The organism is Streptomyces sp. NPDC001443 (assembly GCF_053597355.1).
In genome coordinates, this window is sequence record NZ_JBSFIA010000038.1 from 57,672 (window position 1) to 104,545 (window position 46,874).

Genomic DNA, 46,874 nt, shown 5'->3' on the forward strand with positions numbered 1-46,874 from the left:
GCGCCTTGCCGAGCTGGCCGACGAGCTGCTGCATACGGAAGCTGATGTCCTGCATGTCGACGTCGGGAGAGGCGGACACCCCGAGGTAGGCGCCCTCGCCGGCGGAGATCAGGAAGACCCAGCCGCCGTCGAACTCCACGAGCGTCTGCCGCCACTGGAGCGTCTCGCCGTCACAGAAGAAGGCGAGCGACCGGCTGAGCGACTGCACACCGCTCATCGCGGCGGCGACCCGGTCGGCGTTGTCCCTCTCGAAGTCCTTCGTACGGGCCATCAGCAGCCCGTCGGCGGAGATCAGGACCGCGTGCAGGGCCCCGGGAATCTCCAGGGCGCTGTCGAGCATCCATGACAGGTCGTCATTCACGAGAACTCATGCCCTTCACTGTCAGCACCACGGGTGCTGCTCGTCTGTTCCGCGGGATCCGTCGGCGTCGCCCGGCCCGACTGCGTACCGCGCTGGAAGGCCCCCATGATCGCGGCGGTCTCCGCGCCGGAGCGCGACGGGGCGCGGGTGACGGACGCGCTGCCCGGCACGATGGCCATCGGCCGCTTGCGGCGGCGCTTCGGCAGTCCGTCGGAGGTCGAGGAGGCGGCCAGAGTGGGCTCGGGTCCGCCCGGCACGGCCTCGGCGGCCGTTTTGGGCGTCGCCCTGGGGGCGGCCGGCGCCTTGCGCTCGGGCATGCCGGTGAGCAGGTCGTGCGGCAGGAGGACCACCGCGCGGACGCCGCCGTAGGGGGACGAGGAGTCCACGGACACCTCGAAGCCGAAGCGCTCGGCCAGCACGCCGATCACGGCGAAGCCGAACTGGGGCGGATTGCCGAGTCCGGAGACGCCGGTGACCCGGTCGCTGGACAGCAGCCGCTCCGCCTTGGCGCGCTCCTCGTCGTTCATTCCGACACCGGCGTCGTCGACGACGATGCAGATACCCTTGGGCACGGTGCGGATATTGATTTCGACGACGGTGTCCGGGCTGGAATAGCTGGTCGCGTTGTCGAGGAGTTCGGCGAGCGCGAGTGCCACCGGTTCGACGGCCCGGCTGGTGATGCCGAAATCCACCTGTGACAGAATTTCGACGCGGCGGTAATGCCGGATTCGCCCCTGGGCGCTGCGCACCACGTCGTAGACGGAGGCGATGTCACGCTGCCGTCCGAGCCAGCCCTCGCACAGCACGGCGATGGACTGGGCGCGCCGGCCGAACTGCGAGTTGGTGTGGTCGATCTCGAGCAGATCCTGGAGAATGACCGACTCGCCGTACTTGTTCTGGAGCCGGGAGACCACCAGCTGCTGCTCGGCGGCGAGGCCCTGAAGTGTCCGCATGGCGGACTTCAGCACCGTCTTGGTGGCTTCCTCGGCCTGTTCCTGAGCCGCCTGGACGGATTGGGAGTATTGATTCTCCAGTTCGGAGTAATGGGCCCTCAGCCCGTCCATCTCCTGCCGTAAGGCATGAATTGCCCGACGCTGCCGAACAATCAAGGCAATTGCGACAAGGATGACGACGAGCAGAGCCCAGAGCACTGGGTTCTGTATGTATTCCGTCATAAGACTCTCTTCAGGCGACTGACGGCCGACTGCTGAAATCCCGTCCACGCGGGCGAGTCGGCGGACCGCCCGCATCGGGGTTTCCGCCCGGGCCGTCCCCGAAGCCGGGGATGCCGTCCTGCGCCCATCCGCCCGACCCGCAAGCGTGGTGATCGTATCACCGTGCGAACACATGACTGAACGTCAATATGTGCGATTGACGCCCGAATTGACGGTCGGTTACATGTCGACTTACCGAGAAACGTCCCCCCTTGGAGCGGGCGGCCACCACCGGCCGACTCGAACCGGGCGGACGGCACCCGATGGCACACATCTGGCCGAATTCCTCGAACTCCGTCGCAACGCCGCCCAGTCGGGCCGTCCTGACGTACGTTACGACCGGGGCGGGGAAATCCCTCCGGGGCATGTCGACGGCCAGCTGTTCGTACTGGAGTTCGACAGCGAGCCGGAGGTCGGCATCCGCACCCGCTGCACCATCCGCACATCGGCCGACGCGCCGCCGGTCCTCACGCCCGCTCCCGGAACGGGCCCGGAGGACCGCGGCCGACTGCTCGCGGCCGACAGCACCACGCGTCACCGACCCGCAACCGACGGAAACCGAAAGGCACGTCATGCCCATCCAGCACACCGACGCCCTGTTCTACACCGGCGTCGTCACCGCGGAGAGCGGCCGTGAGGGCCGTGTGTCATCCGACGACGGCAAGCTCGACGTCACCGTGAGCCAGCCCAAGGAGCTCGGCGGGGCCGGCCGCGGGACCAACCCCGAGCAGCTCTTCGCCGCCACCTACAGCGCCTGCTTCCACGCGTCCCTCGCCATCGTGGCCGACATCGAGAAGGTCGACATCACGGGCTCCAGCGTCACCGCCCGCGTCGCCATCGGCAAGAACGACGACGGGTTCGGCATCGTCGCCGACCTGACGGCGCACCTGCCCGGCATCGAGCCCGCCGTCGCGCAGAAGCTCCTGGACAAGGCGCACGAGATCTGTCCGTACTCCCGCATGACGCGGGAGGGCATCGAGGTGAGCCTCCAGATCGGCTGACCCGACGCAGACCGCACCACCAGGGCGGGCGGCGCGCGACCGATCCCGGCGCGCGCCGCCCGCCCCCGTGTCAGCCCGACGGACGCGCCGACCGCCAGGCTTCGGTCAGGGCGGCGAGGAAGTCCTCTTGGGCCTGGCGCTGGAACCAGGTGAACAGGATGGCCTGCCGTTGCCCGCCGATCTTCGTCTTCGGGGCGTTCGCCCAGTACTCCAGATGCGCCGGATCGGCGTCCGTCGCCAGGAAGACGTACCCGTTGACCAGTCGGGTCGGCGGCTCGGCCAGGGGCCGGACGAGGTCCGCGAGAACGACCACACAGCCTTTGGCGCCACCGATACGGGCAGTGAGCGCCCGCTTGATCTCGACCCGGTCGTCGTACAACGTCACCTTGGCGTTGAACCCCCTGTAGGTCCTTGCCTCCACGTCTTCTTCCCCGATCCGTGGCCGAAAGGGAACCGGTCCGCCGACGCTCGTCACCGGTTCACCGCGTTCCGGGCCGGCCTCGCCCGATCGCAGGCTCTCGGTCCGAGGCCGCCGGACCGGTCGTCACCGTGTCACGGCAGGCCTGGGCGGGATGCGTCGGGCCGATCGGTGCGCAGGGAGGGACACGCCCTGGTTCGAGGTGGTGCCGTCGTCGTCAGGCTGCTCGGTGTAGTCGGTGGCGGACGGCTTGTGGACTTCCACGACTTCCACCTTCACCACTCGGTGCGCCGGCTTCGTCAACTCCAGGCTGGACAGGTGCTTCTTGAGCTTCTTGGCCATGGGGAGGTAGGTCGCGAGGGTGAGTCCGCCGGAAACGACGGCGCCGACTATGGGAACGGCCTTCGAGACGCTCCTGGCGAAGGTCTGCTTCGTCATCTTGACGCCGAGGTAACCCGCGACCTTCTTCACCATGGGGTAGATGACACCCTTGGTGAGCGCCTTCTGAGGGAGCTTCTTGACGACCTGCTCCGACATCAACCCCGCGACCTTCCCCACGGCGGCGTTCGCCGATTGGGTGCCGAACATGACACCCAGGAAGAGCGTGAGCACCCCCATGGTCGCGTCATCGAGGTCATCGCCGTCGTCGGCGAACAGATCGGGCCAGCTGTAGAGGTAGGCGAGCTTCTGCGAGATTCGCAGCATGTGGCCGAAGTACTGTGCCACATCGGCGGGCACCGTGGCGGGAAGGAAGAGCAGGCCAGGTATTCCGGCAGCCGCGGAAAGAGCGCTCACCTTCGCGGTTTCGTAGTTGATGGATTCACCGGCCGCTTTGTCCAGGACTTCGAGAGGGATACCCGCTGCCGCCGGGGTCTCTTCGATCGCTACGCGGATCTCGTCCTCCGAGCAGTAGCGAGCCAGCGCCTTCCGGAGGTACGCCTCCCGGCGGATGCGCACGCCCGGAAGCTTCGCCGCGCTCAGCAGCACCATGGAGAAGCGCGACTCCGGGTCTTCCGTCTCTTTGCCTGTGGCCATGACAGGAACCTACCTGTTCGGGAGGAACTACCTGCCCGTATCAGGCTTTTGGGCCGTCGGTCGGAGCCGCTCACGCCGAGATCGAGACCGGACTGGGCGCCCACGTCCATCCGCGGTACCCCACCACGCCTCGCGGCCGCGTGGTCGTCAGCGAACTCCGGGCCGTGCAACGGGGGCCGCGGCGGATCTTCGCGGCGCACACCGCCGCACCTGGGTACGCCGGCCTCCCCGGCAGTCGGTGTCGTCGGCGAGCCGGAAAGGACCAGAAGTGCGGGAATGGACCTGGCCCTTCCTGGCTGCCGCTCCATGATGGGCCGTGGGACACCCGCCCCCGATAGGGCCGACCGTCCCTTCCCTGGCCCGCCGGTAGGGCCGAACGGCCCTTCTTCGCGCCGCCGATCACCCATCGCTTTACGAACCCATTGCGAGCCCAAAAGGTTCTACGGACTCCTCGCCTCCGTATGTCTGTGTGTGCGGGATCCGAAGAACCGGATCAGGAGACACGGTGCTCGTATCACGGAAGGCGGCGGGAACCCTCTTTGTGGGTGGTGCGCTCGGCATGACCCTCACTTCCCTCCTCTACCCCGCCATGCTCGGAGTCCAGAAGGTCAGCAACGCACCTGAACGGGTGGTCGCCACACCGGCGACCGGACCCCTGACGGAAGCCGACCGGGATTTCGTGGTCCAAGTGCGCTCGGCCGGACTGTGGGAGTACGCCGTCGGCCAGAAGGCGTCGAGGAAGGGGACGACGAAGGCGGTCCGGAGCGCCGGGAAGCATCTGGTCGACACGGATGCCTCGTTGGACGCCGCCTGCCGCAGTGTCGCCGAACAGCTGGGCATCACGCTGCCCAACCAGCCTTCGCCGCTGCAGCAGAACTTCGAGACCCGATTGGACGGGGAAAGCGGCAAGCAGTTCGACACCGACATGGCCACCACGGTGCGCGCGACGAACGGCCAGCTCCTCACCACGATCGCGAGTGTCCGCACCCTCACGAGGAACTCGCTGATCCGCACGCTTGCCGACCAGGCCGACGACACCGTCCTGGATCACATCACGGTCATGGAGAAGACCGGTCTGGTCGACTTCGGCCAGGCCCTCGCGCAGGAAACCACCTCGCCCGGCCTTCCGGCCCAGGACCTGACCCCACCGCCCGCGGTCGCGGGGCAGCCACAGGTCGTCCTCACTCCGTCGGCGAACAGCACGGCCTCGCCGAGTCCGACGGTGAGGTGAGGACCTGACCTGACGCCTCTCCGGACGGTGAGTCCACCGCCGTACCGGAGAGGCTCGCCGGGCACGCCCGGCCGCCGGACCGGCTGACAGGCTCCGGCCTGTGGAAAAGCGAAGCGGCAGACGAGTCGGGCTGTACGCCGGGTTCTGTCACCCGGTCGCCTCGCGGCGGCCGGGGAGACGGCCATCCATCTAGGGCCGACGTTGCCGCCGGCCTCGTGCGGTCTACCCGCGGACTCGGGCGGGCAGCCCTCGAACGTCCGCGCAGAAGCGCCTTTCATATCCCGAAAGGCGTTTCCTTTTGACCTTGCTCCGGGTGGGGTTTACCTAGCTGCCCAGGTCGCCCTGGGCACTGGTGGTCTCTTACACCACCGTTTCACCCTTACCGGGGACCGAGGTCCCCGGCGGTCTGTTCTCTGTGGCACTGTCCCGCGGGTCACCCCGGGTGGCCGTTAGCCATCACCCTGCCCTGTGGAGCCCGGACGTTCCTCGGGAAGCCCCTAAGGGGACTCCACGCGGCCGTCCGCCCGGCTCGTCTGCCGTGTGGACCATGCTACCGGGCGCCGGTCCCTCTTCGGTCCCGCCGCCGTCGCCAGCACCGAGCCCGCCAGGATCAGCAGGAAGGCGGCCAGGACTCCGGCCGTGAGGCGCTCGTCCAGGAAGGCCGCGCCCGCCGCCACCGCGACCGCCGGGTTGACGTAGGTGATGACCGTCGACCGGGTCGGGCCGACCTCCCTGATCAGTTCCAGGAAGGCGACGAAGGCCACGGCCGTGCAGATCACGCCCAGGCCGGCCAGGGCGGCCAGGACCTCGGCCGAGGGCATCGCGGCGGGCCGGCCGGCCACGGCGGCGGGGGCGTAGACCAGGGCGGTCAGGGTCAGGCAGGGGGTGATGAGCTGGAGGGTGGGGATGTCCTTCAGACGGCGGGCGGCTATCAGGGGGGCGGTGGCGTAGCCGATCACCGTGAGCAGCACCTCGACGAGGGAGCGGGCGTCGCCGCCCGTCAGGTGCGGGACGGTGAGCACGCCGACGCCGGCCAGACCGAGGACGAGACCGGCGATCCGGCGTACGCCCAGGACCTCCGCGTCGCCGAAGAAGCGGGCCGCCAGGACGCCGACGATCGGGACGCCCGCGATCAGCAGTCCGGCGGTGGAGCTCGACAGGTGCCGTTCGGCGTCCGTCAGCGTGAACCAGGGGCCCATGATCTCGATGCACGCGAAGGCCAGCATGGGCGCCCAGTTCGCCCGGACGGTACGGATCAGACCGCCCTGCCGGATCGCGAAGGGCAGCAGGAGCAGCGCGCCGAGCGCACAGCGCGCGAACACCACGGTGGCCGGGGACAGGTCCTCCACCGCCACCTTGATCAACAGATAGGGGATGCCCCAGACCACTCCCATCAGGGAGAACAGGAACCAGCCGCGTGCAGTCATGCGCCGAGTGTCGGCCCGGTCAGCACCGACTGTCTTGAACGCTGTTGCGGTACGCCGCCGGAGTGACCCCCAGCACCCGGCGGAACCACCGGGTGAGGTGCGCCTGGTCGGCGAAGCCGACGAGCGGGGCGACCTCGGCCGGGCGCAGCCCGGACTCCAGCAGGCCGCGGGCGCGGGCCACCCGGTACTGGGCGAGCCAGGCGTACGGCGGCACCCCCATCGCCGTACGGAAGGCCCGTAGGAGCTGGTAGCGGGACAGGCCCAGGGCGGCGGCGAGGTCGGCGAGGGAGGGCGGGGCGAGGAGTTCGTCGGCCAGGCGGTCGCGCACGAGGTGCGCGACCTGCGCGGCGCCGGGGACGGTGTCGTCGGCCGCGCGGGCGGTGGAGTGGCGCCGGGCCAGGGCGGTGAGCAGCCAGGGCAGCCGGGACTCGGTCTCCAGCGGGTCGGGGCAGGTGCTGAGCTCGGTGTGGGCCAGGCGCAGGGCCGCGGCCAGTTCGGGGTCGTCGAGGACGGGGTCGCGGAAGTGCGGCAGACCGGTGCCGAGGACGCCGTCGGTGAGCAGGGGCGGCAGCGCGTACAGGGCCCGGTAGGCGTAGCCGTCGGTGCTGTTGGCGGGGCCGCCGGTGTGCATCTCGCCCGGGGCCAGGACGACGATCGCGCCCGGTCCGTTGCGGATGTGGCCGCCGCGGTAGTCGATGATCTCGGAGCCGCCGACGCAGACGCCGACGGTGAACTCCTCGTGCGCGTGCGGGGCGTAGACGTGCTTGTCGAAGGAGGCGGTCAGGAGGTCCAGGGCCGGCCCGCCGCGGCCCAGTCGCGTCCGTGTCCACAGCGCTTCCTCGGCCACCCGGCACCCCCTTCTTCCGTCCTGCGGCACCCCCATGGCTGCCCACACCTGTCCCCCGGCGATCCCTCGACCGCCCTGCGGATGGTGCAACGTCCGCGCGGGGCGGATCCATGCCGGTCCAGGAGCACGGTTTCGGGGCCGTCGAGGGGGGTGCGGTTCGGCGGCGCCGGGCGTGGCGTCGCGGCGCGCCCGGTGTCAGCCGTCCCGGAGGCCCGCGACCGCTCGCTCCAGCGCGTCGAAGGCGGCGTCCACCCGGGCCCGGTGGTCGTCGGCGAGGTCGGCCGCGCGCTCGCCCGCGAGCAATCGGGTCGCGGAGGCGAGGTAGACCGTCCGGTAGGCGGCGACGGTCAGGGCCGCGACGAGGCGGGGGTCGGCCAGTTCCGGGGCGGTCTCGGCCAGCGCCGCCGCCAGCGCCTGCTCCACCTCCTCCACGCCTTCCCGGGCCCGGGCGCGCAGCGCGGGCGAGTCCACGACGATCCGCCAGAAGGCGGGGTACCGGTCGCCGACGGCGGACAGCGGGTGGTGCCGGTCGAGGAGGGCCAGCACCAGGCGGCGCAGCGCGGCAAGGGGGCTCTCGCCGGGGCCGCGTCGTCGTACGGCCTCGGCGAACATCTCCACGGCCTCGGGGATGCGGTCGAGGAAGAGGTCCTCCTTGCGCGGGAAGTGGTTGAAGACGGTCATGGCGGAGACGTCGGCGGCGCGGGCGATCTCGGCGACGGTCACCTGGTCGAAGCCGCGCTCCACGAAGAGCGCGGTGGCGAGGTCCGAGATCCGCTGCCGGGTGGCCCGCTTCTTGCGCTCGCGCAGGGACGGCTCGGCCCCGCCGCGCGCGCCCTCGTTCTCTTCCACAGGCTCAGGCTCAGTCGTCACACGAAGAGTGTAGCGAATACAAAGTTTTAGTGACTACAGTGAAGGGGTGAACGAGGCACGGACACACTTACGCGGCCGGGAGGCGGACATGAGCGAGGCGGTCATGAGCGATTACGACGTGGTGGTGAACGGGGCGGGGCCCGCCGGGCTGATGCTGGGCTGTGAGCTGGCGCTCGGCGGAGCACGGGTGCTGATCGTCGAACGGCTGACGGAGGTCGACGAGACGATCAAGGCGGGCGCGATCAACATCCCCACCTCCGTGGCGCTGGACCGACGGGGCCTGCTGCCCGCCCTGACCGAGGTGCAGGAGCGGGCGATGAGCGGCTTCCGGGAGTTCATGCGGCAGCGCGGTGGCGACGAGAACGCCTCGCCGCCGCCGAAGTTCGCCGGGCACTTCGCCGGGATCATGCTGCGCGGCGACCTGCTCGACGACTCCGACCCGGCCTTCGCGGACCTCGGGCCGGCCGGTGACGTCGGCTTCGTTCCGCAGGCGGCCCTGGAACGGCTGCTCGCCGGGCACGCGGACGGCCTCGGGGCCGAGCTGCGCCGGGGCGTCGAGCTGACCGGTTTCGACACCGACGACGACGGGGTGACGATACGTCTGGCTCCCGTCGACGGGACGGCACCCGGGACGGTCCGGGCGGGCTGGCTGGTCGGCTGCGACGGCGGCCGCAGCACCGTGCGCAAGCTCGCCGGGTTCGACTTCCCCGGCACCGCCCCGGAGATCACCGGCTATCAGGCCATGGTCACGATGACCGGCGCCGAGGGGCTCGGCAGCGGCTGGAACACCACGGCCACCGGCACCTACGCCCATGGCCCGATGCCCGGCCGCGTCCTCGCCGTCCGGTTCGACGGGCCGCCCGTGGACCGCGACGCGCCCGTCACCGCCGAGGAGCTCCAGGACAGCGTGCGCCATGTGTCCGGCGTCGACGTCACGGTGACCGGGGTGCGCACGGCGACCCGCTTCACCGACAACTGCCGTCAGGCGAGCAGCTACCGCGCGGGCCGGGTGCTGCTCGCGGGCGACGCGGCGCACGTGCACTCGCCGTTCGGCGGGCAGGGGCTGAACCTCGGCATCGGGGACGCGATGAACCTCGGCTGGAAGCTCGCCGCGGTGGTGCGCGGGTGGGCCCCGGCGGACCTGCTGGACTCCTACACCGCCGAACGGCATCCGATCGGCGCCTGGGTGCTCGACTGGACGCGGGCCCAGATCGCGCTGATGCGCCCCGAGTCGCACGCGCGCGCCCTGCACGCGGTGGTCACCGACCTCGCGGGGACGGTCGACGGCACCACCCACCTGGTCAAGAAGATCTCCGGCGTCTGGCAGCGCTACGACCTGCCCGGCGGTCATCCGCTGGTCGGGCACAGCGCCCCCGACCTGGAACTCGCCGGCGGCGGCCGGCTCGCGGACCGCCTGCACGGCGGGCGGGCGCTGCTCCTCGACCTCGCCGACGACCCCAAGCTGCGGGCACGCGCCGACGGCCACGGCGACCGGGTCGACGTCGTCACCGTCGGCTGCGCCGGCCGGCCCGACCTCGCGGGGCTGCTGGTGCGTCCGGACGGGTACGTCGCCTGGGCGGCGGACGGCGGCACGGCCGACGGGGACGGCCTCGCCGACGCGCTCACCAGGTGGTTCGGCGAGCCCTCCGCCGTCGCCTGATCGGCCCTCCGCCTCCGGACCGGGGCGCGCCGGGGCACGGGGGCGGGCGGCGCGGGGGCTGTCAGGGGGCGACCGTCGGGAGGCGGCCGTCCGGGGGCGACGGCCGTCAGGCCGGGGTGAAGCGTACGTCCGGGGCGAGCGGGTCGGCGTGGGTGAGGCGGACCCGCAGCGGCTCCCCCAGCGGCAGGGGCTCGCCCCGCTCGTCCTCGATCCGCCCGGCCACCGCCGGGTCCGCCAGCCGGACGGTCCCCACGGCCGGCCGGTGCTCCTCGACGTCCACCACACAGCCGTCGAAGACGTCCCCGACCCGGTCGGCGAGCACCATCGCCTCGACGATGTCGACACAGGCGCGCTCCACCTCGGCCGCGCGCCGGCTGCCGTCCCGCATCCGCGCGGGCAGCGCGTCCAGGGCGGCGAGCACCCACTCGGGCGGGGCCTGGCCCGCGCCGGCCGCGAGGCAGAGCTCCGAGGCGTACCGGTCGGCGAGCCGGCGCAGCGGGGCCGTGCAGTGGGCGTAGGGCGCGGCGACGGCCGCGTGGGTGGCGACGGCGGGGAGGTCGCCGTCCCGGAACACCGTGTAGCCGGCGCCGCGCAGCAGGGCCGTGCACTCCTGGAGGAAGGCCGCGTGCCGCGGCAGGTGCGGGTCGAGGGAGCGGATGAGCGCCGCGTACGAGACATGGTGCGGCCACGCGATGCGCAGGGCGTGCGCGGTACGGCGCAGCCGGCCCACCTCGCCGTCGGGCGCGGCGGGCAGGGTGCGCAGTACGCCGGTGCCGTACATCAGCATCAGGTCGGCCGCCGTCATGCCGGTGAGCAGGGAGATCTGGGCGTTCCAGGTCTCGGTGGGGAGCGGGGCCCGGTAGGTCGGCTCGTAGGTGTGGTCGTGCCGGACGATCTCCTGCTCGGGCACGTCGAGCGAGATCCCGCCGCGTTCGGCCTCCAGTCGTGCGCGCAGCCGTCCGACGGTCTCCAGCAGCGCGAGGGGCTCCTCGGCGGTGCCCGCGTCGATCCGCCGCTGCGCGCCCGCGTAGTCGAGTGCGGCCCGGCTGCGCACGAGGGCCCGGCGCACGTCGGCGACGAGCTTGCGGCCGTCCGCGTCGAGGTCGATCGTCCACAGCACGGCCGGGCGCACCCCGCCCGGGAGCAGGCTCGCGGCGTCCTCGCCGAGCGACGGCGGGTGCAGCGGGACGCGCTCGTCCGGGAAGTACAGCGTGGTCACCCGCCGCCGGGCCTCCGCGTCCAGCGCTCCGCCCGGTACGACGAAGCAGGCGACGTCGGCGACGGCGTACCGGACGCGGTAGCCGGTGGCCGTCCGGGACAGGTGCAGCGCCTGGTCGAGGTCGGCGGAGCCGGGCGGGTCGACGGTGAAGAAGGGGATGTCGGTGGCGTCGACGCCGGGCGGCACGGGGGCCGCCGCCGCCCGGTCCGCCTCGGCCAGGACCGCGGGCGGGAAGCTTCCGGGCGTGCCGAGCCTGGCACGCAGCGCGGTGAGGGCGGTCCGCAGCGGGGCTTCGGGGGCGCCGGGCACGCGGATGGGGCGGCGGGGCATACAGCGAGCGTAGGGCGGGGGCAGGGGGGCGGCATCCGGACATCCGCCCGGCCGCACTGCCCCTCCGCCTCCCCTGCCCCCGCCCTCCGCGACCCGGCGCCCTACGCCGTCCCGGCCGCTCACCCGAACGCCGTACGCTGGCGCCGAGCTCTACCGAAGGAGTACGTGTGCTTGTCCTGCTGCCCCCGTCCGAAGGCAAGGCCGCTTCCGGTCGCGGTGCCCCGCTGAAGCCGGAGTCGCTGTCTCTGCCGGGGCTCGCCGCCGCCCGCGAGGCCGTGCTCGGCGAACTGGTCGAGCTGTGCGCGGGCGACGAGGACAAGGCGCGCGAGGTGCTCGGGCTGAGCGAGGGCCTGCGCGGCGAGGTCGCGAAGAACGCGCACCTGCGGACGGCGGGCGCACGGCCGGCCGGGGAGGTCTACACGGGTGTCCTCTACGACGCCCTCGGCCTGTCCTCCCTCGACGCGGCGGCGAAGCGACGGGCCGCGCGGTCCCTGCTGGTCTTCTCCGGGCTGTGGGGCGCGGTCCGGGTGACGGACCGGATCCCCTCCTACCGCTGCTCCATGGGCGTGAAGCTGCCCGGACTCGGCGCGCTGGGCGCGTACTGGCGTACGCCGATGGCGTCGGTGCTGCCCGAGGCTGCCGGGGACGGGCTGGTGCTGGACCTGCGGTCGTCGGCGTACACGACGGCGTGGAAGCCGCAGGGCGAGGTCGCCGGGCGGACCGCCACCGTGCGCGTGCTGCACTCCCAGACGGTGGACGGGGTGGAGAAGCGGTCGGTGGTCAGCCACTTCAACAAGGCGACCAAGGGGCGGATCGTACGCGCCCTGCTGACCGGGGGGATCGCGCCGAAGGACCCGGCCACGCTGGTGGAGGCGCTGCGCGACCTCGGGTACGTGGTGGAGGCGCAGCCGCCCGCGAGGGCCGGGCGGCCGTGGGCGCTGGACGTGGTGGTGACGGAGATCCACTGAGTCACGCGAGTCACGCGAGTCACGCGAAGGCGTTGCGTTGCAGCATGCGCAACGCTCTTTGCGCAGGGTGTGCGGCGCGGGCAGGATGAGGCCATGTCCTCACCGCTGTCCTCCTCTTCGGCTGCCTCGGTACCGGTACCGGCGCAGGTACCGGTACCGGTGCAGGTACCGGCGCCCGCCTCGGTGCTGGGTCTCGTACCCGTGCTGCCGGTGGTGGTGCTCCAGGACGCCGCCGACGCCGTACCGCTGGCGCGGGCCCTGGTCGCGGGCGGGCTGCCCGCGATCGAGGTGACCCTGCGGACCCCGGCCGCCCTGGACGCGATCCGCGCGATCGCGGGCGCGGTGCCGGACGCGGTGGTCGGCGCGGGCACGGTGATCACGCCGGAGCAGGTGTCGGCGTGCACCGCGGCCGGGGCGGGCTTCCTGGTCAGCCCCGGCTGGACGGACGTACTGCTGGCGGCGATGCGGACCTCCGGCGTGCCCTTCCTGCCGGGGGTGTCGACCGCGTCGGAGGTCGTGGCGCTGCTGGAGCGCGGGGTGCGGGAGATGAAGTTCTTCCCGGCGCAGGCCGCGGGCGGCACGGACTATCTGAGGTCGCTGGCCGGTCCGCTGCCGCAGGCCCGGTTCTGCCCGACCGGCGGGATCGGGCCCGAGTCGGCCCCGGAGTACCTGGCGCTGCCCAACGTGGGCTGCGTGGGCGGCAGTTGGATGGTCCCGGCGGAGGCGCTGGCGGCCCGCGACTGGGACCGGGTCGAGCGGCTGGCCCGCGAGGCGGCGGCGCTCAGCGCAGGTGGGACGTGTCGTTGAAGAGGCGCACGCTGGCGTTGCCGTCCGCGTAGTACGCCACCGCCGACAGGGAGGCGGCCGACAGCTCCATCCGGAACAGGGACTCGGGCGGGGCGCCCAGGGCGAGCCGCAGCAGCGTCTTGATCGGGGTCACATGGCTGACCAGCAGCACCGTACGGCCCGCGTGGGCGGCGACCAGCCGGTCACGGGTGACGGCGATCCGGGCGGCGGTGGCCGCGAAGCTCTCGCCGCCGCCGCTGGGCGCGGCCTCGGGGTCGGCGAGCCAGGCGTCCAGGTCCTGCGGGTGGCGCTCGCGGACCTCGCCGAAGGTGAGCCCCTCCCAGGCGCCGAAGTCGGTCTCCCGCAGCCCGTCGTCGATCGTCACGTCGAGGCCCAGGCGGGCGGCCACGACCGCGGCGGTCTCCCGGGTGCGGGTGAGCGGGGAGGCGACGATCGCCTGGATGGTGCCGCGCCGCGCCAGCGCGGCCGCGACCCGCTCGGCCTGCTCCCGTCCGGCACCGGAGAGCGAGGGGTCGGTGCCGCCGCTCCCGGAGAACCGCTTCTGCGGGGTGAGCGGCGTCTCCCCGTGCCGCAGCAGCACGAAGGTCGCCGGCACGCCCATGTCGGCGGGGGCCCACCCGGCCGCGGGCACGGCCCGGGCGGCCCGGACATCGGCGGCGGCTTTGACGGCCCGGACATCCACGGCAGGACCGACGGCGGGCGCGGTGGTGGCACGGGCGGCGGGGCCGACGGGCCGGGCGGGCGCACCGGTGGCGGCAGACGCACCGGGACCTGCGGCAGGCGTGCCGGTCACGGCGGGCGCGGCGGGGCCGACGGGCTCGGCGGGCTCGGCGGGCGCACCGGCGGCGGACACACCGGCCCCGGCGGCAGTCGCACCGGGTGCGGCGCTAGGCGCACCAGGACGAGCGGCGGGGCCGACGGGCCGGGCGGGCGCACCGGTGGCGGCAGACGCACCGGGACCTGCGGCAGGCGTGCCGGTCACGGCGGTCACGGCGGGCGCGGCGGGCGCGGCGGGGCCGACGGGCTCGGCGGGCGCACCGGCGGCGGACACACCGGCTCCGGCGGCAGTCGCACCGGGTGCGGCGCCAGGCTCGGCGGCGGACGTACCGGTCGCCACGGTGGGCGCGGCATCGGGTGCGGCGGGGCCGACGGGCTCCGCAGGCATGGCAGCCGCGTCGGCGTCGGTACCTGCATCGGCCGCGTCGGCGTCAATACCGGTGTCGGTCGCACGGGCGGCCGTGTCGGCGGTGGGCCGACGGGCCGCCAGGGCCGCCCGTGCCCTCGCGGCGCCCGCGGCGGCGTCGCCTGGCGGGCCCACGGGCTCGGGGGCCGCGGACGCGGCGGCCGCCGACCTCGACGCACGGGTGTCCAGGTCGGCGGTGGACGCCGACGCGGACCACTGCTCGCCGCGCTTGCCGGCGTCCATCGCCTCGTTCGCCAGCCGGTCGGCGTGCTTGTTGCGCTCGCGGGGGATCCACTCGTAGGTGACCTGGTCCGACGGGAAGACCCGCGCGGCCTCGGCCGCGAGCGGCCTCATGTCGGGGTGCTTGATCTTCCAGCGGCCCGACATCTGCTCGACGACGAGCTTGGAGTCCATCCGGACGTGGACCTCGGCGGCCGGGTCGAGTTCATGGGCGGCGCGCAGCCCGGCCACCAGACCCCGGTACTCGGCCACGTTGTTCGTGGCGACGCCGATGAACTCCGCCCGCTCGGCGAGGGTCTCCCCCGTCGCCGCGTCGATCACCACGGAACCGTAGCCCGCGGGCCCCGGGTTGCCCCGGGAACCGCCGTCGGCCTCGACGATGAACTCCCGCACGCCCAAGGCCCCTTACAGGCCGGAGTCGGACGTACGCACCAGGATGCGACCGCAGTTCTCGCAGCGGACGACCTGGTCCGGGGCGGCCGCGCGGACCGCGTTGAAGTCGGTGATCGACAGCTCCTGGCGGCAGCCCTGGCAGGTGCGCTGGTACAGCTTGGCCGCACCGATGCCGCCCTGCTGCCGGCTCAGCTTGTCGTAGAGCTTGAGCAGGTCGGCGGGGACGGAGGCGGCGACGACCTCGCGCTCCTTGGTGACCGTGGCGGCCTCGCCGTCGATCTCCTCGAAGGCCGCGTCCCGGCGGCCCGTGGCGTCGTCGATCTTCGACTGGACGGAGCCGACCCGCTCGGTCAGCTCGGCCACCCGCTCCTGCGCGGACTCGCGGCGCTCCATGACCTCCAGGACGACGTCCTCGAGGTCGCCCTGGCGCTTGGCGAGGGAGACGATCTCCTTCTGGAGGTTCTCCAGGTCCTTGGGGGAGGTGACGGCGCCCGAGTCGAGACGCTGCTGGTCGCGGGCGGCGCGCTGGCGGACCTGGTCCACGTCCTGCTCGGCCTTGGTCTGCTCGCGGGCGCAGTCGCTCTCCTCGGTCTGCGCGGCCACCAGCAGGTCGCGCAGCTGCGTGAGGTCCTTGGTCAGCGACTCGATCTCGGCGTGCTCGGGCAGCGACCGCCGCTTGTGCGCGAGCTGCTGGAGGCGGACGTCGAGGGCCTGGACGTCGAGAAGTCGGATCTGGTCGGCGGGCGCGGCGTTCAGTTGGGGGCTCCAGGGGTGTTCGTCGTGGTGGACGCCGCGTGGGCGGTCCAGGGGTCGGTGACCGTCTTCGAGACGTGGACCCGCAGGTCCCATCCGTGCCGGTCGGAGATCTCGTCGAGCTGGGCGGCCGCCAGCTCGCACCAGGGCCACTCGGTGGCCCAGTGCGCCGCGTCGAGCAGCGCGAGAGGACTGTGGGCGGTGCCCGCCAGGAACTCGGACGCCGGGTGGTGGCGCAGGTCGGCGGTGAGGAACGCGTCGACGCCCGCCGCGCGCACCTGGCCGAAGAGGCTGTCGCCGGAACCGCCGCTGACCGCGACGGTGCGGACGACCTGCTCGGGGTCGCCCGCGACCCGGATGCCCTGCGCGGTGGCGGGCAGCCGTTCGGCGGCGCGGGCGGCGAACTCGCGCAGCGGCAGCGGGTGGTCCAGCTCGCAGACCCGGCCCAGGCCGCGGCGGCCCTCCGGGTCACCGGGATCCGGTACGAGCGGACGCACCACCCGCAGGTCGAGCGCTCCGGCGAGCGCGTCGCTGACGCCCGGGTCGGCCGTGTCGGCGTTGGTGTGGGCGACGTGCAGCGCGATGTCGTTCTTGATCAGCGTGTGCACCACGCGGCCCTTGAAGGTGGAGGCCGCGACCGTCGTCGTACCGCGCAGGTACAGCGGGTGGTGGGTGACCAGCAGGTCCGCGCCCAGCTTCACCGCCTCGTCGACGATCTCCTGGACCGGGTCGACGGCGAACAGGACCCGGGCGACCTCCTGATCGGGGTCTCCCACGACGGTGCCGACCGCGTCCCAGGACTCGGCCCGCTCGGCGGGCCACAGGTTCTCCAGCGCGGCGATGACTTCAGACAGACGGGGCACGGGAGCAAGGCTACCTGGCCGTTCTGCCCGGCCGTACCGGCTCGGGGCGGCCGTTCCGCTCGGCCTTACCGGCTCGGGGCGAGGCGGCCGGGACCGTCGCCGGTCAGCACATCGGTCGCGACCCCCTCAGCTGAATCGCTTCTGCACCACACTTATGTGTGAAGCGACCGCCCGGCGGTCCCTCCCGCGCGCGCACGAAAACTAGCTTCGTCGCCGGAGGTGACCGAACGATGACGGCCTGTGCGATCGAACCCGCGGCGACCGACGAGGACGACGGCGCGCCACGGCCCGGCTGCACGATCACGGCGGACGGCGCCTACGCCGCCCGCCTCGCGCGCGCCGGCGACTCCTGGCTGCCGGAGCGCTGGACGCTCGACGGCCCCGAGCCGTACGCCGTGCCGCTGCCCGGCAACCAGCCCGAGGAGCCGGGCACCGAGGTCCAGCCCATGCAGGACGGACGGGTCCTCATCCGCCGGGCCGTGGCGGGCCGGCACGTCTTCTCCCTGCTCTACCCCACCGGCCCCGACACCGGCGAGCTGCCCCTGGGCTCGGTCGAGTGCCCGGACGACGGCACCCGGCTGCGGCTGCTGCCCCCGGCCCCGGGCGGCCGGCGGGCGTACGCGCTGGCCGTGGGCGCCCGCTCCACGGCGGTGTGGCTGGTGGCGGGCGGCGGCTTCGGGCCCGAGCACGTCGCCGAGGTCCCCGGGCACTGCTCGGGCGGGGCGTGGCTGGACCGCGCGGGGCGGATGCTGGCGCTCGACCGGGAGCTGGGCGGCCGGACCAAGGCGGTCGTGGTGGATCTGGAGCGCGATGGCGAGGTGTCGCCGCTGCTCCAGATCACGGCCGACAGCGACGACCGGGTACTGCTCGCCGACGCCGACAGCGGGCTGCTGCTGATCCGCTCCGACGCGCCCTCGCCCGGTGAGCACCGGCTGGGCTGGGGGGTCCTGGGCAGCACGCTGCCGGTGCGCTTCCCGGAGTGTCTGCGAGTGGCGGCGTGCGCGGTGACACCGTTCGCGATCCAGCCGGAGCAGGTGCTGACGCCGGAGAGCTGCGCGGTGGCGCTGCGCATCGACGGGCCGCTCGGCAGCTGGGTCGGGGTGTGGCGCCCGGCAGAACGGCAGATGCACCACCTTCCGGCGCCCGAGGGATGGCTGACGGGCACCGGGCTGTGGACGCCGAACGGGGTGCTGCGACTGCCGTACGCCACCGAGGCGGCGCCGTGCGCGGTGGCGGAGGTACACATCCCGGCGGCGCCGCCGCGTGCGCTGGGGCCGGGACCGACGGCGGCCGGGACGCCCACGGGGACCCCGGTGCCCCGGGAGCTGCCGGAAGAGGAACCTCCGCAGCCGGTCGCGCCCCGTCCGGTGCCCTTGCAGCAGGCGCCGCTGGCGCGTCATGTAACGAACTAGTGCCGGTTGGCGTGGTCGCCTGGATCCGAGCCGAGGCAGGTTGGTTAAACTCACCCGGCTGTTAAGAAGGATCATGTTGACGGGGTGAAGTTTTCCGATGAGCGACGCAAGCACGACGCAGCCGCTGTCCTCCGACACCTGGGAGGACGCCGGCCACGGCAGGCACCGCGGTCAGATCGCGGCGCAGGACACGGAGACGGCCCCTCACGGCCGTCACCGCAGGCCGACCGAGGACGTCGAGGCGCCTGCCTGACAGTACGCCGCGAGGGGCCCGCGCACCAGAGGTGCACGGGCCCCTTCCGCTTTCCCGAGGGCCTCCCCTGTGTCTAACGGCGCTTGAGCCCCAGTACCTCCGCCGCGGCGAACGTCTCCGCCGGGGGCCGGTCCGCGTAGTACGAGGTCAGCAGGGCGTCGAGCTCGTCATAGCTGAAGGTGTCCTGCTTGCTGTCGAACTGCGCCTGGACGCGGGGCCGTTCGACGACCGCCACCATGCCGCCGTGGACGACGAGCAACTGCCCGTTGATCCGCGCGGCGGCCGGCGAGGCGAGATAGCCGACGAGCGGGGCGACATGTTCCGGGGCGAGCGGGTCGAGCCCCTCGGCCGGGGGCTCGAAGCCCGCCCCGGAGAAGACGTCCTCGGTCATCCGGGTGCGGGCGCGCGGGCAGATGACGTTCGCCGTCACCCCGTACCTGGCGAGGGCGAGGGCCGTGGAGGTGGTGAGGCCGACGATCCCGCCCTTGGCCGCCGCGTAGTTGGGCTGGCCCGCGGAGCCGGCCAGGAAGGCCTCCGAAGAGGTGTTCACGATCCGGCCGTAGACCGGCGCGCCCGCCGCCTTCGACCGCTCCCGCCAGTGCGCGGCCGCGAAGCGGGTCGTGTTGAAGTGCCCCTTGAGGTGGACCCGGAGCACGGAGTCCCACTCCTCCTCGGACATGGAGAAGACCATCCGGTCCCGCAGGATCCCGGCGTTGTTGACCAGGATGTCCAGCCTCCCGAACGCGTCGACCGCCGCCGCCACCAGCCCGCGGGCCTGCTCGAAGTCGGCGACGTCCCCGGCGTGGGCGAGGGCGCGGCCCCCGGCCCGGCGGATCTGCGCCACGACCTCCTCGGCGGGCCCGGCGCCGGCCGTGCCCGAACCGTCCCGGCCGGGCTGCCCGAAGTCGTTGACGACGACGGCCGCCCCGAGCCGGGCGAGCTCCAGCGCCTCGGCCCGGCCGAGACCGCGGCCCGCGCCGGTGACGATCGCGGACCGCCCCTCCAGTGGCAGTGACATCGACTCCCCTTCCCCGCTGCTTGCCCGCTGCTTGCCCGCTGCTTCCTCGCCGCTTCCTTGCTGCTCGACCGCTGCTTCCTCGCCGCCTGCCCGCTGCCGGATTCAGATCTCGATGCAGGTGCGCAGGGCCGTCCCCGTGCGCATCTGGTCCAGGGCCTCGTTGATCTCCGCCAGCGCGACCCGGTGGGTGATCAGGCCCGCCAGGTCGATCCGGCCGGCCCGCCACAGGGCGATGGTCCGCTCGTAGGAGCGCAGCACGTCGCCGCCGCCGTACATCGAGGGCAGGATGCGCTTCTCGTCGAAGAACAGCTCGAACATGTTCAGTTGGAGGTGGTCGTCCATGGCTCCGGCGCCGACGACGACGAGCGTGCCGCCGCGCCGGGTGTTGTCGTACGCCGTGCGGGCGGTGGCGGACCTGCCGACGACCTCGAAGACGTAGTCGAAACCCTCGCCGCCGGTGACCTGTTGCTTGGCGCCGGGCAGCTCCTCCGGCGACACGGCCTGGGTGGCGCCGAACCTCAGCGCGGCCTCGCGGCGGGCGGCGACCGGGTCGACGGCGACGATCTCGGCGGCGCCCCTGAGCCGCGCCCCCTGGATCGCGGAGATGCCCACGCCTCCGCAGCCGATCACGGCGACCGACGAACCGGCCGTCACGTCCGCGGTGTTGAGGGCTGCGCCGAGTCCGGTGGTGACCCCGCAGCCGATCAGGGCGGCGATGTCGAAGGGCACGTCGTCGGGTATCGGCACCGCGCATCCGGCGTCGACGACGACCTCCTCGGCGAAGGTACCGGTGCCGGCGAAGCCGAAGACGTCCCCGCCGGGGCGCCGGAAATTGGGGGTGCCCGCGTTCATGAACCCGGCCAGGCACAGCTCCGTCTGCCCGCGCCGGCAGGCCGGACACGCCCCGCAGGCGGGCAGCCAGCAGACCACGACCCGGTCACCGGGCTTCAGGCCGGTGACGCTCTCGCCGACCTCGGTGATCTCGCCCGCGCCCTCGTGTCCGGGCACGAACGGCGCCGGCTGCGGCAGCACCCCGTTCATCGCGGACAGGTCCGAGTGGCACAGACCCGTGGCCCGGACCCGGATCCTCACCCGGCCCGGCCCGAAGCCCACCGCCTCGACGTCGTCGAGGACCTCCAGCTTGTCCTGGCCGATCTCCTGCAGTACGGCTGCGCGCATGGTGCGGCTCCCCTCGGCGGTGGCTTCGACAGCGGCTTGTTCGTCGACGGCTTCGGCGGCGGCTTCTTCGGCAGTGACTTCGTCGGGGCGGTGGCTTCGTGAAGACGGCCGATTCGGCGGCGGTGGCTTCGGTGGCGGTGACTTCGGCCGTAGGTGGGCTCAGGAGTGGCGGACGACGGTGTCGGCGAGGACGGGGGCGTCGTCCCGGTCCACGGAGCTCACGGCGACCCGGACCTCGCCGTTCGCCGGACCCCACATACGGATGCGCAGGCTCTCGCCCGGGTACATGACCCCGGCGAAGCGGGTGTCGTAGCCGCGGACCCGGGTCACGTCACCGCCGAGCAGCGTGTCGACGACCGCCTTCAGCGCGATCCCGTAGGTGCACAGCCCGTGCAGGATGGGCCGCTCGAAGCCGGCGACCTTGGCGAACTCGGGGTCGGCGTGCAGCGGGTTCCAGTCGCCCGAGAGCCGGTAGAGGAGTGCCTGGTCCTCACGGACGGGCCGTTCCACGACCCGGTCCGGCGGTCCGGCCGGGGGTTCGAGCCGGGCGGACGGACCGCGATCGCCGCCCCAGCCGCCCTCCCCCCGTACGAAGATCTGCGCGTCGTTCGTCCACAGCGGGCCGTCGGGGTCGGCGACCTCGGTGCGCATGACCAGCACAGCGGCCTTGCCCTTGTCGTACACGGCGGCGATCCTGCCGGTGCTGGTCGCGGTGCCCTGGACGGGCAGCGGGCGGTGGACGGTCAGCGACTGTCCGCCGTGCAGCACCCGGGCGAGGTCGACCTCGATGCCGGGCATGGACAGCCCGCTGATCACGCCGGGCCTGCCCGCGCCCGCGACGGTGGCGAAGCTGGGCAGGACGTGCAGCCGGGACTCCAGCGTGTAGCGCAGCTCGTCGGGGTCGGTGGCGGGGATCCCGGCCCCGATCCCGAGGTGGTAGAGCTGGACGTCCCTGCTGTCCCAGCTGATCTCGCCGATGCGGGGTGCGGCGGCGAGTGCCTTGGCTGCGTCGATGGGCATGGTGCTCCTGAGGGTGAGGGCCGACCCGGACGGCGGGCGGGACGGCGGACTCGTACGGGCGACGAGGACAGCGTGGACGACATGGACGACATGGACGACGTGGACAGCGTGGACGGCGTGGACGACGGGCGCGGACGGATGGTCGGGGGCGGGCGGTTCGGGGGCGGGCGGTTCGGGGGCGGGCGGTTCGGGCGGCGGCAAGACCCCGGCACGGCCGTCCGCACCGTCGGCCGCACCGAGGTCGTCACGGGGCCACGGAACCCGCCGGATCTAGAACGCGTTCCAGTACGGCGCCCCCCTGTATAGCCCAGGCCTCGACACTTGTGAAGACTCCTGACGCTGCGTCAGTTCTCATGTCGGCCAAGGCCCCCGTGACATTTGTCCTGCCCAGGTCCGTACAAGCGCATCTGCCCGGTCGCCGCCCCGGTCCGTAACGTCGGACCCGACGCTCGTACTGGCGTCCAGGTCGCCGCGTTCGGTTCGTACGCCGGCCTGTCGTACCGGCGGTCCGGACAGGCCGCCTGATCGGGGGAACACATGATGTCCTGGCTTCGCGAGGTCGCCCACCGGGTCGACGCGCCACGCAAGGCGGTCCGCCGCGCCTGGCGGCGGCAGCGGCTCCACCGGCAGGACCACAAGCGCCTGATGGCGGAGTTCCGGGCCGCGCGGAAGGCGGGGCAGGCGCAGGAGCACCCGGGGCCGCCGCCGACCGGCTTCAGCCTGCTGCCCTGGCTTCTGATGGGGATGGGCGCGTTCTCCAACCTCTTCCAGGGGGAGACGCCCAACGCCTGGATCGGCGGCCTGGGTCTGCTCACCTTCAACTCCCTCTACATCTACGTGGTGTTCCGCGCCTTCCACAAGGAGACGCGGGAGGCGCTGTCGACCCGGGTGGCGCTGGGCCTGATGACCGTCGTGACCTGCGGGCTCGCCATCGGCTACGGCGGCAGCTGGCTGCTGTTCTTCCCGCTGCTGGGGCTGGCGACGGGAGCGGTGCTGCGTCTGTCGCACCTGCGGTTCTTCGGTACGGCCGTGGCGGTGCTCGCGGGCGTGGTCTCCTGCACCCGCGACGGCTGGAACGGCCTGAACATCGCCTACGCCACCTGGATCTCGACGATGGTGACCGCCGCGATCCTGTCCCTCTCCGAGGCGGTGCGGGAGCTGCGCGCCGCCCGGGAGGAACTGGCCCGGCGCGCGGTCGAGAAGGAGCGGCTGCGCTTCTCCCGCGACCTGCACGACCTGCTCGGTCACACCCTGTCGGTGATCGTGGTCAAGTCGGAGGCCGCGCGGCGGCTGGCGCCCGGGGACCTGGCGGCCTCGCTGGCCCAGATCGCGGACATCGAGGCGGTCGGCCGCCAGGCACTGACGGAGATCCGCGAGGCGGTAACCGGCTACCGCGAGGGCAGCCTGGCCACGGAACTGGACCGGGCCCGCTCCGCACTGACCGCGGCGGGCGTCGAGCCCTCGGTGCGGCAGTCGGGGCCGCCCCTGGTGTCCCAGGCCGAGGCTCTGCTCGGGTGGGTGGTTCGCGAGGCGGTCACGAACATCGTCCGGCACAGCGACGCCGCCCACTGCGACATCGTCGTCTCGGGGGGCGAGGGGCAGGTGCGGCTCACGGTCACCGACGACGGAACCGGCCCGGCGGGCGCGGCCGGGAGCGGAGACGGGACGGCAGACGGAACGGGCGACAGGACGGACGACGGAACGGGGGACGGGCCCACGGCGGGAGAGACGCCGGACACGGGCAGCGGCCGGGGCAGGGACACCGGGGCGGGGACGGCGGGCGGGGCGACGGCCGGTCCGGCGGCCGGGGCCGTCGGCGGCACCGGCCTGAAGGGCCTGACGGAACGTCTGGCGGCGGCGGGCGGTTCCCTGTCGGCGGGGCCCGGACCCCGGGGCGGCTTCGTGGTACGGGCGCAACTCCCGGTGGCCGCGGTGGAGCCGGAACCGGACGGAGCGGCGGCGCGAGCGTGAACGGCCCCGTGGCACAGGCGGACACCGTCCGCCCGGCCTACCCTTGACCGGTGAACGAGATGCCCCGGGCCCACCGGCCCGCGAAGTCCATCAGGGTTCTGCTCGCGGAGGACCAGGGAATGATGCGCGGGGCGCTGGCCCTGCTGCTGGGCATGGAGGCGGACATCGAGGTGGTGGCCCAGGTGTCCGCCGGGGACGCCATCGTGGACGCGGTGCTGACGCACCGTCCGGACGTCGCCCTCCTCGACATCGAGCTGCCGGGGCAGAGCGGTCTGGACGCCGCCGCCCAGCTGCGCGAGGAGGCGCCCGACTGCCGGGTGCTGATCCTGACCACCTTCGGGCGGCCCGGATATCTGCGGCGGGCCATGGAGGCGGGAGCCGCCGGCTTCCTCGTCAAGGACGGGCCGGTGGAGGAACTGGCTGTCACCATCCGGCGGGTGCTGACCGGGGAGACGGTGATCGACCCGGCGCTCGCGGCGGCCGCGCTCAGCGCGGGGCCCAGCCCGTTGACCGCCCGCGAGTGCGACGCGCTCAAGGCGTCCGCGGACGGCGCGACCGTCGCCGACATCGCCGCCCGGCTGCACCTGTCCGAGTCCACCGTCCGCAACTACCTCTCCTCCGCCATCGGCAAGACCGGCACCCGCAACCGCATGGAGGCGATGCGGGAGGCCCGCCGCCAGGGCTGGCTCTGACCGCCGACCAGACACCGGCCCCTCCTCCGTGCCGCCCTGGCCGGAGCCGGCCTTCGGCTACCCGGTCACCTTCACCGAATCGAACGACGTGCCCTGGGGCGCCAGGCACACGAACCAGTCGTCCGGGGAGCCCTCCGCCGACCGGATCACGCCTTCGTCGGCCGCGATCCCTTCGCCGGAGGCCGAGCCGACGGCCGCCCTGTCGACCACCGTCGACGTCCCGTCCTTCCAGGTGCAGGTCACCTGCCGGACCGTCCTGGCGACCCGGCCCACGACCAGCCGCTGCGGTCCCTCGGAACCGGACTCCAGCGGCATCGCCGCGCTCTCCAGGTCGTCGCCCGCCTGCACGTCCTTCGCGTCGACCGTCTTGTGCATGCTCCAGGCGCTCCCCTCCTGGGAGTTCCGGTACACGAAGAAGGAGGTCCTGCCGACGAGGTCGGACGCCGTACGCGCGTCCACAGGCATCTCCCCGTGCCGGACCATCTCCGACAGCTGGGCCTGCGCCTGCGCCGCGTCGCGCGGTGCCGCCCAGACATCGACGTAGACCTTCCACGGCTTGCCCCGGTCGGTGCCCTGCGCCAGCACGGTCCGGTACCCGAAGAGGCCGGGGGGCGTCAGCTGCGACGGCGCCGTGACGGCGGGCGACACCCGGCCGCCGCCAGGCGTCCCGGCCAGCGCCAGCGTCCCGGCCGTACCGGCGACGACCAGCGCGGTGGCCGCCGCGAGTGCCCAGCGGCGGGCCCGGCGGCGCCGGCCGCCGCGGACGACCGCCTCGGTGGGGGCTATACCGATCTCGACCTCGCCGGCCGCCTCGGCCAGCAGGAGGGCGATGTCGTCGTTCGTCATGTGCTGGTTCGCCTTCCGGTCCGCGCTCATCACTTCCGCCCTCCGTAGGTCAGCGTCTCGGCCAGGCCCGGTATGGCACGGAGTTTCGCGATCCCCTTGGCCGCGTTGCTCTTCACCGCGCCGACCGAACAGCCCATCGCCTCGGCCGTCTGGCTCTCGGTCAGGTCCTCCCAGTACCGCAGGACCACCGCCTGCCGCTGCCGCGGGGGCAGTTGGACGAGCGCCTTCAGCAGGGCGTTGCGGTCGTCGGCCTGGGAGATGCGGTCACCGGTGTCCGCGACCTCGTGCGCGAGGCCCGAGTCGTCCCTCGGCGCCAGGAACTCCCGCAGCTTCCTGCGGTGCCTGCGCGCATGTGCGTTGATCATCACGCGTCGCACATAGGCCTCGGGGTCGTCGGCCGAGCCGACCCTGCGCCAGGCCACGAAGGTCTTCTCCAGCGTCGACTGGACCAGATCCTCCGCGGCGTGCTGCTCCCCCGTGAGCAGGAATGCCGTACGCATCAGCCGTGGCCAGCGACCGGTGACGAAGGCCTGGAACTCCTCGTCCCGAACTGACTTGCGATCCCCCATGGGCACCTCCTAGATGTCAAAAGGAGTCCACGGGCCGCCCGAACCGTTGCCTCGCCCGCGAAAGACCGCGAAAGACACGGAACACGAGTGCGTGACCCCGGTCACCCCACCGCGGCGCCCCCGCCCCCGCCCCGGTCCTTCCCCTGCCCGACCCGCCCCACCGGCAAGCCCCGCCCCACCGGATCCGCCGCTTGCCCAAGAGAAGGTCAAGGATTCGTTAGCGTCACGAAGCATCGGAATAGTTGCCCGGACGCACGAGTTCAAGCTGCACGTATCCGGATGGATCAACACCCGCCGATCCCCGTACGGATCCCACTCCCGACGTTCTTCCGGCCTGGAGGCCTTACTCAATGACGCACACGCCGACCGACCGGCCCACCCGGCGAGCGAGCGGGGCCGTCGTCCCGGTCCTCGCCTTCGCGGGCATCGTTGTCGCGGTGATGCAGACCCTGCTCGTCCCGGTCATCAAGGACCTGCCCCAGCTGCTGGCCACCGAGCCCAGCAACGCCACCTGGGTCCTGACCTCGACGCTGCTCTCGGGAGCCGTGGCCACACCGATCATGGGACGCCTGGGCGACCTCTACGGCAAGCGGCGGATGCTGATCCTCAGCCTCGCCGTGATGGTGGCGGGCGCCCTCGTCAGCGCGCTCACCAGCGACCTGATCGTCATGATCGTCGGCCGTACGCTCCAGGGCTTCGCGATGGGCGCGATCCCGCTCGGCATCGGCCTCATGCGCGACATGCTGCCCCGCGAGAAGCTCGGCTCGGCGATGGCCCTGATGAGCTCCTCGATCGGCGTCGGCGGCGGTCTCGCGCTGCCCGCCGCGGCCCTCGTCGCCCAGCACGCGAACTGGCACGTCCTCTTCTACGGCGCCGCCGGTCTCGGTGTCGTCGCCATCGCGCTCGCCCTGCTCGTCGTGCCCGAGTCCCCGGCCCGCGCCGAGGGCTCCTTCGACCTGCCGGGCGCGCTCGGTCTGTCCACCGGTCTCGTCCTGCTCCTGCTGCCGATCACCAAGGGCAGCGACTGGGGCTGGACGTCCGGCACCACGCTCGGCCTGTTCGCCGCGGCCCTCGTGGTCCTGCTCCTGTGGGGCCTGATGGAGCTGCGCGTCAAGGCGCCCCTGGTGGACCTGCGCACCACCGCCCGCCGCGAGGTCCTCCTCACCAACCTCGCCTCGATCATGGTCGGCGTCAGCTTCTACGTCGTCTCGCTCGTCCTGCCCCAGCTGCTCCAGCTGCCCAGCGCCACCGGTTACGGCCTCGGCCGGTCGATGGTCGTCGCCGGACTGTGCGTGGCCCCGCTGGGTCTGACGATGATGTTCACCGCGCCGGTCTACGCCCGGCTCTCGGCCCGCTACGGCCCGAAGACGACCCTGATCCTCGGTCTGCTGATCATCGCGGCCGGCTACGGCGGCGGCCTCGGCCTGATGGACGCGGCCTGGCAGACGGTCGTCACCTCCGTGATCCTCGGCGCCGGTATCGGCCTCGCCTACTCCTCGCTGCCCGCGCTGATCGTCGGCGCGGTGCCGGCCTCGGAGACGGGCGCGGCCAACGGTCTCAACACGCTGATGCGCTCCATCGGCACGTCCGTCTCCAGCGCCGTCATCGGCATGGTGCTGGCGAACACGGCGAACCACGCCGGGGGCACGGCGTTCCCGAGCCTGCACGGCTTCCACGTCTCCTTCCTGATCGCGACCGGCGCCGTCGCCGTCGGTCTGCTGCTGGCCCTGTTCCTGCCGGGACAGCGCCCTTCGGGCACCCCTCGGCTGCGCGCGAGCAGCGAGGAGGACGCCAACCTGGCGCGCGCCGAGGAGGTGCTGCGCGGCTTCCGCGGCCGGGTCCTGGACGCCGGCGGCTCCCCGGTCGCCCGCGCGAAGGTCACCCTGATCGACCGCAGGGGCCGTCAGGCGGGCGCCACCGTCTCCGCGGAGGACGGCAGCTATGCGCTCGCGGTCCCCGCCGAGGGCGCCTACGTGCTGGCCGCCAAGGCCGCGGGCCATGCCCCGCTCGCCTCGTCGGCGACGCATCCGGGCGCCGACCGTCCGGTGGACCTGGACCTGTCCCTGCCGGGCGAGTCCGTCCCGGCCTGACCACCGGCGTCCGCCCCGCGCTCCCACCGCCCCCCGTCGCCACCGCGTCGGGGGGCGGTGGCAGCATGAGCGCCCGGAGCCCCGCCCGGGGGACCCGGCGGCCGCACCGCCGGAGCCCGCAGGCCCCAGGGCCGCGAAAGCCCCGGCCCCCGAAGGCGCCGGGCCCCGCGCACCCGTACGACCGAAAAGGACCGCCATGCCCGCAGCACCCAAGCCCGAGATCCTGGCCGCGTTCGAGGCCGCGAAGGGGTTCATGCCCGTGCACGAGGGGCTGGCGCTGTACGCGGCGGCCGTCGAGGCGGGCGCGCTGGGGCTGCCCCTGCTGGAGGTCGGCACCTACTGCGGCCGCTCCACCGTCCTGCTCGCCGACGCGGCCCGCGCGGCCGGGGTCACCGCGATCACGGTCGACCACCACCGGGGCAGCGAGGAGCAGCAGCCGGGCTGGGACTACCACGACCCGCAGACGGTCGACCCGGAGATCGGCCTGATGGACACCCTGCCCACCTTCCGGCGCACCCTGCACAAGGCCGGTCTGGAGGACCACGTGGTGGCGGTGGTCGGGCGTTCCCCGCAGGTCGCCGCCTTCTGGGGGGCACCCCTCGGGCTCGTCTTCATCGACGGCGGCCACACCGACGAGCACGCGGGCGCCGACTACGAGGGCTGGGCGCCGCACGTCGCCGAGGGCGGCCTGCTGCTCATCCACGACGTCTTCCCCGAGCCGGCCGACGAGTTCACCGGCCAGGCGCCGTACCGCGTCTACCTGCGGGCGCTGGAGTCCGGCGCGTTCACCGAGGTGTCGGCGACGGACTCGCTGCGTGTGCTGCGGCGCACGGGCGCGGGGAGCTGAGCCGCCGGGACCGGGCGGTTAGGGTGACTGTCGTGTCGTATTCAGGCCCGGAGTCCGAACCCGCCCCGTCCCGTCGCTCCCCGCTGCGCCGTCCGCTGGTCGTGGCGCTCGCCGCGCTGGCGCCGGGAGCGCTGCTCGGCTGGGGGGTGTACGCGGCGGTCGGCGGCACCGCCGCCCCGGGCGGTGCGGCGAGCGCGGCGGTGGGGACCCCGCCGGGCGGATCGGGCTCCGCCGACCCCACCGCGGACGGCGACGGGAAGCCGGCCGCCTCGTCGGGCTCCGTCGTGCCGGGCAGCCTCAAGGGCAAGGTCGTCGTCATCGACCCGGGCCACAATCCGAACAACTTCCGGCACACCGCCGAGATCGCCCGCAAGGTGGACATCGGTACGAACCGGAAGGAGTGCGACACCACGGGGACGTCCACCAACTCCGGTTATCCGGAAGCCGAGTTCACGCTCGACGTCGCCCATCGGCTGCGCGCGCTCCTGCAGGCGCAGGGCGCCACGGTGAAGCTGACCCAGGACGGCGAGCGCGCGTTCGGGCCGTGTGTGGACGAACGGGCCCGGATCGGGAACGCCGCGCACGCGGACGCGGTGATCTCGATCCACGCGGACGGCTCGGCGGCCGGCGACCGCGGCTTCCATGTGATCCTTCCGGCGTCCGTGCACGCCGGGTCGGCCGACACCCGCCCCATCACCGCCCGTTCGCACGATCTGGGGGTGCGCGTACTGGGCGGCTTCCGCCGGGTGACGGGCAGCGCGCCCGCCAACTACCTGGGCGACGGCACCGGTCTCGTCACGCGTAAGGACCTCGGCGGTCTCAATCTGTCAACGGTTCCCAAGGTGTTCATCGAGTGCGGCAACATGCGCGACGGCAAGGACGCGGCGCTGCTGACCAGCGGCGCCTGGCGGCAGAAGGCCGCGCTGGGGATCTCTGAGGGAATCGTGAGTTTCCTGCGCGGGTGACGATCAGTGCGCTGATCCCTGCGGACAGCCCGATCGTATGGACGATAATGTCGTTCTTACGATGAGGGGTCACCCCCGCGCTTCACACCAGGGCCTGACGACGGCATGGTGACAGCGACACCTCTACCGACGACGTGACGACCGACGAAGGACCTGAAGTGAATATCCGCTCCCTCACTCGAGGCGACGGCGTGGTGATCGGAGCAGCGGTACTGCTGTTCATCGCGTCGTTCTTCGACATGTTCTCGATCGACGGGCTCCCCGACAGCTACGACCTTCCGAGCCTGTGGTCCAGCGGCGGGGTCCTCCTGGGGGTCGTCCTCGCGGGAATCATCGGCGCCGCGCTCGTCGTCGTCTCCCGCGGGCTTCCGCAGCCGCCCAAGGTCGCCGGCCTGGACCTCGCCCCGTTCGGTGTCGCCTTCACGGTGTTCGCCGCGTGGAGCGCGCTCGGCAACGTCTTCGACCCGGCCGGCGGCGGCGACAACATGGGCGGCAGCAGTTCCGTCAGCGCCGGCACGGGCCTGATCCTGGCCCTGCTGGCCACGCTGGTCATGGCCGGGGCGGCCGTCGCCACCCCGCTGGTCCCGGCGTTGCAGACCCCGCTGCTGCCGGCTCCCACGCCGCCGGCCCCGCAGCCCTACGGCGCCCAGCCGTCCGGTGGTTACGGCTACCCGGGCGCGCAGCAGCCGCAGTACGGCGGTCAGCCCCCGTACACCGGCCAGCCGCAGCAGCCGCAGGCCCAGACCCCGGCGCCGCAGCCGGCGCAGCCCGCCGGGGACTTCTCCCCGTTCTGGTTCGCCGTGCCGGTGCCGCGCCCGCTGTTCGCCGAGGACGGCTCCCCGGCGCCGATCGCCGAACTCGCCCCGGGCACCTGGTACCTGGCGGTCGAGCAGAACGGTCCGTCCCTGGTCGCGCAGACCCAGGACGGCCGCCGCGGTGTGCTGCGGGACACCTCCGGGATCCAGCGCGGCTGACGTCGGCAGTCCGGCCGGCCCCTCGCCCTTCCGGGCGGGGGGCCGTTGTCGTAGAGTCGCACCCCCTGACTGACACACCGTCAGAACGCGGGAGGCGCCATGCGACTCGGTCTCGCACTCGGCTACTGGGGACGCGGCCCCGACCCGGACCACGTCACGCTGGCCCAGGAGGCGGAGCGGCTCGGTTACGACTCCGTGTGGACGGCGGAGTCCTGGGGCTCGGACGCCTTCACCCCACTGACCTGGATCGCCGCCCGGACCTCGAGGATCAGGCTGGGTACGGCGGTTGCGCAGATGGCGGCCCGGCCGCCGACGACGACCGCGATGCAGGCGCTGACCCTGGACCATCTCAGCGGCGGACGGCTGCTGCTGGGCCTGGGCCTGTCCGGCCCGCAGGTCGTCGAGGGCTGGTACGGGCGCCCGTTCCCGAAGTCGCCGCTGACCGCGACCCGGGAGTACGTCGACGTCGTACGGCAGGTGCTGCGGCGCGCGGGGCCGGTGGAGCTGGCCGGCCGCTTCCACTCCCATCCCTATCGCGGCCCGGACGGCACGGGCCTGGGCCGGGCCCTGAAGCCGATCACCCATCCCCTGCGCCCGGACCTGCCCGTCCTGCTCGGCGCCGAGGGGCCGAAGAACGTGGCGCAGACGCTCCGGATCGCGGACGGCTGGCTGCCGCTGTACTGGGCGCCGAACCGGCCCGAGGTGTACGGGCCGGCGGTCGCCGGCCTGTCCGGCGCCCAACGCGCCTCGGACCGGGGCGAGTTCATCGTCGCGCCGATGGCGCAGGTGCGGATCTGCGACGACGTCGCCGCGGGGCTGCTGCCCGTCAAGGCCATGCTCGGCTTCTACATCGGCGGGATGGGACACGCGGCCCGCAACTTCCACGCCGACCTCATGGCGCGCATGGGGTACGAGAAGGAGGCACGGCGGATCCAGGAGCTGTTCCTGTCCGGGCGGCGGGAGGAGGCCGTGCTCGCCGTGCCGGACGCCTTCGCCGACGAGATCTCGCTGGTCGGGCCGCGCGAACGGGTCGCCGAGCGGCTTCAGGCGTGGCGCGCGGGCCCGGTCACCGACCTGCTGGCCCTGGTACGCGACCCGCACACCCTGCGCGTCCTCGCCGAACTCAACTCCTAGGGCCTCGGAGCGGCGGCCCCGGGAGTTCCCGGGGCCGTTTTCGGCCGACCGTCCGCCGACGAGTCGGGCGAAATCACACGATGGCGCGATGGCTCGGTTTCCGAGCGGTTGAACGACTCAACGACTCAACGGCTGAGCGGCGAAGCATCAGCCGCCGGACAGCTGGGCGGCCGTCGGCACCTGGTCCTCCACCTCGGCGCCCGCGCTGTGGCCGGCGTCCTTGACCTGGCCGACCAGGCTCTCGAAGGTGCCCGCGACCGCGTCGGCCGAGTCGCCGTTGCGCAGCTTGGCCGGCAGGTCCTTCAGGGCGTCGACGCCCGCGGCGAGCGGGGCGACGGCCTTCGCCAGCAGCGGGTCGCCCTGGGCGTTGCGCAGCGCGGCCCTGAGCCGGTTGTACGCGAACGCGCCCGCGACGCCCGCCTTCACCAGGGCGAGCTTGCGGCCCGAGGCGCCCTTCTCGAACTTGCCCGCCCGCCAGGGGCCGACGATCCACTGGTAGGTCGCACCGGCCGCGAGACCCGCGTTGGCCGCGAACCGGGTCTTGGCGAACTTCTGCTGTTCGGCGGAGGTGCTGGGACTGGCCGAGGGGACGGCCGCGGTGTTCTGCCCGGAGTCCCCGGTGCCGCCGCAGGCGGTGACACCGGCGAGCAGTGCACAGCAGAGGGTGAGCGCCACGGCGAGGTGGCGTATCGGCACACGCACGAAGTCCTCCCGACGTGAGGGGGTCTCCCAGCAGGTTCACCCCACGCCGTCGGCTACGCCACTTGGGGGACCCGGCCGCATACTCCCCCGGGCACGCCCCGGGGGACCGCTGTTTCTCCGGGTTTCAATCAGGAATCCGGGGCCAGACGGTAGTCATGTCTCGATATCGCACTGGTTCCAACTCCGCCGGGACGGTCATAGCGGTGGTCGCCGACATCATGGCCGTCATTCTCGGACTGTGGATCCTCATGTATCTGTTGGACGCCAACCGGGGCAACGACCTGGTGCAGTTCGTCCACCACGTCGCCAACTGGCTGGCCGGCTGGTCCCGTGACCTGTTCACGTTCGACGAGGCCTGGGCGCGGGTCGTCGCCGGCTACGGCCTGGCCGCGGTGGTGTACCTGTTCATCGGCCACGCCATCGCCAACCGCGCCCATCGTCACTGACCCGGCGGACGCCGGTCCGCCGGGGCCTGTGCGATCGGCCCTACGCGCAGCAGTCCGGGTCCAGCCCCTTCGGCAGGAACTCGCCGCCGAAGACGGCACACGTGGCCTCGTCGCCGCCCAGGGCCGCCACGGCCAGCAGCAGCGAACCGGCCGTCCAGGTGGTCAGTTCCCGCGGCCAGACGGCCTCGTCGTCGAAGACGTAGCCCGTCCAGTACAGGCCGCTGTCCGCGTCCCGCAGGTGCTGGATGGACTGGAGTATCTCCAGCGCCCGGTCGGACTCGCCCATCGCCCAGAGCGCCAGGGCGAGTTCGGCCGACTCACCGCCGGTCACCCACGGGTTGGGGACCACACAGCGCACCCCGAGGCCGGGCACGACGAAGCGGTCCCAGGACTCCTCGATACGGGACTTGGCCTCGGCTCCGGTCAGCGCGCCGCCGAGGACCGGGTAGTACCAGTCCATCGAGTAGCGGTTCTTGTCGAGGAACCGCTCCGGGTGGCACCGGATGGCGTGCCGCAGCGCGCCCGCCGCCAACTCCCAGTCCGGCTGCGGCTCTTCGCGCTGCTCGGCGATGGCGAGCGCGCAGCGCAGGGCGTGGTGGATCGACGAACTGCCGGTCAGCAGCGCGTCCGTGGTGTCCGTACCGTCGTCGTCGCGCCGCCAGCCGATCTGCCCGCCGGGCTGCTGGAGCGCGAGCACGAACTCGACCGCGCCGACGACCGTCGGCCACATGCGGTCCAGGAACGTGTCGTCGCCGGTGGCGAGGTAGTGGTGCCAGACGCCGACGGCTATGTAGGCGACGAAGTTCGTCTCGCGGGAGCGGTCGGTGACATCGTCGAACTCCCCGTCCGCGTACGCCGCGTACCAGGAGCCGTCCGGGTTCTGGTGCCGGGCCAGCCAGTCGTACGCCCCCTCGGCGGCCGCGTGCTCACCGGCCGCGTCCAGCGCCATCGCGGCCTCGGTGTGGTCCCACGGGTCGAGGTGGTGGCCCCGGAACCACGGGATCGCGCCGTCCTCCCGCTGCACGTCGAGGATGCCGCGTACGGTCGCGGCGGCCTGCTCGGCGGTGAGGACCCCGGGCAGGACGAGGTGTTCTGTCCGGGGGGTGGTCACGTGGCGTCCGCCTCGGACGCACCGGACGTGCCGGTCCCGGCGGACAGCCGGGGCAGGTGCGGCTTGGTCGCGTACGCCACGAAGCTCTTGCCGATCAGCGGGTTCAGCGCCTGCTCGGCGACCCGGGTGGCCAGCGGCTTCTTCATGATGTCCCACACCAGGAGCTTGTGGTACGCCCGCACCGGCAGCGCCTTGTCGTTGTCGACGCCGAACGCGCACTTCAGCCACCAGTACGGCGAGTGCAGGGCGTGCGCGTGGTGGGTGCCGTACGGGCGCAGTCCGGCCTGCCGGATCTTCGCGAGGAGTTCGTCCGCCTTGTAGATGCGGATGTGGCCGCCCTCGACCTCGTGGTAGGCGTCGGACAGGGCCCAGCAGACCTTCTCCGGGCCGTAGCGCGGGACGGTGATCGCGATGCGGCCGCCGGGTTTGAGCACCCGGACCATCTCCGCGAGGACGCCCTTGTCGTCCGGGATGTGCTCCATGACCTCGGAGATGATCACGACGTCGAAGGACTCGTCGGGGAACGGCAGGGCGAGCGCGTCGCCCTCCATGGCGGTGGCGGTGGCACCGGCCGGGGCCTCGCCGGCCTCCTTCATCGCCGCGAACCACTTCGCGACCTCGCGGATCTCGTCGCCGTTCTGGTCCAGTGCCACGACCTGCGCGCCGCGCCGGTAGCACTCGAACGCGTGCCGGCCCGCCCCGCAGCCGAGGTCCAGGACTCGGTCGCCCGGCGCGAGCGGGAACCGGGAGAAGTCGACGGTCAGCACGTGGCCCTGCTTTCGGGATAGACGCCGGTAACGCTGGTCGAGGTCGTGGTCTCGGGGGCCGGGGCGGCCCCGGCGGGGGCCCCGCCGGGCGGGTGCGGCCGGGTGCGGGCGATGGCCTCGCGGTAGTGGGCCACCGTGCCCTCGGCGGCCCGGGCCCAGGTGAAGCGGGCCAGGACCCGCTCGCGGCCCGCGCGGCCGAGCCGGGCCCGCAGCCCCGGGTCGCCGAGCAGTCTGCTCAGTGCGGCGGCCAGCGCGCCCGCGTCGCCGGGCGGCACGGCCAGACAGGTCTCGCCGTCGGGTCCGGCGACCTCGGGGATGGCCCCGCCGGTCGTGGCGACCAGCGGGGTGCCCGTGGCCATGGCCTCGGCGGCCGGGAGGGAGAAGCCTTCGTAGAGGGAGGGCACGCAGGCGACCTGGGCCGAGCGGACCAGGTCGACGAGTTCCGCGTCGGAGATGCCCTTGACGAACTCGACGCAGCCCTCGAGGCCGTACCGCTCGATGGCCTGGGCGACGGGCCCGTCCTCGGCGCGCTTGCCGACGACGACCAGATGGGCGTCCGGGTGCTCGGTGCGCACCTTCGCCAGCGCCTCGACCAGGAACACCAGCCCCTTGAGCGGCACGTCCGCGCTGGAGGTGGTCACGATCCGGCCCGGGACCTGCGCCACCGACGGGTCGGGGCGGAACAGGTCGGTGTCGGCGCCGATGTGGACGACGTGGACCCGGTCCCGGCGCACCCCGAGGTGGTCGACGATCTCCTGCTGGGAGGAGCCGGAGACGGTGAGCACCGACGGCAGGCGGCGCGCCACGCGCTTCTGCATCCGGGTGAACCCGTACCAGCGGCGCACCGAGAAGCGGCGCTGCCGGCTGTCCGCCGCGTCCAGCTCCAGCTGCCGGTCCACGGTGATCGGGTGGTGGACGGTGGTGACCAGGGGCGCGCCGATGTCGCCGAGCAGCCCGTAGCCGAGGGTCTGGTTGTCGTGGACGACGTCGAAGTCGCCGCGCCGGGCCCGCAGCAGGCGGCGGGCGCGCAGCGAGAACGTCAGCGGCTCCGGGAAGCCGCCGGTCCACATGGTGGCGACCTCCAGCGCGTCGATCCAGTCGCGGTACTCGTCGCGGCCGGGGGTGCGGAAGGGGTCGGGCTGGCGGTAGAGGTCGAGGCTGGGCAGCTCGGTCAGGCTCAGCCGGCCGTGGGTCCCGACCTCGACCGCGTCGAGCACGGGGTACGGCTGCGCGCCGATGACCTCGACGCGGTGGCCGAGGCGGGCCAGCTCACGGGAGAGGTGGCGGACGTAGACGCCCTGGCCGCCGCAGAACGGGTTTCCCTTGTACGTCAGGAGCGCGATGTCGAGCGGTCGCCCGCCGTCCGCGGCGAGGTCCTGCCCAGGACCCGCCTGACTGGCCTCAGCGGTCACTCCGGGCCCCCTTCTGCCTGCACTGTCCCGCGAGGTTACGCCGGGACGCTAATCTAGAACAAGTTTCAGACTTGATCGTTCGGGAGGCTCTGAATCTACCGGCAGGTAGGGGGGCTGTGAGCAGTGGATCAGGTGATTCACGCCACGGCGGACCGCCTCTGCCATGCTGTCTGATCACCAGCCCTCACCGACTGTCACGGAACGGGATCCATGCCTGCGGAAGCCAAGGTGGTCAAGGTGGAAGCCAGCACCGACAGACCGGCCCTCCCGGCCCTCACCGAACGGCAGGCGGCGCGCCGCCGCCGCATCCTGCACGCGAGCGCGCAGCTCGCCAGCCGGGGCGGTTTCGACGCGGTGCAGATGCGCGAGGTCGCGGAGTCCTCGCAGGTGGCGCTCGGCACCCTCTACCGGTACTTCCCGTCCAAGGTGCATCTGCTGGTCGCCACCATGCAGGACCAGCTGGAGCACATGCACGGCACGCTGCGCAAGAAGCCGCCGACCGGTGACACCCCGGCCGAGCGGGTCGCGGAGACGCTGATGCGCGCCTTCCGCGCCCTGCAGCGCGAGCCGCACTTGGCCGACGCGATGGTGCGCGCCCTGACCTTCGCGGACCGCAGCGTCTCCCCCGAGGTCGACCAGGTCTCCCGTCAGACCACGCTGATCATCCTGGACGCGATGGGCCTGGAGGACCCCGGACCCGCGCAGCTGTCCGCGGTCCGCGTCATCGAGCACACCTGGCACTCGGCCCTCATCACCTGGCTCTCGGGTCGCGCCTCCATCGCGCAGGTGAAGATAGACATCGAGACGGTGTGCCGGCTGATCGACCTCACGTCGCAGGAGGAGCCGCGCGAGCCGCGCGCATAAGGGGACCGGCGCACGAGGGGAGCGCGCACGAGAGAACCCGCGCAGGAGAAAACCTACGAGACGGGTTCCCTTCGCCGGCATGGTCCGGATCAGGTACTGGAGGTCGCCTTCCGGTGAAACCGCCACCTTCCGGCCTCTCAGCTACACCGTCGACGTCGGCCTCAGCGGATGCCTCTGCGTACTGCCTGGGCGTCTCGCGGAAGTCGGCTACTCCGGTGGAACTCCCTCACTCGCCTCGTAGGCCACTTACCAGAGTAGACCTCTAGAGCGGGACACAACAGCCCAAAAGGGATTTTTTTGTCTCGCTCGCAGCACCCCCGGTACGGGGCTCAGTCCTCCGGCGGGAACACGGGCTCCCCGCTCCCCAGCAGGGTGATCGTGATGGCCTCCACCGGGCAGCCCTCGGCCGCCGCCAGCACCCGCTCGCTGGCGTCCGTGTCCGGGTCGACCGGGCAGGACTGACGTCCGGCGTCGAGCCGGAAGCCGGCCGGGGCGTGGTGCAGGCACTGGGCCGAGCCGATGCACAGGGCGCGGTCGACCTCGACGTGCCAGCGGTCCCCCGCCCCCGCGCCCGACTCCGCCCGCGCGGGAGACACCCCCATCGCTCACCCCTCCCAGCCGGCCGGCAGGTGGATCATCTTGTGCTCGAGGAACTCGCCGTACCCCTCCGGGCCGAACTCCCGCCCCAGGCCGGAGTTCTTGTAGCCGCCGAACGGGCCGAGCATGTCGAGGCTGAAGGTGTTGACGGAGTACGTGCCCGTGCGCACCCGGCGGGCGACCTCGATCCCGTGCTCGACGTCGGCCGTCCACACGCTGCCGCTCAGCCCGTACTCGGAGTCGTTCGCGATCTTCACGGCCTCGGACTCGTCGCCGTAGGGCAGCAGACAGATCACCGGGCCGAAGATCTCCTCGCGGGCGATGCGCATGGTGTTGTCCACGTCGCCGAAGAGGGTCGGCTCGACGTACCAGCCGCGGTCCAGGCCCGGCGGGCGGCCGCCGCCGGTGAGGATCTTCGCGCCCTCCTCCTGGCCGATGCGGATGTAGTCGAGATTGCGCTGCTGCTGACGGCGCGCCACCAGCGGGCCGACCTGGGTCGCCGGGTCCAGCGGGTCGCCGACCACCAGCGCGCTCGCCGCCGCCGCGAAGGCGTCCGCGAACTCGTCGTAGCGTGAACGCGGCACCAGGATGCGGGTCTGGGCCACGCAGGCCTGCCCGTTGTTCATCCAGGCCGCCGGGACGATGCCCGGGACGGCCGTCGCGAGGTCCGCGTCGGGCAGGACTACCGCCGCCGACTTGCCGCCCAGCTCCAGCGTCACCCGGCTGAGGTTGCGCGCGGCCACCTCCATCACCCGCCGGCCGGCCGCGACCGACCCGGTGAAGGAGACCTTGTCGACGCCGGGGTGCCCGACCAGGTACTCGCTGACCTCGCGGTCCGCGGGCAGGATGGACAGGACGCCCTCGGGCAGCCCGGCCTCGCGCGCGATCTCGCCGAGGATGTAGGCGTCCAGCGGCGACTCCGGCGACGGCTTGAGCACCACGGTGCAGCCGGTGAGCAGCGCGGGCGCGAGCTTGGCGGCGGCCACGAACTGCGGGACGTTCCAGGGGACGACGGCCGCGACGACGCCGACGGGCTCGCGGCGCACCAGGATCGGCCCGAGGACGCCGGTTCGCCGCTCCTCGTACGCGAAGTCCCTGGCGACGGTGATCGCCGCGTCCCAGACCATCATCGCGCCGAGCGCCTGCGCGAGGACGCTCCAGGAGTACGGCGAGCCGTTCTCGGACGAGATGACGCGGGCGATCTCCTCGTGCCGTACGGCGATCGCGTCCTTGATCCTGGAGACCACCTCGATCCGCTCGTCGGTCGTCATCCGCGGCCAGGGCCCCTGGTCGAACGCCGTGCGGGCGGCGGCGACGGCCCGGTCCACGTCGGCCGTCGAGGCGTGCGGCACCCGCCCGATGACCTCCTCGGTGTGCGGCGAGATCACCTCGATGACCTCCTCGCCCAGCGGGTCGGTCAACTCCCCGCCGATGAACAGCTTTCCGTGTTCCACGAGTTCGGTCATGGCGACTGCCTCCCCGGCCCTGCTCTGACGATCCATCAGATACGGAACTGATAGCAGCTCCGCCCGGAGGAGTCCACGGCCGGGACGCCCACCGCGGTGGTCGACTCGGGCTCCCATCGAAACCTGTTCTAGTTATAGTGACCGGGACGCGGCGATTGGGGAGCCCATGACGCAGGTGCACGACCACGGCGGCGGCGTACGGTCCGTCGAGGTCCCCATCCCGGACAACCCCCTCGGCCACACCCTCGTGTACGTCGTCGACACCGATCGCGGCCCGGTCCTGGTCGACACCGGCTGGGACGACCCCGCGTCCTGGGACACGCTCGCCGAGGGGCTCGCGGCGTGCGGCACCTCGGTCGCCGACGTCCACGGGGTGGTGATCACCCATCACCACCCCGACCACCACGGGCTGTCCGGCCGGGTCCGCGAGGCCTCCGGCGCCTGGGTGGCGATGCACGCGGCGGACATCGCCGTCGTCCGCCGCACCCGGGAGACCCGGCCCGGCCGCTGGTACGCGTACATGGCGCACAAGCTCACCGCCGCGGGCGCCCCCGAGGCGCACGTCGCCCCGCTGCGCTCCGACCGGCCCCGGCGCGCCCTGCCCGGCCTCGCCCCCGCCCTGCCCGACCGGGAGATCGTCCCCGGTGAGCTCCTCGGCCTCCCGGGCCGCCGGCTGCGCGCCGTCTGGACCCCCGGCCACACCCCCGGGCACGTCTGCCTGCACCTGGAGGAGCGGCACCCCGCCGGACTCGCGGGCAACGGGCGGCTGTTCTCCGGCGACCACCTGCTGCCCGGGATCACCCCGCACATCGGCCTGTACGAGGACCCGGACGACGCCACCGTCACCGACCCGCTCGGCGACTACCTCGCCTCCCTCGAGCGCGTCGGCCGGCTCGGCCCCGCCGAGGTGCTCCCGGCCCACCAGCACGCCTTCGCCGACGCGCCCTCGCGCGTACGGGAGTTGCTGGCCCACCACGAGGAGCGCCTGGACGGCCTGCTGACCCTGCTGTCCGACCCGCTCACCCCCTGGCAGCTCGCCGAGCGCATGGAGTGGAACCGCCCCTGGGACCAGATCCCCTACGGCTCCCGCAACATCGCGGTCTCGGAGGCCGAGGCCCATCTGCGGCGCCTGGTGAAGCTGGGCCGGGCGGAGGCGGTGACGGGGAGCGAGCCGGTGACGTACGTGGCGGTGTGAGGTGACGTGCACGGCGGTGCGGGCGGCGGGAACGACGCGGCCCGCCGGCGGACCGCACCCGTGAGCCAAGCCGCCGCGCAGCCGCCCCTCGGCGCGTTTCCACGGGCCGGTAGAGTGGCGCCGTCGTCATCACACCCGTACGGGGGAAAGCCGGTGCAATTCCGGCGCTGACCCGCAGCCGTGAGCCACCGCGAGGTGGCGAGCCGGATCGCCCCGCACGGTACGTGACCGGCTCGCGCACACCGGCGGCCCGCCGGTGTACGGCACCGTCGAGGTCTACGGAGCCGAGCCGCCCGGGGGTGCCCCGTGCTGTCCGGCTCCCCGCAGGGAGAGGCATCCGCCGATCATGAACGTCCGCCGCAGCGCCGCGGTCCTGGCCGCCGCCGCCGTGATCGGCGGTGCCACGCCCGCCGTCGCCGCCGACTCGTCCCCGTCGCCCTCGGTGGCGATACCCGCCGGCCTCTACGGCCGCACCGACCCCACGTACGACGGTGTGTGGCGGCAGTCCCTCGCCCTGCTCGCGCAGAACACCGTGGGCGTGCGGCCCGCCTCCTCGGCCATCGGCTGGCTGACCGGGCAGCAGTGCGCCGACGGGGCGTTCGCCGCCTTCCGCGCCGACACCACGAAGCCCTGCGACGCCAAGCTGATGGTCGACACCAACAGCACGGCCGCCGCCGTCCAGGCCCTCGCCGCGCTCGGCAACCACACCCCCGTCACCGCCAAGTCCGTCGCGTGGCTGAAGTCCGTGCAGAACGCGGACGGCGGCTGGGGCTACACCCCGGGCGGCGCCAGCGACGCCAACTCCACCGCCGTCGTCGTCGGCGCGCTGACCGCGACGGGCGAACAGCCCCAGAACGTCGTCAAGGACGGCAAGTCGCCGTACGACGCCCTGCTGAAGCTCGCCCTGCCCTGCACCGGCGACGGCGCGGGCGCCTTCGCCTACCAGCCCGACAAGAAGGGCGCGCTCCTCGCCAACGCGGACGCCACCGCGGCCGCCGTCGTCGCCGCCCTCGGCAAGGGGCTCGGGGGCGCCGCCGCGAACCCGGACTCCGAGGGCCTCACCTGCAAGGGTCCGGCCACGGACGCCACGCAGGCGGCCCGCAACGGCACCACGTACCTCGCCAAGGAGCTGACCGGCAGCGGCCATCTGACGTCGTCGCTGCCCGGCGCCGAGGACCAGCCCGACTACGGCAACACCGCCGACGCCGTCGTCGCCCTCGCGACCGCGGGCCAGAGCGAGGTGGCCGCCCCGGCCGTGCGCTGGCTCCAGACCGACTCCGCCAAGTGGGCGCAGCAGGCCGGCCCGGCCGCGTACGCGCAGCTGATCCTCGCCGCGACCGCCGTCTCCGCCGACCCGCGCCACTTCGGCTCCCAGGACCTGGTGGCCCTCCTGAACGCGACCGGCCCCGGGCCGGTGTACGTGCCCACCGCCGCCCCGTCGGCCTCGGCCGACGCCAAGGGCGGGACGGCCGCGGCCGAGGACTCCTCCGGCCCCGGCACCACCGTGTGGGTCGCCGGCGGCGTCCTGCTCGTCGTCATCGTCGCCGTCGGCTTCATGCTCTTCGGGCGCGGCAGGAACAAGCAGTCGTGAGCCGTCGCCGTGCCGCCGCCGCACTGCTCCTGGCCGTGCTGCTCCCGCTGCTGGGAGCGGCCGGCCAGGCGCGGGCCACCGGCTACCGCTACTGGTCCTTCTGGGACCGCACGGGCAGCGACTGGACCTACGCCACCCAGGGCCCGGCGACCGCCCGCCCCGCCGACGGCGACGTGCAGGGCTTCCGGTTCGCGGTCAGCGCGGACTCCCAGGACGCCAGCCGCCCGCGCGGCACGGCCGACTTCACGACGATCTGCGCGAAGACCCCCGCACAAGACGGGTCCAAGCGGGTCGCCCTGGTCATCGACTTCGGCACGCCCGCCGACGCCCCCTCGGGCGAGCGGCCGCCCGCGTCGCGGACCGCCTGTGCCCAGGTGCCCTCCGACGCCAGCACGGCGGAGGCACTGGCCGCGGTGGCCAAGCCCCTGCGGTACGACACCAACGCGCTGCTGTGCGCGATCGCCGGATACCCCCGACAGGGCTGCGGGGAACAGGTGTCGGCACCGAAGGAGCCCCCGACGGTGACGGGAAGGACGTCGGCGACGACACACACCGCGGACGACGGCCCCTCGGTGGGCCTGATCGCGGGCGGCGCGGCCGTGGCCGTCCTGGCGGCCGCGGCGTTCTGGCAGGCCCGGCGGCGCGGGCGTGGCTGAGCGGGTCCGACGGCGCCCGACGCGCTCCCCGCTGCGGGGGGCCGCGCGGCCGGCCGGGGACGGACGGCCCGCCGGGCCCGCCGCCCGGCGGCCGTACCACCCGTCCGTGCACCCGGGCGCCTGGTGGCTGTGGTCGATATCCCTCGGTGTGGCGGCCACCCGCACCACCAACCCGCTCCTGCTCGCCCTGCTCGTCGCGGTCTCCGCCTACGTCGTCGCGACCTGCCGTCCCGCCGCCGCCCCCTGGGCCCGCTCCTACGGCGCCTTCGTCCGGCTCGCGCTCGCCGTGCTGGCCATCCGGCTGGTCTTCGCCGTCGCGCTCGGCTCACCGATCCCGGGCACGCACGTCCTCGTCACCCTTCCCGAAGTCCCGCTCCCCGACTGGGCCCAGGGCATCCGGCTCGGCGGCCGGGTCACCGCCGAGGCACTGGTCTTCGCCCTCTACGACGGCCTCAAGCTCGGCACGCTCCTGATCTGCGTGGGCGCCGCGAACGCGCTCGCCGGTCCCACCCGCCTCCTGAAGTCCCTGCCCGGCGCCCTCTACGAGACCGGGGTGGCCGTGGTCGTGGCGCTCACCTTCGCCCCGAACCTGATCGCCGACGTCCAGCGGCTGCGCGCCGCCCGCCGGCTGCGCGGCCGCCCGGACCGTGGCGTACGCGGTCTGCTCCAGGTGGGACTGCCGGTCCTGGAGGGCGCGTTGGAGCGGTCCGTCGCGCTGGCCGCCGCGATGGACGCCCGCGGCTACGGCCGTACCGCCGCCGTGCCCGCCCGCGTCCGCCGCGCCACCGCCGCCCTCACCCTCGGCGGGCTGCTCGGCGTCTGCGCGGGAACGTACGGCCTGCTCACGGCGGACGGCGGCAGCTACGGCGTCCCGGTGCTGCTCGCCGGGCTCGCCGCCGCGCTGGGCGGTCTGTGGCTCGGCGGCCGCCGTACCCCACGGACCCGCTACCGCCCGGACCGCTGGGACGCGCGCGCCTGTCTGGTGGCGGCCTCCGGAGCCGCCGTCGCCGTACTGCTCGGCGTCGCCGACCAGACGGCCCTGCACCCCGGTGTCGTGCCGCTCGTGGCCCCCGCCCTCCCGCTGCTGCCCGCCGCCGCCGTGCTCCTCGGCCTGCTCCCCGCCTTCCTCGCCCCCGCCCCCGCCCCCGCTTTCAAGGAGACGTCGTGATCCGCTTCGAGAACGTCTCCGTGACGTACGACGGAGCCGCCGGACCCAGCGTGCGGGGCGTGGACTTCGAGGTGCCCGAGGGTGAACTCGCGTTGCTGGTCGGCCCGTCGGGGGTCGGCAAGTCCACCGTGCTCGGCGCGGTCAACGGGCTCGTCCCGCACTTCACCGGCGGCACCCTGCGCGGCCGGGTCACGGTGGCCGGACGCGACACCCGCACCCACAAGCCGCGCGAACTCGCCGACGTCGTCGGCACGGTGGGCCAGGATCCGCTCTCCCACTTCGTGGCGGACACCGTGGAGGACGAACTCGCCTACGGCATGGAGTCACTGGGCCTCGCCCCGGACGTGATGCGCCGCCGCGTCGAGGAGACCCTCGACCTGCTCGGCCTGGCCGCCCTGCGCGACCGTCCGATCGCCACCCTCTCCGGGGGCCAGCAGCAGCGCGTCGCGATCGGTTCGGTCCTCACCCCGCACCCCCGGGTACTGGTCCTGGACGAGCCGACCTCCGCGCTGGACCCGGCCGCCGCCGAGGAGGTCCTCGCCGTCCTCCAGCGCCTGGTGCACGACCTGGGCACCACGGTCCTGATGGCCGAGCACCGCCTGGAACGGGTCGTGCAGTACGCCGACCGGGTCGTCCTGCTGCCGCAGCCGGGCGCCGCTCCGGTGCTGGGCGCCCCCGCGGAGGTGATGGCGGTGTCCCCGGTGTACCCGCCGGTCGTCGGCCTCGGCCGGCTGGCGGGCTGGTCCCCGCTGCCGCTGACGGTCCGCGACGCCCGCCGCCGGGCCGCCGCCCTCCGGGAGGAACTGACGGGACGCGACGAGCCGGCCCTCGCCCCCGTACCGGCGCCGGCACCGGCCCTCGTGCCCGCGCCCCGTCCGGCGCCCTCCCGGCCGCGCCCGCCGCGTCTGCCGTACCTGTCGCGCCTGATCGGACGGCAGGCGGATGCCGGGGCGGCGGAGGTGATGGCCTCCGTCGCCCCGGCGCCCGCCCCGGCGCCCGCCCCGCCCGTCGCCGAGGTCCGTTCCCTCGCCGTGCGCCGTGCACAGGTCCAGGCCCTGCGGGGCGTCGACCTCACGGTGGCCCCCGGCGAGACCGTCGCCCTCATGGGCCGCAACGGTGCCGGCAAGTCCACCCTGCTCGGCACGCTGGTCGGGCTGGTCGAGCCGACCTCCGGCACGGTCCGCGTCGGCGGGGCGGTCCCGCACCGCACCCGGCCCCGCGACCTCGTCCGCCGGGTCGGCCTGGTGCCCCAGGAACCGCGCGACCTGCTGTACGCCGACACGGTCGCCGCCGAGTGCGCGGCCGCCGACGGGGACGCCCGGGCCACGCCCGGCACCTGCCGCGGCCTCGTCGGCGAACTACTGCCCGGCGTGACCGACGACACGCACCCCCGCGATCTCTCCGAGGGCCAGCGGCTGGCGCTCGCGCTCGCCGTGGTCCTGACCGCCCGTCCTCCCCTGCTGCTGCTGGACGAGCCGACCCGCGGACTGGACTACGCGGCGAAGGCCCGCCTGGTCGGTGTGCTGCGCGCGCTCGCCGCCGAGGGCCACGCGATCGTGCTCGCCACCCATGACGTGGAACTGGCCGCCGAACTCGCCCACCGGGTCGTGCTGCTGGCCGACGGCGAGGTGATCGCCGACGGCCCGACCGCCGAGGTCGTCGTCTCCTCCCCCTCCTACGCCCCGCAGGTCACCAAGATCCTGGCCCCGCAGCGCTGGCTCACCGTCGCCCAGGTGCGGCAGGCCCTGCGATGACGCGCCAGGCACGGGCCGTGCGCCTCGGCCCCCGTTCCCTCGCCGCCCTCGCACTGGTCAGCGCCGTCGGGGTGGTCGCCTTCACCTGGCCGTTCCTGGCCCCGCCCGCCTCGCAGCTCAGCGCCCACGCCCAGGACGCGCCATGGCTCTTCGCCGGTCTGCTGGTGCTGCTGGTGCCGGTGCTGGCCGCGACGATCTCCGAGTCGGGGCTCGGCCCGAAGGCGGTCGCCATGCTCGGCGTACTGGCCGCGACCGGCGCCGCGCTGCGCCCGATCGGCGCCGGTACGGCCGGTCTGGAGCCGATGTTCTTCCTGATGGTGCTGAGCGGCCGGGTCCTCGGGCCGGGCTTCGGGTTCGTCCTCGGCTCGGTCACGATGTTCGCGTCGGCGCTGCTCACCGGCGGGGTGGGTCCGTGGATGCCGTTCCAGATGCTCGCCATGGGGTGGTTCACGATGGGCGCGGGCCTGCTGCCGGGCCCGGACCGGCTGCGCGGCCGGGCCGAGCTGGCCCTGCTCTGCGCCTACGGCTTCGTGGCCGCGTTCGCCTACGGCACGGTGATGAACCTGGCGGGCTGGACCTTCATGGACGGCAACGCCTCGGACATCGCCTTCGACCCGCACGGGACGGTGGCCGCGAATCTGGCCCGCTTCGTCGCCTACTGCCTGGCCACCTCGCTCGGCTGGGACCTCGGCCGCGCGCTGGTGACGGTCGCCCTGACCCTGTTCGTCGGTCCCGCGGTGCTGAAGGCGCTGCGTCGCGCCACGCGCCGGGCCGCTTTCGAGACCGCGGTCACGTTCACCCCACCCGCATCGTGAGCCCGCGTACGCACAGCGTCGCGGAACCGGTGAAGCACCCCACATGACCCACGTCACCCACTAACCACGATAGTGGACGAAAAGGGACATGTTTAGGCACGCGCACATGCTTTGACCTGCGGATTGAGAGCCAGCTCACACCAACCGGCAAACACCCCAATGCGGCCACAACTAGTAAAAGGGGTCATTGCGGACGCCTCTCGGGCCTGCTTGTCTTGAGGACGTCGCCAGGCACCACGACCCCCACAGGGTCACGGTGCCGACGCATGCCAGGACCGGAACACACGGTCCCCCGGCGAGCGAGCGACCTCCCTGTCCCCGAAGAAAGCGATCCTCCGTGTCCCTCGCCGCCATCCGCCGCATCGCCAGCCCGAAGAAGGCCCTCACCGTGACCGCCGTCGTCGCCGCCACCGCGGGCATGGCCCTCGCCGCGGCCCCGGCCCAAGCCGCCACGACCTCCGCCTCCTCCGCCCAGGCGATCGCCCGGCAGATGATCCCGGACACGGCCCAGTACAACGCCTTCAACCAGATCGTCACCCA

Annotated in this window: 43 protein-coding genes, 1 other RNA gene and 3 pseudogenes (1 of these 47 only partly in view); 23 read left to right on the forward strand and 24 right to left on the reverse strand. The window is 73.3% G+C overall.

Features of this window, described 5'->3' with window-relative positions; translation table 11 throughout:
- Together ACWC24_RS31865 and ACWC24_RS31870 are read right to left on the reverse strand one after the other, a co-directional pair.
- Window positions 1-361, reverse strand: partial view of a roadblock/LC7 domain-containing protein gene (locus ACWC24_RS31865; RefSeq protein ID WP_162468613.1) — the 5' portion only. Its footprint begins 41 nt before the window's first position; 361 of the gene's 402 nt are visible here — the first part of the coding sequence; it begins with the start codon at window positions 359-361; its stop codon lies beyond the left edge, outside the window.
- A complete protein-coding gene (locus tag ACWC24_RS31870; protein ID WP_450666368.1) occupies window positions 358-1,536 on the reverse strand; it encodes an ATP-binding protein in 1,179 nt (392 codons plus the stop codon). Before ACWC24_RS31870 ends, ACWC24_RS31865 begins: the two co-directional genes overlap by 4 nt.
- A 611-nt stretch (window positions 1,537-2,147) precedes the next feature.
- On the opposite strand from ACWC24_RS31870, the gene ACWC24_RS31875 reads away from it, so the two are divergent.
- Complete coding sequence (locus ACWC24_RS31875) at window positions 2,148-2,576, forward strand: organic hydroperoxide resistance protein (RefSeq protein ID WP_450666369.1); 429 nt, start codon at window positions 2,148-2,150, stop codon at window positions 2,574-2,576.
- A gap of 70 nt (window positions 2,577-2,646) precedes the next feature.
- On the opposite strand, the gene ACWC24_RS31880 is transcribed toward ACWC24_RS31875, so the two are convergent.
- The gene (locus tag ACWC24_RS31880) at window positions 2,647-2,997 is read right to left on the reverse strand and encodes a hypothetical protein (protein ID WP_450666370.1); all 351 of its coding nucleotides are present in this window, start codon (window positions 2,995-2,997) and stop codon (window positions 2,647-2,649) included.
- A 123-nt stretch (window positions 2,998-3,120) separates the two neighbouring features.
- Window positions 3,121-4,029: a hypothetical protein gene (locus ACWC24_RS31885; RefSeq protein WP_450666371.1), complete on the reverse strand. Its 909-nt coding sequence runs from the start codon at window positions 4,027-4,029 to the stop codon at window positions 3,121-3,123.
- A gap of 559 nt (window positions 4,030-4,588) precedes the next feature.
- Here ACWC24_RS31885 and ACWC24_RS31890 point away from each other — a divergent pair.
- A complete protein-coding gene (locus ACWC24_RS31890) occupies window positions 4,589-5,260 on the forward strand; it encodes a DUF4142 domain-containing protein (RefSeq protein WP_450666372.1) in 672 nt (223 codons plus the stop codon).
- A gap of 117 nt (window positions 5,261-5,377) precedes the next feature.
- Here ACWC24_RS31890 and rnpB read toward each other — a convergent pair.
- The 4 genes and pseudogenes from rnpB to ACWC24_RS31910 all read right to left on the reverse strand — a co-directional run bounded on the left by rnpB (window position 5,378) and on the right by ACWC24_RS31910 (window position 8,404).
- Window positions 5,378-5,792, reverse strand: an RNA gene (gene rnpB / locus ACWC24_RS31895) — RNase P RNA component class A.
- 115 nt (window positions 5,793-5,907) lie between these two features.
- Window positions 5,908-6,687, reverse strand: a pseudogene (locus tag ACWC24_RS31900) (DMT family transporter); the annotation flags it as partial.
- A 19-nt stretch (window positions 6,688-6,706) separates the two neighbouring features.
- Window positions 6,707-7,570, reverse strand: coding sequence for an AraC family transcriptional regulator (locus ACWC24_RS31905; RefSeq protein ID WP_450666373.1), 864 nt, complete (start codon window positions 7,568-7,570; stop codon window positions 6,707-6,709).
- A 159-nt stretch (window positions 7,571-7,729) separates the two neighbouring features.
- Entirely contained in the window at window positions 7,730-8,404 is a 675-nt protein-coding gene (locus ACWC24_RS31910) for a TetR/AcrR family transcriptional regulator (protein WP_450666374.1), read from the reverse strand.
- 88 nt (window positions 8,405-8,492) lie between these two features.
- Between ACWC24_RS31910 and ACWC24_RS31915 the strand changes: the two genes are divergently transcribed.
- Window positions 8,493-10,064 (forward strand): FAD-dependent monooxygenase, encoded by a 1,572-nt coding sequence (locus tag ACWC24_RS31915; RefSeq protein ID WP_450666375.1) that lies wholly within the window; start codon window positions 8,493-8,495, stop codon window positions 10,062-10,064.
- A gap of 106 nt (window positions 10,065-10,170) precedes the next feature.
- Here the strand turns inward: ACWC24_RS31915 and ACWC24_RS31920 are convergent, their stop codons facing one another.
- A complete protein-coding gene (locus ACWC24_RS31920; protein WP_450666376.1) occupies window positions 10,171-11,613 on the reverse strand; it encodes an RNB domain-containing ribonuclease in 1,443 nt (480 codons plus the stop codon).
- A gap of 167 nt (window positions 11,614-11,780) precedes the next feature.
- Between ACWC24_RS31920 and yaaA the strand changes: the two genes are divergently transcribed.
- Together yaaA and eda are read left to right on the forward strand one after the other, a co-directional pair.
- Window positions 11,781-12,581 carry a peroxide stress protein YaaA gene (gene yaaA, locus ACWC24_RS31925; RefSeq protein WP_450666377.1) on the forward strand — a complete coding sequence of 267 codons (801 nt, stop codon included), beginning with the start codon at window positions 11,781-11,783 and terminating at the stop codon, window positions 12,579-12,581.
- Window positions 12,582-12,674: 93 nt separating this feature from the next.
- Window positions 12,675-13,388, forward strand: coding sequence for a bifunctional 4-hydroxy-2-oxoglutarate aldolase/2-dehydro-3-deoxy-phosphogluconate aldolase (eda, locus tag ACWC24_RS31930; RefSeq protein WP_450666378.1), 714 nt, complete (start codon window positions 12,675-12,677; stop codon window positions 13,386-13,388).
- Here the strand turns inward: eda and ACWC24_RS31935 are convergent.
- The 4 genes and pseudogenes from ACWC24_RS31935 to ACWC24_RS31950 form a co-directional block, all read right to left on the reverse strand.
- Window positions 13,363-14,553 carry a bifunctional RNase H/acid phosphatase gene (locus ACWC24_RS31935; RefSeq protein ID WP_450666406.1) on the reverse strand — a complete coding sequence of 397 codons (1,191 nt, stop codon included), beginning with the start codon at window positions 14,551-14,553 and terminating at the stop codon, window positions 13,363-13,365. The two genes, eda and ACWC24_RS31935, sit on opposite strands and share 26 nt — an antisense overlap.
- Before the next feature lie 270 nt (window positions 14,554-14,823).
- A pseudogene (locus tag ACWC24_RS31940) lies at window positions 14,824-15,204 on the reverse strand (reverse transcriptase-like protein); the annotation flags it as partial.
- A gap of 12 nt (window positions 15,205-15,216) precedes the next feature.
- Window positions 15,217-15,960: a zinc ribbon domain-containing protein gene (locus tag ACWC24_RS31945; RefSeq protein ID WP_450666407.1), complete on the reverse strand. Its 744-nt coding sequence runs from the start codon at window positions 15,958-15,960 to the stop codon at window positions 15,217-15,219.
- Window positions 15,957-16,820 (reverse strand): Nif3-like dinuclear metal center hexameric protein, encoded by an 864-nt coding sequence (locus tag ACWC24_RS31950; protein WP_450666379.1) that lies wholly within the window; start codon window positions 16,818-16,820, stop codon window positions 15,957-15,959. The genes ACWC24_RS31945 and ACWC24_RS31950 overlap by 4 nt, the downstream gene beginning before the upstream one ends.
- A gap of 230 nt (window positions 16,821-17,050) precedes the next feature.
- Here ACWC24_RS31950 and ACWC24_RS31955 point away from each other — a divergent pair, with 230 nt between their 5' ends.
- Both ACWC24_RS31955 and ACWC24_RS31960 read left to right on the forward strand, forming a co-directional pair.
- On the forward strand, window positions 17,051-18,232 hold the full coding sequence (locus ACWC24_RS31955) for a hypothetical protein (RefSeq protein ID WP_450666380.1): 1,182 nt from the start codon (window positions 17,051-17,053) through the stop codon (window positions 18,230-18,232).
- Between the two features lie 97 nt (window positions 18,233-18,329).
- Entirely contained in the window at window positions 18,330-18,485 is a 156-nt protein-coding gene (locus tag ACWC24_RS31960; RefSeq protein ID WP_450666381.1) for a hypothetical protein, read from the forward strand.
- Between the two features lie 73 nt (window positions 18,486-18,558).
- Here ACWC24_RS31960 and ACWC24_RS31965 read toward each other — a convergent pair whose 3' ends face one another.
- From ACWC24_RS31965 to ACWC24_RS31975, 3 genes are all read right to left on the reverse strand, one after another.
- On the reverse strand, window positions 18,559-19,503 hold the full coding sequence (locus ACWC24_RS31965; RefSeq protein WP_450666382.1) for a 3-oxoacyl-ACP reductase: 945 nt from the start codon (window positions 19,501-19,503) through the stop codon (window positions 18,559-18,561).
- Between the two features lie 102 nt (window positions 19,504-19,605).
- Entirely contained in the window at window positions 19,606-20,682 is a 1,077-nt protein-coding gene (locus ACWC24_RS31970) for a Zn-dependent alcohol dehydrogenase (protein ID WP_450666383.1), read from the reverse strand.
- Between the two features lie 159 nt (window positions 20,683-20,841).
- Window positions 20,842-21,702, reverse strand: a complete 861-nt coding sequence (locus tag ACWC24_RS31975) for a MaoC/PaaZ C-terminal domain-containing protein (RefSeq protein ID WP_450666384.1) — start codon at window positions 21,700-21,702, stop codon at window positions 20,842-20,844.
- 540 nt (window positions 21,703-22,242) lie between these two features.
- On the opposite strand from ACWC24_RS31975, the gene ACWC24_RS31980 reads away from it, so the two are divergent.
- Together ACWC24_RS31980 and ACWC24_RS31985 are read left to right on the forward strand one after the other, a co-directional pair.
- Window positions 22,243-23,673 carry a sensor histidine kinase gene (locus tag ACWC24_RS31980; RefSeq protein WP_450666385.1) on the forward strand — a complete coding sequence of 477 codons (1,431 nt, stop codon included), beginning with the start codon at window positions 22,243-22,245 and terminating at the stop codon, window positions 23,671-23,673.
- Window positions 23,674-23,732: 59 nt separating this feature from the next.
- Window positions 23,733-24,365 (forward strand): response regulator, encoded by a 633-nt coding sequence (locus tag ACWC24_RS31985; protein ID WP_450666408.1) that lies wholly within the window; start codon window positions 23,733-23,735, stop codon window positions 24,363-24,365.
- A 57-nt stretch (window positions 24,366-24,422) separates the two neighbouring features.
- Here the strand turns inward: ACWC24_RS31985 and ACWC24_RS31990 are convergent, their stop codons facing one another.
- The gene (locus ACWC24_RS31990) at window positions 24,423-25,241 is read right to left on the reverse strand and encodes a hypothetical protein (protein WP_450666386.1); all 819 of its coding nucleotides are present in this window, start codon (window positions 25,239-25,241) and stop codon (window positions 24,423-24,425) included.
- Window positions 25,241-25,780, reverse strand: coding sequence for a SigE family RNA polymerase sigma factor (locus tag ACWC24_RS31995; RefSeq protein WP_450666387.1), 540 nt, complete (start codon window positions 25,778-25,780; stop codon window positions 25,241-25,243). Before ACWC24_RS31995 ends, ACWC24_RS31990 begins: the two co-directional genes overlap by 1 nt.
- Before the next feature lie 350 nt (window positions 25,781-26,130).
- On the opposite strand from ACWC24_RS31995, the gene ACWC24_RS32000 reads away from it, so the two are divergent.
- The 5 genes from ACWC24_RS32000 to ACWC24_RS32020 all read left to right on the forward strand — a co-directional run bounded on the left by ACWC24_RS32000 (window position 26,131) and on the right by ACWC24_RS32020 (window position 31,790).
- Window positions 26,131-27,870 (forward strand): MFS transporter, encoded by a 1,740-nt coding sequence (locus ACWC24_RS32000; protein WP_450666388.1) that lies wholly within the window; start codon window positions 26,131-26,133, stop codon window positions 27,868-27,870.
- A 196-nt stretch (window positions 27,871-28,066) separates the two neighbouring features.
- A complete protein-coding gene (locus ACWC24_RS32005) occupies window positions 28,067-28,717 on the forward strand; it encodes a class I SAM-dependent methyltransferase (RefSeq protein WP_450666389.1) in 651 nt (216 codons plus the stop codon).
- A gap of 32 nt (window positions 28,718-28,749) precedes the next feature.
- Entirely contained in the window at window positions 28,750-29,682 is a 933-nt protein-coding gene (locus ACWC24_RS32010; RefSeq protein ID WP_450666390.1) for an N-acetylmuramoyl-L-alanine amidase, read from the forward strand.
- A 158-nt stretch (window positions 29,683-29,840) separates the two neighbouring features.
- Entirely contained in the window at window positions 29,841-30,656 is an 816-nt protein-coding gene (locus tag ACWC24_RS32015; protein ID WP_450666391.1) for a DUF5336 domain-containing protein, read from the forward strand.
- A gap of 99 nt (window positions 30,657-30,755) precedes the next feature.
- Window positions 30,756-31,790 (forward strand): LLM class F420-dependent oxidoreductase, encoded by a 1,035-nt coding sequence (locus ACWC24_RS32020; protein ID WP_450666392.1) that lies wholly within the window; start codon window positions 30,756-30,758, stop codon window positions 31,788-31,790.
- A gap of 147 nt (window positions 31,791-31,937) precedes the next feature.
- Here the strand turns inward: ACWC24_RS32020 and ACWC24_RS32025 are convergent, their stop codons facing one another.
- Window positions 31,938-32,492 carry a hypothetical protein gene (locus ACWC24_RS32025; protein WP_450666393.1) on the reverse strand — a complete coding sequence of 185 codons (555 nt, stop codon included), beginning with the start codon at window positions 32,490-32,492 and terminating at the stop codon, window positions 31,938-31,940.
- Between the two features lie 155 nt (window positions 32,493-32,647).
- On the opposite strand from ACWC24_RS32025, the gene ACWC24_RS32030 reads away from it, so the two are divergent.
- On the forward strand, window positions 32,648-32,938 hold the full coding sequence (locus tag ACWC24_RS32030; protein WP_351616176.1) for a hypothetical protein: 291 nt from the start codon (window positions 32,648-32,650) through the stop codon (window positions 32,936-32,938).
- A gap of 40 nt (window positions 32,939-32,978) precedes the next feature.
- Here the strand turns inward: ACWC24_RS32030 and ACWC24_RS32035 are convergent, their stop codons facing one another.
- From ACWC24_RS32035 to ACWC24_RS32045, 3 genes are read right to left on the reverse strand one after another with little or no spacing between them, the layout of a single operon-like run.
- Window positions 32,979-34,049 (reverse strand): prenyltransferase, encoded by a 1,071-nt coding sequence (locus ACWC24_RS32035; protein WP_450666394.1) that lies wholly within the window; start codon window positions 34,047-34,049, stop codon window positions 32,979-32,981.
- Entirely contained in the window at window positions 34,046-34,816 is a 771-nt protein-coding gene (locus ACWC24_RS32040) for a class I SAM-dependent methyltransferase (RefSeq protein ID WP_450666395.1), read from the reverse strand. Before ACWC24_RS32040 ends, ACWC24_RS32035 begins: the two co-directional genes overlap by 4 nt.
- Complete coding sequence (locus tag ACWC24_RS32045; protein WP_450666396.1) at window positions 34,810-36,228, reverse strand: glycosyltransferase family 4 protein; 1,419 nt, start codon at window positions 36,226-36,228, stop codon at window positions 34,810-34,812. Before ACWC24_RS32045 ends, ACWC24_RS32040 begins: the two co-directional genes overlap by 7 nt.
- A 210-nt stretch (window positions 36,229-36,438) precedes the next feature.
- Here ACWC24_RS32045 and ACWC24_RS32050 point away from each other — a divergent pair, with 210 nt between their 5' ends.
- Window positions 36,439-37,092, forward strand: coding sequence for a TetR family transcriptional regulator (locus ACWC24_RS32050; RefSeq protein ID WP_450666397.1), 654 nt, complete (start codon window positions 36,439-36,441; stop codon window positions 37,090-37,092).
- 329 nt (window positions 37,093-37,421) lie between these two features.
- Here ACWC24_RS32050 and ACWC24_RS32055 read toward each other — a convergent pair whose 3' ends face one another.
- Window positions 37,422-37,694 carry a ferredoxin gene (locus ACWC24_RS32055; protein ID WP_450666398.1) on the reverse strand — a complete coding sequence of 91 codons (273 nt, stop codon included), beginning with the start codon at window positions 37,692-37,694 and terminating at the stop codon, window positions 37,422-37,424.
- 3 nt (window positions 37,695-37,697) lie between these two features.
- Window positions 37,698-39,155, reverse strand: coding sequence for an aldehyde dehydrogenase (locus ACWC24_RS32060; protein WP_450666399.1), 1,458 nt, complete (start codon window positions 39,153-39,155; stop codon window positions 37,698-37,700).
- A gap of 166 nt (window positions 39,156-39,321) precedes the next feature.
- On the opposite strand from ACWC24_RS32060, the gene ACWC24_RS32065 reads away from it, so the two are divergent.
- The 7 genes and pseudogenes from ACWC24_RS32065 to ACWC24_RS32095 form a co-directional block, all read left to right on the forward strand.
- Entirely contained in the window at window positions 39,322-40,350 is a 1,029-nt protein-coding gene (locus tag ACWC24_RS32065; RefSeq protein WP_450666400.1) for an MBL fold metallo-hydrolase, read from the forward strand.
- A gap of 346 nt (window positions 40,351-40,696) precedes the next feature.
- Window positions 40,697-41,941 (forward strand): prenyltransferase/squalene oxidase repeat-containing protein, encoded by a 1,245-nt coding sequence (locus ACWC24_RS32070; protein ID WP_450666401.1) that lies wholly within the window; start codon window positions 40,697-40,699, stop codon window positions 41,939-41,941.
- A complete protein-coding gene (locus ACWC24_RS32075; protein WP_450666402.1) occupies window positions 41,938-42,597 on the forward strand; it encodes an SCO2322 family protein in 660 nt (219 codons plus the stop codon). Before ACWC24_RS32070 ends, ACWC24_RS32075 begins: the two co-directional genes overlap by 4 nt.
- Before the next feature lie 106 nt (window positions 42,598-42,703).
- On the forward strand, window positions 42,704-43,765 hold the full coding sequence (locus tag ACWC24_RS32080) for a CbiQ family ECF transporter T component (RefSeq protein WP_450666403.1): 1,062 nt from the start codon (window positions 42,704-42,706) through the stop codon (window positions 43,763-43,765).
- A complete protein-coding gene (locus tag ACWC24_RS32085; protein ID WP_450666404.1) occupies window positions 43,762-45,519 on the forward strand; it encodes an ABC transporter ATP-binding protein in 1,758 nt (585 codons plus the stop codon). Before ACWC24_RS32080 ends, ACWC24_RS32085 begins: the two co-directional genes overlap by 4 nt.
- Window positions 45,516-46,334 carry an ECF transporter S component gene (locus tag ACWC24_RS32090; RefSeq protein ID WP_450666405.1) on the forward strand — a complete coding sequence of 273 codons (819 nt, stop codon included), beginning with the start codon at window positions 45,516-45,518 and terminating at the stop codon, window positions 46,332-46,334. The genes ACWC24_RS32085 and ACWC24_RS32090 overlap by 4 nt, the downstream gene beginning before the upstream one ends.
- A 337-nt stretch (window positions 46,335-46,671) precedes the next feature.
- A pseudogene (locus ACWC24_RS32095) lies at window positions 46,672-46,874 on the forward strand (lytic transglycosylase domain-containing protein); the annotation flags it as partial.

What these genes read in the sequence shown, in the direction of transcription:
- ACWC24_RS31890 (WP_450666372.1), top strand. Translation starts at nt 4,589, where the DNA reads ATGACCCTCACTTCCCTCCTCTACCCCGCCATGCTCGGAGTCCAGAAG.
- ACWC24_RS31960 (WP_450666381.1), top strand. Translation starts at nt 18,330, where the DNA reads ATGAGCGACGCAAGCACGACGCAGCCGCTGTCCTCCGACACCTGGGAG.
- ACWC24_RS31995 (WP_450666387.1), bottom strand. Translation starts at nt 25,780, where the DNA reads ATGGGGGATCGCAAGTCAGTTCGGGACGAGGAGTTCCAGGCCTTCGTC.
- ACWC24_RS31870 (WP_450666368.1), bottom strand. Translation starts at nt 1,536, where the DNA reads ATGACGGAATACATACAGAACCCAGTGCTCTGGGCTCTGCTCGTCGTC.
- ACWC24_RS31920 (WP_450666376.1), bottom strand. Translation starts at nt 11,613, where the DNA reads ATGCCCCGCCGCCCCATCCGCGTGCCCGGCGCCCCCGAAGCCCCGCTG.
- ACWC24_RS31975 (WP_450666384.1), bottom strand. Translation starts at nt 21,702, where the DNA reads ATGCCCATCGACGCAGCCAAGGCACTCGCCGCCGCACCCCGCATCGGC.
- ACWC24_RS31935 (WP_450666406.1), bottom strand. Translation starts at nt 14,553, where the DNA reads ATGCCTGCGGAGCCCGTCGGCCCCGCCGCACCCGATGCCGCGCCCACC.
- ACWC24_RS31980 (WP_450666385.1), top strand. Translation starts at nt 22,243, where the DNA reads ATGTCCTGGCTTCGCGAGGTCGCCCACCGGGTCGACGCGCCACGCAAG.
- ACWC24_RS32065 (WP_450666400.1), top strand. Translation starts at nt 39,322, where the DNA reads ATGACGCAGGTGCACGACCACGGCGGCGGCGTACGGTCCGTCGAGGTC.
- ACWC24_RS31990 (WP_450666386.1), bottom strand. Translation starts at nt 25,241, where the DNA reads ATGAGCGCGGACCGGAAGGCGAACCAGCACATGACGAACGACGACATC.
- eda (WP_450666378.1), top strand. Translation starts at nt 12,675, where the DNA reads ATGTCCTCACCGCTGTCCTCCTCTTCGGCTGCCTCGGTACCGGTACCG.
- ACWC24_RS32090 (WP_450666405.1), top strand. Translation starts at nt 45,516, where the DNA reads ATGACGCGCCAGGCACGGGCCGTGCGCCTCGGCCCCCGTTCCCTCGCC.
- ACWC24_RS31915 (WP_450666375.1), top strand. Translation starts at nt 8,493, where the DNA reads ATGAGCGAGGCGGTCATGAGCGATTACGACGTGGTGGTGAACGGGGCG.
- ACWC24_RS31955 (WP_450666380.1), top strand. Translation starts at nt 17,051, where the DNA reads ATGACGGCCTGTGCGATCGAACCCGCGGCGACCGACGAGGACGACGGC.
- ACWC24_RS32020 (WP_450666392.1), top strand. Translation starts at nt 30,756, where the DNA reads ATGCGACTCGGTCTCGCACTCGGCTACTGGGGACGCGGCCCCGACCCG.
- ACWC24_RS31985 (WP_450666408.1), top strand. Translation starts at nt 23,733, where the DNA reads ATGCCCCGGGCCCACCGGCCCGCGAAGTCCATCAGGGTTCTGCTCGCG.
- ACWC24_RS31885 (WP_450666371.1), bottom strand. Translation starts at nt 4,029, where the DNA reads ATGGCCACAGGCAAAGAGACGGAAGACCCGGAGTCGCGCTTCTCCATG.
- ACWC24_RS31905 (WP_450666373.1), bottom strand. Translation starts at nt 7,570, where the DNA reads ATGGGGGTGCCGCAGGACGGAAGAAGGGGGTGCCGGGTGGCCGAGGAA.
- ACWC24_RS31965 (WP_450666382.1), bottom strand. Translation starts at nt 19,503, where the DNA reads ATGTCACTGCCACTGGAGGGGCGGTCCGCGATCGTCACCGGCGCGGGC.
- ACWC24_RS32060 (WP_450666399.1), bottom strand. Translation starts at nt 39,155, where the DNA reads ATGACCGAACTCGTGGAACACGGAAAGCTGTTCATCGGCGGGGAGTTG.
- ACWC24_RS31970 (WP_450666383.1), bottom strand. Translation starts at nt 20,682, where the DNA reads ATGCGCGCAGCCGTACTGCAGGAGATCGGCCAGGACAAGCTGGAGGTC.
- ACWC24_RS32055 (WP_450666398.1), bottom strand. Translation starts at nt 37,694, where the DNA reads ATGGGGGTGTCTCCCGCGCGGGCGGAGTCGGGCGCGGGGGCGGGGGAC.
- ACWC24_RS32000 (WP_450666388.1), top strand. Translation starts at nt 26,131, where the DNA reads ATGACGCACACGCCGACCGACCGGCCCACCCGGCGAGCGAGCGGGGCC.
- ACWC24_RS32050 (WP_450666397.1), top strand. Translation starts at nt 36,439, where the DNA reads ATGCCTGCGGAAGCCAAGGTGGTCAAGGTGGAAGCCAGCACCGACAGA.
- ACWC24_RS32005 (WP_450666389.1), top strand. Translation starts at nt 28,067, where the DNA reads ATGCCCGCAGCACCCAAGCCCGAGATCCTGGCCGCGTTCGAGGCCGCG.
- ACWC24_RS31875 (WP_450666369.1), top strand. Translation starts at nt 2,148, where the DNA reads ATGCCCATCCAGCACACCGACGCCCTGTTCTACACCGGCGTCGTCACC.
- ACWC24_RS32030 (WP_351616176.1), top strand. Translation starts at nt 32,648, where the DNA reads ATGTCTCGATATCGCACTGGTTCCAACTCCGCCGGGACGGTCATAGCG.
- ACWC24_RS32070 (WP_450666401.1), top strand. Translation starts at nt 40,697, where the DNA reads ATGAACGTCCGCCGCAGCGCCGCGGTCCTGGCCGCCGCCGCCGTGATC.